Origin of the sequence: Pseudomonas chaetocerotis, from assembly GCF_015712105.2 — a bacterium.
Lineage (GTDB): Bacteria > Pseudomonadota > Gammaproteobacteria > Pseudomonadales > Pseudomonadaceae > Aquipseudomonas > Aquipseudomonas chaetocerotis.
This window is the reverse complement of the sequence record NZ_JACFYX020000009.1, coordinates 1-53,226: the sequence shown is the minus strand read 5'-3', so window position 1 is coordinate 53,226 and position 53,226 is coordinate 1. Positions and strand designations below refer to the sequence as shown.

The 53,226-nt window shown below is 61.8% G+C and carries 62 protein-coding genes, 1 tRNA gene and 2 pseudogenes (1 of these 65 only partly in view); 44 read left to right on the top strand and 21 right to left on the bottom strand.

The window, feature by feature from the left end; all coding sequences use genetic code 11:
* The 5 genes from H3221_RS16710 to H3221_RS16690 form a co-directional block, all read left to right on the top strand.
* Positions 1-523, top strand: the 3' portion of a protein-coding gene (locus H3221_RS16710) for a LysR family transcriptional regulator (protein ID WP_021490175.1). The gene continues 407 nt to the left of window position 1, outside the view; only the last 523 of its 930 coding nucleotides appear in the window; its start codon lies beyond the left edge, outside the window; the stop codon is at positions 521-523.
* A 595-nt stretch (positions 524-1,118) separates the two neighbouring features.
* Complete coding sequence (locus tag H3221_RS16705; protein WP_196476489.1) at positions 1,119-2,831, top strand: sigma-54-dependent Fis family transcriptional regulator; 1,713 nt, start codon at positions 1,119-1,121, stop codon at positions 2,829-2,831.
* 298 nt (positions 2,832-3,129) lie between these two features.
* Positions 3,130-3,708 (top strand): nuclear transport factor 2 family protein, encoded by a 579-nt coding sequence (locus H3221_RS16700; protein ID WP_196476488.1) that lies wholly within the window; start codon positions 3,130-3,132, stop codon positions 3,706-3,708.
* Between the two features lie 237 nt (positions 3,709-3,945).
* Positions 3,946-5,421: an aldehyde dehydrogenase family protein gene (locus tag H3221_RS16695; RefSeq protein ID WP_196476487.1), complete on the top strand. Its 1,476-nt coding sequence runs from the start codon at positions 3,946-3,948 to the stop codon at positions 5,419-5,421.
* A 400-nt stretch (positions 5,422-5,821) separates the two neighbouring features.
* Positions 5,822-6,373, top strand: a complete 552-nt coding sequence (locus tag H3221_RS16690) for a helix-turn-helix domain-containing protein (RefSeq protein ID WP_196476486.1) — start codon at positions 5,822-5,824, stop codon at positions 6,371-6,373.
* 337 nt (positions 6,374-6,710) lie between these two features.
* Here H3221_RS16690 and phnE read toward each other — a convergent pair whose 3' ends face one another.
* From phnE to H3221_RS16665, 4 genes are read right to left on the bottom strand one after another with little or no spacing between them, the layout of a single operon-like run.
* A complete protein-coding gene (gene phnE / locus H3221_RS16680) occupies positions 6,711-7,472 on the bottom strand; it encodes a phosphonate ABC transporter, permease protein PhnE (protein WP_196476485.1) in 762 nt (253 codons plus the stop codon).
* A complete protein-coding gene (locus H3221_RS16675) occupies positions 7,469-8,296 on the bottom strand; it encodes a PhnE/PtxC family ABC transporter permease (protein WP_196476484.1) in 828 nt (275 codons plus the stop codon). The genes phnE and H3221_RS16675 overlap by 4 nt, the downstream gene beginning before the upstream one ends.
* The gene (locus H3221_RS16670) at positions 8,290-9,090 is read right to left on the bottom strand and encodes a phosphonate ABC transporter ATP-binding protein (protein WP_196476483.1); all 801 of its coding nucleotides are present in this window, start codon (positions 9,088-9,090) and stop codon (positions 8,290-8,292) included. The genes H3221_RS16675 and H3221_RS16670 overlap by 7 nt, the downstream gene beginning before the upstream one ends.
* Positions 9,087-9,938: a putative selenate ABC transporter substrate-binding protein gene (locus H3221_RS16665; protein WP_196476482.1), complete on the bottom strand. Its 852-nt coding sequence runs from the start codon at positions 9,936-9,938 to the stop codon at positions 9,087-9,089. Before H3221_RS16665 ends, H3221_RS16670 begins: the two co-directional genes overlap by 4 nt.
* Positions 9,939-10,073: 135 nt before the next feature.
* Here H3221_RS16665 and H3221_RS16660 point away from each other — a divergent pair, with 135 nt between their 5' ends.
* Positions 10,074-10,964: an NAD(P)-dependent oxidoreductase gene (locus H3221_RS16660; protein WP_196476481.1), complete on the top strand. Its 891-nt coding sequence runs from the start codon at positions 10,074-10,076 to the stop codon at positions 10,962-10,964.
* On the top strand, positions 10,961-11,746 hold the full coding sequence (locus H3221_RS16655) for a hydroxypyruvate isomerase family protein (protein WP_196476480.1): 786 nt from the start codon (positions 10,961-10,963) through the stop codon (positions 11,744-11,746). The genes H3221_RS16660 and H3221_RS16655 overlap by 4 nt, the downstream gene beginning before the upstream one ends.
* A 147-nt stretch (positions 11,747-11,893) precedes the next feature.
* Here H3221_RS16655 and H3221_RS16650 read toward each other — a convergent pair whose 3' ends face one another.
* From H3221_RS16650 to H3221_RS16640, 3 genes are all read right to left on the bottom strand, one after another.
* Entirely contained in the window at positions 11,894-14,074 is a 2,181-nt protein-coding gene (locus H3221_RS16650) for a putative bifunctional diguanylate cyclase/phosphodiesterase (RefSeq protein WP_196476479.1), read from the bottom strand.
* A 64-nt stretch (positions 14,075-14,138) separates the two neighbouring features.
* Entirely contained in the window at positions 14,139-16,310 is a 2,172-nt protein-coding gene (locus tag H3221_RS16645; protein WP_196476478.1) for a hypothetical protein, read from the bottom strand.
* 300 nt (positions 16,311-16,610) lie between these two features.
* Positions 16,611-17,588 carry a zinc-dependent alcohol dehydrogenase family protein gene (locus tag H3221_RS16640; RefSeq protein ID WP_196476477.1) on the bottom strand — a complete coding sequence of 326 codons (978 nt, stop codon included), beginning with the start codon at positions 17,586-17,588 and terminating at the stop codon, positions 16,611-16,613.
* Positions 17,589-17,759: 171 nt separating this feature from the next.
* On the opposite strand from H3221_RS16640, the gene H3221_RS16635 reads away from it, so the two are divergent.
* A complete protein-coding gene (locus H3221_RS16635) occupies positions 17,760-18,461 on the top strand; it encodes a substrate-binding periplasmic protein (protein WP_196476524.1) in 702 nt (233 codons plus the stop codon).
* Between the two features lie 83 nt (positions 18,462-18,544).
* Complete coding sequence (locus tag H3221_RS16630; RefSeq protein ID WP_196476476.1) at positions 18,545-19,690, top strand: PQQ-dependent sugar dehydrogenase; 1,146 nt, start codon at positions 18,545-18,547, stop codon at positions 19,688-19,690.
* Between the two features lie 41 nt (positions 19,691-19,731).
* Here H3221_RS16630 and H3221_RS16625 read toward each other — a convergent pair whose 3' ends face one another.
* The gene (locus H3221_RS16625) at positions 19,732-19,923 is read right to left on the bottom strand and encodes a hypothetical protein (protein WP_003462311.1); all 192 of its coding nucleotides are present in this window, start codon (positions 19,921-19,923) and stop codon (positions 19,732-19,734) included.
* Between the two features lie 240 nt (positions 19,924-20,163).
* On the opposite strand from H3221_RS16625, the gene H3221_RS16620 reads away from it, so the two are divergent.
* The 3 genes from H3221_RS16620 (at position 20,164) to H3221_RS16610 (ending at position 22,510) form a co-directional block, all read left to right on the top strand.
* Positions 20,164-21,006 carry a CvfB family protein gene (locus H3221_RS16620; RefSeq protein WP_003462310.1) on the top strand — a complete coding sequence of 281 codons (843 nt, stop codon included), beginning with the start codon at positions 20,164-20,166 and terminating at the stop codon, positions 21,004-21,006.
* Between the two features lie 55 nt (positions 21,007-21,061).
* Positions 21,062-21,137: transfer RNA gene (locus H3221_RS16615), tRNA-Thr, on the top strand.
* A 164-nt stretch (positions 21,138-21,301) separates the two neighbouring features.
* The gene (locus tag H3221_RS16610) at positions 21,302-22,510 is read left to right on the top strand and encodes a tyrosine-type recombinase/integrase (RefSeq protein ID WP_196476475.1); all 1,209 of its coding nucleotides are present in this window, start codon (positions 21,302-21,304) and stop codon (positions 22,508-22,510) included.
* On the opposite strand, the gene H3221_RS16605 is transcribed toward H3221_RS16610, so the two are convergent.
* The 12 genes and pseudogenes from H3221_RS16605 to H3221_RS16555 form a co-directional block, all read right to left on the bottom strand.
* Positions 22,483-22,725: a helix-turn-helix transcriptional regulator gene (locus tag H3221_RS16605; RefSeq protein WP_080756986.1), complete on the bottom strand. Its 243-nt coding sequence runs from the start codon at positions 22,723-22,725 to the stop codon at positions 22,483-22,485. The two genes, H3221_RS16610 and H3221_RS16605, sit on opposite strands and share 28 nt — an antisense overlap.
* Positions 22,726-22,842: 117 nt before the next feature.
* On the bottom strand, positions 22,843-23,589 hold the full coding sequence (locus H3221_RS16600; RefSeq protein WP_196476474.1) for a metallophosphoesterase: 747 nt from the start codon (positions 23,587-23,589) through the stop codon (positions 22,843-22,845).
* Complete coding sequence (locus tag H3221_RS16595; protein ID WP_196476473.1) at positions 23,586-23,813, bottom strand: hypothetical protein; 228 nt, start codon at positions 23,811-23,813, stop codon at positions 23,586-23,588. The genes H3221_RS16600 and H3221_RS16595 overlap by 4 nt, the downstream gene beginning before the upstream one ends.
* A gap of 2 nt (positions 23,814-23,815) precedes the next feature.
* Positions 23,816-24,499: a hypothetical protein gene (locus H3221_RS16590; RefSeq protein WP_196476472.1), complete on the bottom strand. Its 684-nt coding sequence runs from the start codon at positions 24,497-24,499 to the stop codon at positions 23,816-23,818.
* Positions 24,496-24,705, bottom strand: a complete 210-nt coding sequence (locus H3221_RS16585; RefSeq protein WP_196476471.1) for a hypothetical protein — start codon at positions 24,703-24,705, stop codon at positions 24,496-24,498. The genes H3221_RS16590 and H3221_RS16585 overlap by 4 nt, the downstream gene beginning before the upstream one ends.
* Positions 24,702-25,304: a hypothetical protein gene (locus H3221_RS16580; RefSeq protein WP_196476470.1), complete on the bottom strand. Its 603-nt coding sequence runs from the start codon at positions 25,302-25,304 to the stop codon at positions 24,702-24,704. The genes H3221_RS16585 and H3221_RS16580 overlap by 4 nt, the downstream gene beginning before the upstream one ends.
* Positions 25,305-25,363: 59 nt before the next feature.
* Entirely contained in the window at positions 25,364-25,735 is a 372-nt protein-coding gene (locus H3221_RS16575) for a hypothetical protein (protein WP_196476469.1), read from the bottom strand.
* Positions 25,732-25,965 carry a hypothetical protein gene (locus H3221_RS16570; protein ID WP_196476468.1) on the bottom strand — a complete coding sequence of 78 codons (234 nt, stop codon included), beginning with the start codon at positions 25,963-25,965 and terminating at the stop codon, positions 25,732-25,734. Before H3221_RS16570 ends, H3221_RS16575 begins: the two co-directional genes overlap by 4 nt.
* Positions 25,965-26,198: a hypothetical protein gene (locus H3221_RS16565; protein WP_196476467.1), complete on the bottom strand. Its 234-nt coding sequence runs from the start codon at positions 26,196-26,198 to the stop codon at positions 25,965-25,967. The genes H3221_RS16570 and H3221_RS16565 overlap by 1 nt, the downstream gene beginning before the upstream one ends.
* A 2-nt stretch (positions 26,199-26,200) precedes the next feature.
* Positions 26,201-26,407, bottom strand: coding sequence for a hypothetical protein (locus tag H3221_RS25880; RefSeq protein WP_397428083.1), 207 nt, complete (start codon positions 26,405-26,407; stop codon positions 26,201-26,203).
* Positions 26,408-26,425: 18 nt separating this feature from the next.
* Positions 26,426-26,575, bottom strand: a pseudogene (locus H3221_RS25875) (LuxR C-terminal-related transcriptional regulator); the annotation flags it as partial.
* Between the two features lie 113 nt (positions 26,576-26,688).
* On the bottom strand, positions 26,689-27,537 hold the full coding sequence (locus tag H3221_RS16555; RefSeq protein WP_224490654.1) for an XRE family transcriptional regulator: 849 nt from the start codon (positions 27,535-27,537) through the stop codon (positions 26,689-26,691).
* An 817-nt stretch (positions 27,538-28,354) separates the two neighbouring features.
* Here H3221_RS16555 and H3221_RS16550 point away from each other — a divergent pair.
* From H3221_RS16550 to H3221_RS16420, 27 genes are all read left to right on the top strand, one after another.
* A complete protein-coding gene (locus tag H3221_RS16550; RefSeq protein WP_196476465.1) occupies positions 28,355-28,669 on the top strand; it encodes a hypothetical protein in 315 nt (104 codons plus the stop codon).
* Positions 28,670-28,758: 89 nt separating this feature from the next.
* Positions 28,759-28,941, top strand: a complete 183-nt coding sequence (locus H3221_RS16545; RefSeq protein ID WP_196476464.1) for a hypothetical protein — start codon at positions 28,759-28,761, stop codon at positions 28,939-28,941.
* Positions 28,938-29,222 carry a hypothetical protein gene (locus tag H3221_RS16540; RefSeq protein ID WP_196476463.1) on the top strand — a complete coding sequence of 95 codons (285 nt, stop codon included), beginning with the start codon at positions 28,938-28,940 and terminating at the stop codon, positions 29,220-29,222. The genes H3221_RS16545 and H3221_RS16540 overlap by 4 nt, the downstream gene beginning before the upstream one ends.
* On the top strand, positions 29,215-29,451 hold the full coding sequence (locus tag H3221_RS16535) for a hypothetical protein (RefSeq protein WP_196476462.1): 237 nt from the start codon (positions 29,215-29,217) through the stop codon (positions 29,449-29,451). The genes H3221_RS16540 and H3221_RS16535 overlap by 8 nt, the downstream gene beginning before the upstream one ends.
* Entirely contained in the window at positions 29,448-29,777 is a 330-nt protein-coding gene (locus H3221_RS16530) for a hypothetical protein (protein ID WP_196476461.1), read from the top strand. Before H3221_RS16535 ends, H3221_RS16530 begins: the two co-directional genes overlap by 4 nt.
* On the top strand, positions 29,767-30,534 hold the full coding sequence (locus H3221_RS16525) for a Rha family transcriptional regulator (RefSeq protein WP_196476460.1): 768 nt from the start codon (positions 29,767-29,769) through the stop codon (positions 30,532-30,534). The genes H3221_RS16530 and H3221_RS16525 overlap by 11 nt, the downstream gene beginning before the upstream one ends.
* A gap of 171 nt (positions 30,535-30,705) precedes the next feature.
* Positions 30,706-30,939 carry a hypothetical protein gene (locus H3221_RS16520; RefSeq protein WP_196476459.1) on the top strand — a complete coding sequence of 78 codons (234 nt, stop codon included), beginning with the start codon at positions 30,706-30,708 and terminating at the stop codon, positions 30,937-30,939.
* Positions 30,939-31,775: a hypothetical protein gene (locus tag H3221_RS16515; protein WP_224490652.1), complete on the top strand. Its 837-nt coding sequence runs from the start codon at positions 30,939-30,941 to the stop codon at positions 31,773-31,775. The genes H3221_RS16520 and H3221_RS16515 overlap by 1 nt, the downstream gene beginning before the upstream one ends.
* Positions 31,762-32,577 carry an ATP-binding protein gene (locus tag H3221_RS16510; RefSeq protein WP_196476458.1) on the top strand — a complete coding sequence of 272 codons (816 nt, stop codon included), beginning with the start codon at positions 31,762-31,764 and terminating at the stop codon, positions 32,575-32,577. Before H3221_RS16515 ends, H3221_RS16510 begins: the two co-directional genes overlap by 14 nt.
* Positions 32,574-33,986, top strand: coding sequence for a replicative DNA helicase (locus H3221_RS16505; RefSeq protein WP_196476457.1), 1,413 nt, complete (start codon positions 32,574-32,576; stop codon positions 33,984-33,986). Before H3221_RS16510 ends, H3221_RS16505 begins: the two co-directional genes overlap by 4 nt.
* A complete protein-coding gene (locus H3221_RS16500; protein ID WP_196476456.1) occupies positions 33,983-34,348 on the top strand; it encodes a hypothetical protein in 366 nt (121 codons plus the stop codon). The genes H3221_RS16505 and H3221_RS16500 overlap by 4 nt, the downstream gene beginning before the upstream one ends.
* The gene (locus H3221_RS16495; protein ID WP_224490650.1) at positions 34,341-35,723 is read left to right on the top strand and encodes a tyrosine-type recombinase/integrase; all 1,383 of its coding nucleotides are present in this window, start codon (positions 34,341-34,343) and stop codon (positions 35,721-35,723) included. The genes H3221_RS16500 and H3221_RS16495 overlap by 8 nt, the downstream gene beginning before the upstream one ends.
* Positions 35,716-36,018, top strand: coding sequence for a hypothetical protein (locus H3221_RS16490; protein ID WP_196476455.1), 303 nt, complete (start codon positions 35,716-35,718; stop codon positions 36,016-36,018). The genes H3221_RS16495 and H3221_RS16490 overlap by 8 nt, the downstream gene beginning before the upstream one ends.
* On the top strand, positions 36,015-36,557 hold the full coding sequence (locus tag H3221_RS16485) for a hypothetical protein (protein ID WP_196476454.1): 543 nt from the start codon (positions 36,015-36,017) through the stop codon (positions 36,555-36,557). The genes H3221_RS16490 and H3221_RS16485 overlap by 4 nt, the downstream gene beginning before the upstream one ends.
* A gap of 164 nt (positions 36,558-36,721) precedes the next feature.
* Complete coding sequence (locus tag H3221_RS16480; protein ID WP_196476453.1) at positions 36,722-37,123, top strand: putative holin; 402 nt, start codon at positions 36,722-36,724, stop codon at positions 37,121-37,123.
* A complete protein-coding gene (locus H3221_RS16475) occupies positions 37,116-37,433 on the top strand; it encodes a phage holin family protein (RefSeq protein ID WP_196476452.1) in 318 nt (105 codons plus the stop codon). The genes H3221_RS16480 and H3221_RS16475 overlap by 8 nt, the downstream gene beginning before the upstream one ends.
* 3 nt (positions 37,434-37,436) lie before the next feature.
* Positions 37,437-38,228, top strand: a complete 792-nt coding sequence (locus H3221_RS16470; RefSeq protein WP_224490649.1) for a hypothetical protein — start codon at positions 37,437-37,439, stop codon at positions 38,226-38,228.
* Positions 38,229-38,343: 115 nt separating this feature from the next.
* Positions 38,344-38,889 carry a terminase small subunit gene (locus tag H3221_RS16465; protein ID WP_196476451.1) on the top strand — a complete coding sequence of 182 codons (546 nt, stop codon included), beginning with the start codon at positions 38,344-38,346 and terminating at the stop codon, positions 38,887-38,889.
* Positions 38,861-40,843: a phage terminase large subunit family protein gene (locus H3221_RS16460; protein ID WP_196476450.1), complete on the top strand. Its 1,983-nt coding sequence runs from the start codon at positions 38,861-38,863 to the stop codon at positions 40,841-40,843. Before H3221_RS16465 ends, H3221_RS16460 begins: the two co-directional genes overlap by 29 nt.
* Positions 40,834-41,058, top strand: a complete 225-nt coding sequence (locus H3221_RS16455) for a primosomal replication protein PriB/PriC domain protein (RefSeq protein WP_196476449.1) — start codon at positions 40,834-40,836, stop codon at positions 41,056-41,058. Before H3221_RS16460 ends, H3221_RS16455 begins: the two co-directional genes overlap by 10 nt.
* The gene (locus H3221_RS16450) at positions 41,055-42,701 is read left to right on the top strand and encodes a phage portal protein (RefSeq protein ID WP_196476448.1); all 1,647 of its coding nucleotides are present in this window, start codon (positions 41,055-41,057) and stop codon (positions 42,699-42,701) included. Before H3221_RS16455 ends, H3221_RS16450 begins: the two co-directional genes overlap by 4 nt.
* Positions 42,676-44,790 (top strand): ClpP-like prohead protease/major capsid protein fusion protein, encoded by a 2,115-nt coding sequence (locus tag H3221_RS16445; protein WP_196476447.1) that lies wholly within the window; start codon positions 42,676-42,678, stop codon positions 44,788-44,790. The genes H3221_RS16450 and H3221_RS16445 overlap by 26 nt, the downstream gene beginning before the upstream one ends.
* Before the next feature lie 78 nt (positions 44,791-44,868).
* Positions 44,869-45,177: a DUF2190 family protein gene (locus H3221_RS16440; protein WP_196476446.1), complete on the top strand. Its 309-nt coding sequence runs from the start codon at positions 44,869-44,871 to the stop codon at positions 45,175-45,177.
* The gene (locus H3221_RS16435; RefSeq protein WP_196476445.1) at positions 45,177-45,500 is read left to right on the top strand and encodes a hypothetical protein; all 324 of its coding nucleotides are present in this window, start codon (positions 45,177-45,179) and stop codon (positions 45,498-45,500) included. Before H3221_RS16440 ends, H3221_RS16435 begins: the two co-directional genes overlap by 1 nt.
* The gene (locus H3221_RS16430; protein ID WP_196476444.1) at positions 45,497-45,958 is read left to right on the top strand and encodes a hypothetical protein; all 462 of its coding nucleotides are present in this window, start codon (positions 45,497-45,499) and stop codon (positions 45,956-45,958) included. The genes H3221_RS16435 and H3221_RS16430 overlap by 4 nt, the downstream gene beginning before the upstream one ends.
* Positions 45,959-45,962: 4 nt before the next feature.
* Positions 45,963-46,163: a DUF7210 family protein gene (locus tag H3221_RS16425; RefSeq protein WP_196476443.1), complete on the top strand. Its 201-nt coding sequence runs from the start codon at positions 45,963-45,965 to the stop codon at positions 46,161-46,163.
* A 3-nt stretch (positions 46,164-46,166) separates the two neighbouring features.
* On the top strand, positions 46,167-46,943 hold the full coding sequence (locus tag H3221_RS16420) for a phage tail tube protein (protein ID WP_196476442.1): 777 nt from the start codon (positions 46,167-46,169) through the stop codon (positions 46,941-46,943).
* 100 nt (positions 46,944-47,043) lie between these two features.
* Here H3221_RS16420 and H3221_RS16415 read toward each other — a convergent pair whose 3' ends face one another.
* Complete coding sequence (locus tag H3221_RS16415; RefSeq protein WP_156049256.1) at positions 47,044-47,238, bottom strand: hypothetical protein; 195 nt, start codon at positions 47,236-47,238, stop codon at positions 47,044-47,046.
* Between the two features lie 623 nt (positions 47,239-47,861).
* On the opposite strand from H3221_RS16415, the gene H3221_RS16410 reads away from it, so the two are divergent.
* The 5 genes and pseudogenes from H3221_RS16410 to H3221_RS16390 form a co-directional block, all read left to right on the top strand.
* Entirely contained in the window at positions 47,862-48,209 is a 348-nt protein-coding gene (locus H3221_RS16410; protein ID WP_196476441.1) for a hypothetical protein, read from the top strand.
* 100 nt (positions 48,210-48,309) lie between these two features.
* Positions 48,310-51,387 carry a tape measure protein gene (locus tag H3221_RS16405; RefSeq protein ID WP_196476440.1) on the top strand — a complete coding sequence of 1,026 codons (3,078 nt, stop codon included), beginning with the start codon at positions 48,310-48,312 and terminating at the stop codon, positions 51,385-51,387.
* Positions 51,388-51,427: 40 nt separating this feature from the next.
* Complete coding sequence (locus tag H3221_RS16400; protein ID WP_196476439.1) at positions 51,428-51,838, top strand: hypothetical protein; 411 nt, start codon at positions 51,428-51,430, stop codon at positions 51,836-51,838.
* A 62-nt stretch (positions 51,839-51,900) separates the two neighbouring features.
* Positions 51,901-52,413 (top strand): hypothetical protein, encoded by a 513-nt coding sequence (locus tag H3221_RS16395; protein WP_196476438.1) that lies wholly within the window; start codon positions 51,901-51,903, stop codon positions 52,411-52,413.
* Between the two features lie 3 nt (positions 52,414-52,416).
* Positions 52,417-53,226, top strand: a pseudogene (locus H3221_RS16390) (hypothetical protein); the annotation flags it as partial.

The following is a 53,226-nucleotide window of genomic DNA, read 5'->3' as shown; positions in this document are numbered from 1 at the left end:
GGGCTTCGATGCGGCGGTGCGTATTGGCGAGTTACCGGACTCTTCGCTGGTGGCCAAAATCATCACACCCAACCGCCATATCATCTGTGCCAGCCCTGACTATCTGAATGCACATGGCACGCCACAGACACCACAAGACCTGGCTCAGCATTTCGCCTTGCTCTATGTCAATCGCGAGCCACATGGCATGTGGACGCTACCGGTGAACGACACATTGGAGTCATTTCGTGTGCGCTGCCGAATGCGCACCAACTGTGGTCATCAACTCATGGAAGCGGCGAAAGCAGGCCTCGGGCTCGCTATATTGCCCACCTTTCTGGCCGCGCAGGCCATCGTGGACGGTGAGCTGATAGAGGTGTTGGAGCCTTATGCTCCCCGAGGCGGCAATATTTCTGTGGTCTATCGCCAATCGCAAAAAGGCTCGCACAAGCTTCACGCACTGAGCAGCTTCCTTAGCGAGCAGATCGGCAACCCGCCAATCTGGGACCAGATGCTGACAACCAGTTCGCAATCCCGGCAGTGAGTCGTTCGAGAAAAACGAAACACCGATTCGATTTTTCCAGGCTTATGGCGAGGGTCTCTCCGACTTATCCTTTTTTCAGCTGAGCGCGCTGTACGCGAAAGGATCAGTGTCAATGTTCCATACCGCTCGCCGTGGCGTGTTTGCCAGGATGTATTCGGCTAACCCGTGTGGTTTGGCGCGTGGAACCAGGCCTATTGGCAGGCCGGTAAAGGCTTATGGCTAAGCTACCGTTCAGAGCAACGATTATGAGATTGCCTGAAATTGCAGGTGCGAGCGTCAGTCACTGCGTTCACCCCGGTCCTCGAGCGGGCATTCGCCTGGTATTCGAAGCAATGGGGGAGAGGCCTCGTGTAGCGCCCGGCTTTCGCTCAATCCAGCGACTTGAGCCGTGGCCGTCTTAGTTGATCAGCCCTTGATCATGGCTCCAGTGCTATCCGTCAACCCTGCGCCGCCCTGGCGGCTTCTCCGGAGCAGCCCCGCTCTGCGCATCCACACTGACTGGAACCGAGTGATATCACGATCGCTCGCTTCGGTCTTCTTATTCGGTGGCACAGATCCATCAAGCCGCTCAAAACAATAATCGAGGCCTCCTTCAATGGCTATCAGCTACAAGCCGGAGCTGCAGTATTCCGGCTTTCAGGACCTAAGCGATCAGGTTCGCTTCCAAAGCACAGAAGGTAAAATCTGGTTTGGTGAGCAGCGCATGTTGCTGATGCAGGTGTCGGCGATGGCTAGTTTGCGCCGTGAACTCATCAATACCCTCGGCATCGAGCGCGCAAAAGGGTTCTTCATGCGCCTTGGCTACCAATCCGGGCTCAAGGACGCCGAATTGGCCCGCAAGCTCAGGCCAAACAGTCCGGAACTGGAGATGTTCCTGGTTGGACCGCATCTGCACTCCTTGAAAGGCATGGTCAATCCGAAACCCATCCAGTTGGAACTGGATCAGGAGACCGGCCACTTCTATTGCGAGCTTGAATGGGTTGATTCATTCGAGGTCGAGACCTGCCTGACGGAGGTGGGTGTGATGGATGAGCCGGTTTGCTGGTCCTTGCTGGGCTACGCATGTGCGCACTGCTCTTCGTTCATGAAACGCGAAATCATCATTCAGGAAACGAGCTGCCGCGGGTGTGGTGATGAGCGCTGCATCATCATTGGGAAACCCGCTGAGGAATGGGATAACGCAGCAGAGTTCAGAAAGTACTTTCAAAGCGACCCCATCATCGAGGAGCTGTATGAACTGCAATCGCAGGTCAGCTCACTGCGCACGAGCCTGGAGAAGCAGGAGGGCCAGTACTACGGTATTGGACGCTCCCCTGCCTATATGAAGGTCTGCAAGACGATCGACAAGGCAGCCAAGGGCAAGATTTCGGTCCTGTTGCTCGGAGAAACCGGTGTCGGCAAGGAGGTCATCGCTCGCAGCGTGCATCTTCGCAGCGATCGCGCCGAGCAAGCCTTTGTCGCGGTGAACTGTGCTGCCATTGCGCAGGACTTGATCGAGGCTGAACTGTTCGGCGTTGAGAAAGGCGCTTATACCGGCGCCAATCAGACCCGCCCGGGGCGCTTCGAGCGCGCCAGCGGCGGGACCATCTTTCTGGACGAGGTGGTAGAGCTGACGCCCAGAGCGCAAGCGACCTTATTAAGGGTGCTGCAAGAGGGGGAACTCGAACGTGTGGGGGGCTCTCGGACCCATAAGGTCGACGTGCGAGTCATTGCTGCCACCAATGAGAGTCTCGCCGATGCGGTGGAGGCGGGCCGGTTTCGCGCGGATCTTTATTATCGACTGAACGTTTTTCCGGTTCAGGTCCCCCCTCTGCGTGATCGGCTCGAGGACCTGCCGCTGCTGGTAGAGCACTTTCTAAGCAAGTTTCATCTGCAGTATCACAAGCGCACGCTAGGTTTGTCAGACAAGGCACTAGAGCTGTGTCTCAGTTACGCGTGGCCTGGAAATATCCGCGAATTGGAGAATGTGATTGAACGCGGCGTCATCTTGACTGACAGCAACGAAACCATAGGACAGGACGCGCTCTTTGCGGTTTTCCCGAAGGCAGGCACTGTGCGTGGTGATCGTCTTAACGCCGATGGCACGCTGGTTCAGGCTGAGGACACAGCAAGCACGGCCGATTGGGTCACGCAAATCTTCGAACGAAACATAAGCCTGGAAGCGGTGGAAGAACAGCTGATGCGACGGGCAATGGACCATGCTCAGCAAAACGTTGCGCAAGCCGCTCGAATCCTCGGATTAACTCGACCTGCGCTAGCTTATCGTCTCAAGAAAAGCGGCATCCTTGATGAGGATGCAACTGAGTGATTTCAGTTGCCTTCTCGGACGGATCCAATCGATTGCGAATTTTTGCGGCATTAACCAATTGATCAATGGGCTGCCCTGATTTATCAAATGATGAATTCAACCCTCTTTGATAAACAGTGGATTTGAGCTGAATCCCGTCTGCTACAAGCCTATCCTGCTGATAAATATAGCTTTTCTCCAGGGTTTGCTGCGATGGCATACCCTTTGCTGTAGTCCTGCCAGTTGCTGGGTATGTACCCGTACTTAGCGACGTGTTTGTACTTGCGTATCACAAATGGCAGTTAATCGGAGAAAGCCCATGATCACCTCTAAAATTAAATCGCTCGCTGCAGCAATTACACTCGCTGCGTGCATTGTGACGGTTACTCCTGCGGTCGCGCAGTCAACCAGCGAAGCACAGTCTGCGGCTTCACTTTCGGTAGTCATGGAGTTTCTGGCCAATACTGCGCCCGATAAGGTTGAGGCGGCTGCCGAGAAGCTGGCAGCTCCGGACGCCACTTATGTTTCTCTCAACTTCGATAACCCGGAATTAAGGAAAATCTTGCCTTGGACGGGCACAAACAAGGGTCCGAAAGCCTTTAGTTCATTATTCCTGCAGGTCCAGGATTACTGGAAAATCGAAGACTTCACCATCAGCACTAAAATCTCCTCCGGAGAAGATGTGGCGATTTTCGGTAAGTTCACCTACCGGTCCGTGGCGGTCGACCAGGTATTCACTTCGCCGTTCTCCATCCATGCCAAGGTGCGTGACGGCAAGATGATCTATTTCCAGTTCATGGAAGATACCTACGCGTCTGCCAGTTCCTTCCGACAGTCTGGCGCCTGGACTGTGAAGACCTCTGCGAACGCAGCCCCCTTTGCGGTGGGTGCGGATTAACGATTTCGATCGCGAGGACCAAGCCTTGTGTCGGCATCCCAGAGCGTGAAAACACTCCTGGCGTGCCGGCAGATAGCGCCCAGATGAGGGAGCACATCATTGCCAACCTCTCGCCATGCGCCGTTTCCAGAGATGCCGTTGGCGCCAGCCAGGGTGACCTGATGGTCGCCCAACGGACCGCAACCATGCGAGGACAGGGCCTGACAATTCACATCAGGCAAAACGCAGGAGTTAGCCATGAATATTCATACCCCGCACACGTCCAGGCATGCGTTGAACTGGGTCGGCGGCGAGTGGATGGGCTCGGATACGATCCGCGGATCCATCAACCCTGCCACCTATGAGGTCATAGGTACCTATGCCGAAGGGGGCAGTGAAACCGCCGAAGCGGCCATCGCCGCGGCGAAACGCGCGATGCAAGAGACCGATTGGGTGCACGACCGCAAGCTGCGTGCGCGCGTGCTCGACAACCTTGCAGACGCGTTCGAACGCAATCGGGGCGAACTTATCAAGATCCTCTGCACCGAGAACGGCAAGATTCAACGCGAGGCCAGCTTCGAAGTCGATCTTTGCGCGCCGTCACTGCGATATTTTGCCGGCATCGTGCGCACTGAGGCCGGACGGGTCGTGGACTCCAAACCGGGCAGAATCGCGATGATGGTGCGCCAGCCGATGGGCGTGGCGGGAATCATAGTGCCCTGGAACTCCCCGATAATCCTGACCGTAAGATCGCTGGCGCCTGCGTTGGCGGCCGGCTGTGCGGTAATCATCAAGTTGCCGGGCAAAAGTGCGCAGATCGCCTCGACCCTGTCCAAGATCTTCGCCAACGCGACTGAATTGCCCCGCGGCGTGATCAATGTTTTCACCGACGAGACTGGCGATGGCGCCAAGCATCTCGTCGCCTCGCCGCAGGTGCCGATCATCAGCTTTACCGGTAGCACTGGGACCGGCAAGGCGATCGCGCTCAGCGCCGCACCGCACTTCAAGCGCGTTGGGCTGGAGCTCGGCGGTAAGACGCCATCGATCGTGTTCGACGATACCGATCTCGATCTCGCGCTACCCATCCTCGAAAAGTCAGTCACGGTGTTTGCGGGCCAGTTCTGTGTGACGGGGCAGCGGGTGATCGTGCAGGAAGGGATCGCCGACGAGTTTCGCAAACGCTTTGCTGAACGTCTGCGTGCGGTAAAGGTTGGGCCTGCGGCAGACCTGTCGAGCGACATGGGCCCGATGATCGACCGCGAGAACGTCGAGCGCGTCGATAACCTGGTTGAGCGCGCCATTGCTCAGGGCGCGCAGAGCATTGTGCGAGGTGGTCCGGTAGTCGAAGGCCCGCTGTCGAAAGGCGCATTCTTTCGCCCCGCGTTTCTGGAGGTAAGCGATCCGACGATGCCAATCGTCCAGGACGAGACGTTCGGGCCGGTGGTCACCATGCAGAGGTTTGCGACGGAACAGGAGGCCGTTGCGTTGGCCAACGACAGCATCTATGGCCTGGGAGCGAGCATCTGGACGCGCGATCTCTCCAAAGCGCTGCGGATCGCGCCCCGGATCGAAGCGGGTATGGTCTGGATCAACGAGTGGGGCGCACTCGGCGAAGACAGCGAGGAGGGCGGTTCCAAGCAGTCGGGGCTCGGCCGTCTGAATGGTGTGGCTGCGATCGAGGACTTCACCGAGATCAGAACGATCACGCTCAACCCAGGCCTGATGGATAACTAAGTGTGGCCTGATGCCCGGGCGCTATAACGTCAGTACCGAGGGCAGATATCTCCAACTTCGCCTTCGGCGGTCAAGATATCGCGCCACAGGTCAATCATAAGTGTCGATTGATTTTGGCTGGCAATAAATGTCACGCATTTGGACGTCCAGTTCTTCTGAGTTCTCCATCAGTGAGGCCGTAGAGCGGGATCAAGAAACGGGTGTCAGTGGTAGTAGATATGTGCCGGTTGAGTCAGTTTTTTCCTGCGAGCGGTTTTCGTAAATTTTGGCGGCGCACAAAAATCGGAAATATTTCTCAAATAACTATTATGGTTTTGGTTGTGTTGAGAGCGCACCATTTGACTATCTCATAAGTAATACGAAGCTCATGAATTAACCACCCGATCTAGGAGCGCGAGCTATGAGCGAAAGTATCGATACGGGTATTGTGTTGAGTAACAGTGGCGTCGGTCGCTCTGACCGTGCAGAACAGTCAAGACGACTGTTGATGTTGCTAATGGAAACGGAAAGGGCAATTTATCGTGATCCTGATATCGCATCGACTTATCTTAATCAGGCAATTAGCTTGCTGACAGTCACCAGGCATAACAAACACAACCCATACAAGCCTCGCGGAGGGTTGGCGAGCTGGCAGAAATCGCGCGTAGATAAATTCATAAATGACAATATCAGTAGCAGTATACGGACAGTCGAACTTGCTTCATTGCTCAGTTTGAGCGCCAGCCATTTTACACATGCCTTCAAACAAACGACCGGTATGACCCCTTTGGTATACGTCGCGACGATGCGTGTGAAGGCTGCGCAGCAATTAATGCTTTGCTCCATGCATTCCTTAAGCGACGTTGCGCTAAGTCACGGCTTCTGTGATCAGGCACACTTTTGCCGTGTATTCAGGCGGGAAACAGGTTTGTCGCCGCAAACGTGGCGAAGGTTATATGCCTCCAACGCCTGACTATCCAATCCGTCATTTGACAAAGGTCAGCACTGCATCATGAGTGGGGGAAGTCCAGTTATGTAATGGGATGCTATTTAATGTGCTTGAGGTTTCACTTGATCGTCCTGCTCGTGGTGTATCTGTTCATGCCCATGGCCACGCGCGCGTTTGCAGGCTGGCTGAGGTCTCACAATCGGGTGGGCGATCTTGAGGCAGGAATAAACCTCGGCGGCTTTCAACTGCCGGCGGTTTGCTCGGCACCGCTAACCTGGCTCCTTCGGCTGTGCCGATGCCCCGGACTGGTCGCGGCGCTTTACGAACAGACTGGCCGCCAGGGCACAATGCCGTATTCGGCTCAGCTCACCCACCGCTGCCGCGCCCAGCCGCTCAGACCATCCACCGCCAGCACTAGCAGTAACATGGCCAGGATCACCGTGGCCGCCTGCGCTTCCTGGAACAGGCTGAGCGACACGTAGAGCATCTGCCCCAGGCCGCCGGCACCGACGAAGCCGAGCACGCTGGCCATGCGGATATTGTTCTCCCAGCGGTACAGGGTGTAGGCCACCAGTTGCGGCCAGACGCCGGGCAGGGTGCCGTAGCAGAAGGCGACCATGCGTCCGCCGCCGCTTTCGCGGATCGCGTCAGCCGGTTCGCGTGGGGTGTTTTCCAACGCTTCGGCGAACAGGCGGCCGAGCACGCCGGCAGTGTGCAGGGCCAGGGCCAGGGTGCCGGCGTTGGGGCCGAGGCCGGCGGCCAGCACCATCAGCGCCGCCCACACCAGTTCGGGGATGGCGCGCAGGGCGTTGAGCAGCAGGCGTGTGGCGTGCAGGGCGAAGCCGCCGAAGCGCCCGGCGGCTGGCAGCGCCAGGGCCAGGCCGAGCAGGGCGGCGAGCAGGGTGCCGATGGCGGACATGGCCAGGGTTTCCAGCGCACCACGGCCAATGGCCTGCATGTGTGCGCTGGTGAAGTCCGGCTGCAGGAAGCCACTGGCGTACTGGCCCATCTGCGCCAGGCTGTCGCCGGCGACCAGGGCGCCGAGGTCGATGCCCAGGTAGAGGAACGAGGCGACCACCGCGCCGAGCATGGCGGCAAGCAGGATCAGGTTGCCGCCTCTCATGTCAGCCTCACGCGCAGCAGGCGGCTGAACTGGTCGGCCAGCAGTACCAGCAGCAGGAAGGTGAGCAGCATGCTGGCCACTTCGCCGCCGGCGAACATGCGCAGCGACAGGTCGATCTGCTGGCCCAGGCCGCCGGCACCGACGAAGCCCATCACCACCGACGCGCGAATGGCGCATTCCCAGCGATACACGGTGTAGGAGAGCATTTCTCCCGCAGCGTTGGGCAGCACGCCGTAGGCGAAGGCGGCCAGGCGGCTGCTGCCGGCGCCGAGTAGCGCGCGGGTGGGGCGGGCGTCGACCGACTCGAAGATTTCCGCATAGACCTTGCCGAGCATGCCGGCGTAAGTGATGGCGATGGCCAGCACGCCGGCGGTGGGGCCGAGGCCGACAGCGCGCACGAACAGCAGTGCCCAGACGATCTCCGGCACGCTGCGCAGGAAGATCAGCAGACCGCGCACCGGCCAGCGCGCCAGGTTCGCCCACCAGGCCGGACGGCCACCCCGGTGCACGGCTGACAGCGACAGCGCACGGCTGGCCAGCAGCGCGGCGGGGACGGCGATCAGCAGCGCCAGGCTCATGCCGGCGGTCGCGATGGCCAGGGTTTCCAGAGTGGCGCGGCCGAGCAGGGCGAGGAATTCGCCATCATGCGCAGGCGGCCAGAAACCGGCGAGGAAGTTGCCCATGGCGCGGGTGTTGTCGCCATCGACCAGCACGGCCAGGTCCAGCTCGCTCAGGCTGATGCCCGGCCACAACAGCAGCAGCGCCAGCGCAGTGATCAGCAGGCGCGGCAGGGCGGCGGGGTCGCGTGGGGCGGCGGTCAGCATCGCGGGATATGCACCGGCTGCGGCTGCACGGGTGAGCTGGGCGTGGCCTGCAATTGTTCGTTGGCGTACAGCGCTTGCAACTGTTCGGGCTGCACCTGCGTCGCCGGCAGATCGAAGACGATGCGTCCGTCGCGAATGCCGATCACCCGGGGGAAGTGCGCCAGCGCCAGGTCGACGGCATGCAGGCTGGCCAGCAGGGTCATGCCGCGCTCGGCGGCCTCGCGGTTGAGCACGGCCAGGGTGTGGCCGGCCAGTACCGGGTCCATCGCCGAGACCGGTTCGTCAGCGAGAATCAGCTCTGGCGCCTGGTACAGCACGCGGGCGATGCCGACGCGCTGCAACTGGCCACCGGAGAGCTGGTCGCAGCGCTGGTAGAGCTGCTCGCTGATATCCAGCCGCGCCAGGGCGGCCTGGGCACCGTTGGCATCCAGCGGATGCAGCAGGTTGATCAGGCCCTTGGCCAATGACCACTGGCCAAGCTTGCCGGCCAGCACGGCAGTGACCACGCGCTGGCGCGGCGGCAGCGGCGGTGCCTGGTGGATCAACCCGATGCGCGCACGCAGACGCTGGCGCTGGCGAGCGGCCAGGCGCCAGGGGTTGTGTTGTAGCAGGTCGATCTCGCCGTGCGTGGGTTGCAGGCTGGTGGCCAGCAGGCGCAGCAGGGTGGTCTTGCCGGCGCCCGAGGGACCGATGATGGCCACCCGTTCGCCGGGACTTACCTGCAGATCGATGTTGTCGAGCGCGACCTTGCCGTTGGCGTGGGCCAGGCCCACGCCACGCAGGCGGATGCTCACTTCAACAGGCCAGCGGCGCGAGCAGCTTCTTCGATGCCTTCGTAGTTCGCCGGCTGGGTCTCGATGAAGCGGCTGGCGGCCTGCAGGTCGAGAATCGCCTTCTGCTCGGGCTTGGCCGGGTCGAGGGCGAGGAAGGCGCTCTTGATCTTCTCTTGCAGCGCCGCATCGAGGTTGCCGCGCACGGTCCAGTTGTAGTCGTAGTAGGTCGGGGTGGTGGCGAAGACCCTGACCTTGGCGGTGTCGACCTTGCCGGCGTCGACCAGCTTTTGCCATACCGAGGCGTTGAGCACACCGCCATCGGCCTTGCCGGCCTGCACCCAGGCAGCGGTGGCGTCGTGGGCGCCGGAAAAGGCCACGCGGCTGAAGAAGTCTTCCGGCTTGATGCCGTCCTGCAGCATGAAATAGCGCGGCATCAGGCTGCCGGAGGTGGAGGACACCGAGCCGAAGGCGAAGGTCTTGCCCTTGAGGTCCTGCAGGGATTTGACCGCCGGGTCGGAGGTGATGAACGTGCTGGTGAACTCGGCGTCCTGCTCACGCTGTACCAGCGGCACGGCGTTGCCAGTCTTCAGGCGCGCCTGGACGAAGGTGAAACCGCCCAGCCAGGCCATGTCGATACGGTCGGCGGCCAGCGCTTCGACCACGGCGGCGTAGTCGGCCACAGGCACGAACTCCACCTTCATGCCCAGTTCCTGCTCCAGGTAGGCGCCCAGCGGCTTGAATTTGCGCAGCAGTTCGGTAGGGGCTTCGTCAGGGATGGCCGAGACCTTGAGGACATCGGCAGCTTGCGCCAATACAGCAGATACGGACAGGGCGATACCGGCGGCGAGCGCCAGGGTGTTCTTGAACATGTCGGATTCTCCGGTTCAATAGCGGGGAAGGCGCGCGGAGTATAGTGGCCTGGCGCTGCCGATGCAGCCCCGGCAGCACACAACTGACGCCGAGGTTAAGATGCGGGTCTGATCTTCATTGCCTGGAGTTGATCGATGACCGCAACGCTTCCCGCCCTGGCCTTCGCCGGGATTGGTCTGATGGGCCTGCCGATGACCCGCCGCCTGCTCGCCGCAGGCTACCCGCTGACCCTGTGGAACCGCACGCCGGACAAATGCGCGTCGCTGCTGGCGCAGGGCGCGCACCGTGTGCAGAACCCTGCCGAGCTGTGTCGCGATGCCAATGTGGTGATGCTTTGCCTGGCCAACACCGAGGTGGTGCGTGAGGTGGTGTTTGGCCCGGGCGGGATCGTCGAGGGCGCGCGGCCGGGGCAGTTGCTGGTGGACTTTTCCAGCCTGGAGCCGGCGGCCACCCGGGAGATGGCCGCCGAGTTGGAGGCGCGCACCGGCATGCGCTGGGTGGATGCGCCGGTTTCCGGCGGCACACCCGGCGCCGAGGCCGGAACGCTGGCGATCATGGCGGGCGGCCGGGAAGAGGACGTGGAGCGCGTGCGCCCGATTCTCATGCATCTGGGCCAGCGCCTGACACGCATGGGCGAGGTGGGCGCCGGGCAGGTGACCAAGGTGTGCAACCAGATGATCGTCGCCTGCAACGCGCTGGTGATCGCCGAAGTGGTGGCGCTGGCCGAGCGCTCCGGCGTCGATGCCAGTCTGATAGCGCCGGCACTGGCCGGTGGTTTCGCCGACTCCAAGCCGCTGCAGATCCTCGCGCCGCAGATGGCCGCCAGCCAGTTCGAGCCGATCAAGTGGCACGTGCGCACGCTGCTCAAGGACCTCGACACGGCGGTCAAACTATCCCGTGAGCAGGGCAGCGCCACGCCCATGAGCGGCCTGGCCGCGCAGCTGATGCGCCTGCACGGCAGTCAGGGCAACCTGGAACGCGACCCGGCTACGCTGGTGGAACTGCTGCGGGAGCAATGCCCATGAAGATCGCCGCCAACCTGTCCATGCTGTTCACCGAGTTGCCGCTGCGCGAGCGTGTGCTGGCGGCGATGACGGCGGGTTTCGAGGGCGTGGAGATTCAGTTTCCCTACGACCTGCCGGCGGTCGCTCTGAAAGAAGTGCTGGAGTTGACTGCGCTGCCGTTGGTGCTGATCAACGTGCCGGCCGGCGACCTGATGACGGGTGGCGCCGGTCTGGCCGGCGTGCCGGCGCGACAGGCACAGTTCGATGCCGCGTTGCAGGAGGCGCTGACCTACGCCGCCATGGCGCACCCGGCTTGCATCAATGTGCTGCCCGGCCGCCTGGCCGAAGGCGTGAGCCGCGAGCAGGCGCTGGATTGTCTGGCCGCCAACCTGCGCAAGAGTGCCGAGGCCTTCGCGACGTTGGGCATTCGCGTACTGGTGGAGGCGATCAACCCCATCGACATGCCGGGGTTTCTGATCAACACGCCGGAGCATCTCGATGAGCTGTTGCGCGCGGTGGATCACCCGAATCTGGCGGCGCAGTACGATCTCTACCACATGGCGCGCCAGGGGATCGACGTGACCGCAGGCATGCGTCTGCTGGCCGGGCGTATCGGCCACGTGCAGTTCGCCGATATGCCGGGGCGCGGTGCGCCGGGTACAGGTGAGCTGGCGTTCCCGGCGCTGCTCGGTGCGCTACGTGACTGCGGTTACAGCGGCTGGCTGGGTGCCGAGTACAAGCCCGGTGAGGCGGGCACGCAGGCGAGTCTGGGTTGGTTGGCGCAGTGGCAACAGCGCACTTAGGGTGCGCCGCACGCACCGGGATTCGGAGCGGGTCGGCGATGCGTATCTTCGATTGATGTTGCGGCTCGGTGCGCATGGCACACCCTACGGGAACTCGACGGGTAGGGTGCGCTGCGCGCACCGGATGGCTCGTGGTGCCACAGGATTCTAGAAGCGCGTGCCGACGCGCTCCAGCGGCCGGTAATGCGGAGGGAAGAGGGTCACGATTTCTTCCAGCGGTACCGGTTTGCTGAACAGATAGCCCTGGACCTGATCGCAGTCGCGCTCCTGCAGAAACGCCAGCTGCTCGGTCGTTTCCACGCCTTCGGCGACGACCTTCAGGTGCAGGGCGTGGGCCATGGCGATGATGGCGTGGACGATCTCACGGTCCTGATTGGAGTGGGCCACGTCCTGGATGAAGGAACGGTCGACCTTCAGGGTATCCAGCGGTAGGCGGCGCAGGTAAGCGAGCGAGGAATAGCCGGTGCCGAAATCGTCGATGGACAGGCTGACGCCCAGCGCGCGGATGTTTTCCAGCAGGCCGATGGCGCGGTTGATGTTGCTCAGCAGTGCGCTCTCGGTCACCTCCAGCTCCAGGCAGTGAGCGGGGCAACGGGTCGAGTTCAACAGCTGTTCGATGCGGCCAGGCAGCTGGTCGTTGGCCAGGTTCAGCGCCGAACAGTTGACCGCGATCTTCAGCCCCGGATAGCCGAGGCGGTCCAGGCTTTTGAGGTCGAGACAGGCACGGCGCAACACCCAGTTATCGAGCTGATCGATGAAACCGTTGGCTTCGGCGATGGCGATGAAGCGCTCCGGTGTGAGCAGTCCATGCTGCGGGTGATACCAGCGCACCAGGGCTTCGAGTTTGCTCAGCGCGCCGCTGCGCAGGTCGATGATCGGCTGGTAGTAGAGGAGCAGGCCGCTGTCCTGTTGCAGGGCCTGGCGCAGGTCTTCTTCCAGCTGCAGCTCGAACGAGGCTTTCTGCTTCAGATGCGGGTTGAAGAAATGCACGACGTTGCGCCCGCTGCCCTTGGATTGGTAGAGCGCCAGATCAGCATGCTTGAGCAACTCGTCGGCGTTGCTGCCGTCCTGTGGGAACAGGCTGATGCCGACGCTGGTGGTCATCACGATCTTACGACCGGCCAGGCCAATCGGCTCCTTCATGTGTTCCAGCATGCGCGCGGCCAGCGCGCGCGGGGCGGAGTTGCTGTCGAGGCTGGCGATCACGCAGAACTCGTCGCCACCGAAGCGCGCGATGATGTCGCGCTCACGCAACGCGCTGCGGATGCGCTGCGCCACCACGCGCAGCAATTCGTCGCCAGCGTCGTGGCCAAGGCTGTCATTGATGCGCTTGAAGTGATCGATATCGAGGAACATCACCGCCAGGCTGCGGCCGGTGACGGCGTGTTCCTCCAGAGTGGCGGCGAACACCCGGTTGAAGCCGCGGCGGTTGAGCAGTTCGGTCAGGGGGTCGAAATGTGCCACCTGCTCCAGCGATGCCTTGGCCTGATCGAGCTGCACCAGCAGGGTGTTGACCCTTTGCAGGTCGCGGTCCTTGTCGTCGAGCTTGCGACCGATCCAGGCCGCAGCCAGGCTCAGGCTGAGAATCAGCAGGGTGATGGAGGCGACGATCAGTACCAGTTGCACGCTGTTGTCGGCGCTGCGCAACTGCAGCGGCGTGCCGTCCGGCACCACCAGGTGGAGTGCAGTCATGCCGGTGTAGTGCATCGAGGCGATGGCGGCGCCCATCACCAGCGCCGCTGAATATTTCATCCAGCGTTGGCGGCGCTGCGAGCCATGTCGCACATAGCGGTTGAGCAGGAGCGCGGCGAAGCTGGCGCTGACAGCGATGACGATGGACAGGGTGAACAGGCCGACGTCGTAGTAGGCCTGCGCCTGCGAGCGGATCGCCGCCATCCCGCTGTAGTGCATGGCGCTGATACCCAGGCCGATGATGATGGCGGCCAGCAGCTGTCGACTCAGGCCGGGACGCGGCATGGCCATGTAGTACACGGCGAGGAGGGCGGCAGCCAGGGCTACCAGCAGCGACAGCGCGGTGGTGGCGAGGTCATAGCGAATGGCGACAGGCGCCTGGAACGCCAGCATGCCGATGAAGTGCATGGACCAGATGGCGCCGGCCAGGCACAGCCCGCCAAGCAAGCCCCAGACCAGGCGCATGCTGTGCCTTTGTACCTGATCGAGATGCTTGGCGATGGTCAGCGTGCTGAGGCTGCCGACGCTGGCAATGACGTATGACAGTGCCACCAGCCAGGGGTCGTGTTCGCAATCGAGCAGGACCTGGCCCTGCTCGGGCAGGTCGGCGAGAAAACGGATCGATAGTCCTTCCATAGTCACCCCGCTTGGCTGCGGCTAGCGTGCCTTGTTCAGTGAAGCACAGGCACGCTCGTACCACCTATTTTCCGTAATCGTTGAGCGAGATCACCCGTGTCTTGCCGATGCGGTGGCGATAGATTTCGCGCAGGTACTTGATCGCCTGTTTGACGCTTTCGCGTGTCAGGCGGATGTCGTTGATCGAAACGAACTTCTCCGCGTCGTGGATCAGCTCGCGGTACTTCTTCTCGTACATCGGCTTGATCGCGTACCAGTTGGTGTCGAGGATCTTCGCCGGGTCTTCGTGCTCATTGAGCATGGCGTCGAGCTGCGCTTCGTTGAAGCGCTCGGAGACGATGAAATCGAGCATGGCGTCGTCCAGGCTGTCATCGAAGCGGTACTGGTCACGGGCGAAGCAGCGTTTGATGTAGGCGACGATCAGGGTCAGGAAGTCGTCCGACAGGCACGGGCTCTTGACGATCAGGGTGGTCAGCGACAGGTTCGCCGAGGCACCGATCACCAGCGCATAGCGCTTGAGCGTGGTATTGGGGAAGAGGTTGTTGAGGTGGGTCTTGAGCCGGTTCAGGTCCATGTAGGACAGCTTGTAGTCCTTGGGCAACGAGACGATGGACACCACCGAGGAACAGTTCTTGAAGAAGTGCAGGTCGCTCAGTTGCGTGGCGTCATAGCCGCTGGATTTGTATTGCTCCAGCGCCTGGCGATAGCGCTTGGATTCGATCGGCAGCAGGCTGATGCCCTCGATGGCCTGGGTGACCTTGTTGAAGTGCGGCAGGTCGATGGAGCGGAAGAACAGGTCGTCGATGTTCAGCCGCGGTGGGCTTTGTTCCTTGTCCAGCACGCGGAATTTTTCCGAGAGCTGGGCATGCTGTTCGGGCACCACGGACTCGGCGTAGGCCACGGCTACCGGGCCGGCCAGGCTCATGAACAGGTCGTTGGCGTCGAGGCGTATGGTCTCGCCGATGTCGATGCCGGCGCGGCGGAAGTAGTTCTGGTCGTAGTCGCTGGTCACCGCCTGGGCGGTGAGGATGTTGAAGATCTGCTGCGAGATGTACTGGTTGGCGTGGCGCTCCATGGCGGTCACGTCGATGTTGTGGATGCTGCCGTCACCGCTCTCTTCGGCGTAACGCATGATGTCGTTGGAAATGAGCATCATCGCGTTCCACGGGCGGATGCGGCGCATCACGCTTTCGGCGCTGTTCTGCTCGTTGTCGAAGTTGTAGGAGAAGTCCCATTCCTCGGCCAGGTACTTGCAAAGCAGGCGTCCGGCGTTGATGTGCAGGGCCTCTGACATCTCGCTGCGCTGGTCGGAAATGTTCGGCAGGATGCAGATGCCGCTGGTGAAGATCGGTTCGAAGACGAAACCACGTTCTCGCTCGGCCTCGCCATCGTCCGGCGTCTTGCTGTCGAAGGTCTTGCTCATGTAAGCGAACTGTTGTGCCAGGCCAAACTCCGAGGCCATGCCCGAGCCGGTGCCGCCGCCGGCACTGAAGATGTAGAAGTACAGGCGCGACTGGTTGGCCTTGATCCCGCAGGAGTCGATCAGATAGCTGTGGATGAACTTCCAGTCTTCGTTGGAGAAGCGCTGGGTGTCCTTGTTGAGGATGATCTTGGCCAGGTACTGACCGAGGATCGGCGCATTGCCGGCCCCACCGGCATGCACCTCGGACAGGTCCATGATCTTCATCTTGCTGTAATCGTCGAGAAACCCGCTCATCTCGCCCTTGCGCGAGAAACGAATGCGTCCGGCGATGTCCTTGTCCAGGTCGCCGAGCATCACCAGCGGCTCGATCAGGAACACCGGCTTGCTGTTCTTGCGCGGCGCACGCAACAGGTTGCTGCGTATCCAGCGGCTGGGGCGCGAGGCCTGCTCGATAGCGGCAGTGGCTTCGCTGTGAAACTCTTCCAGATAGAACTGGCGTGCGTTGTAGACCAGGGATGCGACGTCCAGTGCGATGTTCGAGCCGCAACGGCCAAGGCCGATCAGGCACACCGAGGGGAACTGCTGGATGCGGCTCGACTCGCCCTCGTCCAGCGGCTCGCCCAGCGGGAACACCATGTTGCGCAGGCCGTCGAGGTTATCGAGGATGCGCTCGATATCGCGTTCGGTGAAATACAGATACTGCTCGCCACTAGCGCTGCGCCCCGGCAGCGCGGGGGGCGCCAGCAGGTTGTCGGCGATATCGGCCAGGGTGGCTTCCTTTGCGGGGGCTACGGCGTCTTTTTTAGTTTTCATCGGTGACAGTCCGGCGAGTCAGTGGGGTGTTGGCCATTGGCCATAAAATGACCAACCCCATAGGTTCTAGCACGGAAAAAAGTACTTTGCGTTATTCCTCACAGATATGAGCTGCTTTGGCCGATACGCCTCATGCTGCGCATCAGGCACGCGAATGGCAGTAGCACTGCCCGCGTAGGGCGTACTCGCCGCAGGCAGGACGCCGCTAGTGAGCGGCAGAGATGGCGCCCCCTTGGGGGCAGGGGCGCTTGGCGTATTTCGGAGGGGAGGGTGCGCCGTGCGCACCAATCGCTGTAAGCCTCAGGGCACCAGCAGAATCTTGCCGTCTCGCTCGCCGCTGGCGGCTGCCGCCACAGCGTCCTTGATGTGCTCCAGGTCATAGGTGGCGGCGACGCGGGTCTTCAGTTTGCCGCTGGCGATCAGTTGCACCAGCTCGCCGAACACCTTCATCTGCTGCGCCGGGCTGGCGTTCTGGAACCACTTGGCTAGCCAGAAGCCGCGCAGGGTCACGTCACGGAACACGAAGGAGGCTGGCGAAACCTGGCAAGCCTGGCCGCTCATCATGCCGTAGTTCACCAGCACGCCGCCGTTGGCCAGGACCGCTGCGAGATTGTCGGTGCTGACGCCGCCGACTGCGTCGATACCCAGGCGCACCTCGGCGCCGCCAGTGGCTGCACGCACACGCTTGGCCAGGTCCGGGCCGTCCACCAGTACCAGATCACCGCCTTCGGCCTCGACGCCGGCAATGGCTGAATCACGGCGTACCACGTTGATGGTCTTGAAGCCGCGCAGCTTGGCCAGTTGGATCAGGTAGCTGCCGACGCCCGAGTTGGCGGCGTTCTGGATCACCCAGTCGCCCGGCTTGAGATCGACGAACTCGCTGAGCAGCAGCGAGGCAGTGGGTGGGTTGACGGTCAGCATGGCCAGTTGCAGCGGGTCGGCATCCGGTAGCGGGATGAGTTTTTCCGCCGGAGCATTCAGCGCCGTGACCCATGTACCGCAGCCGACCGGCAGCAGCACGGTCTGGCCGACCTTGAAGTTACTGACGCCCTCACCGAGCGCCTCGACCTTGCCCACGCCTTCGTTGCCGCCCACGGCTGGCAGCGGCGGCAGCATGCCGTAAGCGCCGGTCAGGGTCAGTACATCGGACGGGTTGATCGGTGCAGCCAGTACCTTGACCCGCACTTGCCCGGCCGTGGGCTCCGGCAACTGCAGTGGCACGGCGCTGATCACGTCCTGCGGCACCGGGCCGCGTTGTTGGTATTGGGCTTTGAGCATGGTCTTGGTCTCCTGAAGGCAGGCGCAAAATGCGTGCAGCCAGTCTAGCTGCGATAGGGCAAAGTGGAATGAATCGGCTGGCATCCACTCTGGTTATGAAGGCGGCCAGGCGTCTATGCTCTGGCGGGACCGATAGTGGGGTAGAAGATGCTCAGATGGTGGCTGGGAGTGATGCTGGCATGCCTGAGCCCGACGGTTGCGGCCGAGTTGCTGCATGTCGGCTTTGGCACGCACAAGCCGCCTTATGTCTATGAAGGTGAGCCGCGCGGCCTGGAATATGAACTGGTGGAGCGCGCCGCGCACAACGCCGGCTTCGACGTGACCGCCTATTACGCGCCGATGGAGCGCCTGCACCTGATGCTGCGCCGCGGCGAGATCGACGCCATTGCCACCACTCACGAGCGCAGTGGCGTGCAGGCCTTCTATTCGGACGTCTACATCCATTACCAGAACGTGGCGGTGGCGCTGGCCAAGCGCGGTTATCAGATCGAGCAGATCGCCGACCTCGGCCAGTACGCGGTCAGCGCCTTTCAGCGTGCGCGACTGCTGATGGGGCCGGAGTTCGAGCGCATGGCCATGAACAATCCGCGCTACCGTGAGGAGGCGCTGCAGATCAATCGCAATCGCCTGCTCTATAGCGGCCGCACCGATGTGGTGGTGGGCGACCGGCGCATCATTCGCTACCTCGATCGCGAGGTGGACGATCAGGTCGATGTGACCCAGCCACTGGCCTGGTTCGATATTTTCCCACCGACGCCATACCGTGTCGGCTTTCGCCGTGATGAACAGCGTCGGCGCTTCGATGAGGGGTTGCGCATGCTCAGAGAGTCCGGCGAATACCAGCGTATCGAGCAGCGCTACCTGACGGATTGAAACCTGAGGAAACTTTTGTGGGGCTGCCACGGCTCAGGGGCTGTTGCACTATGGCCGCCTGTCTGACGCATGGAGACGCCACGATGCCGCGCCTGAAACCCCTCGCAGCCCTCGGTTTGCTCGCACTGTTCGGTTATCAGCACAGCTTCGCCGAAGACCGGCAACTGAGCTCCGAACTGGGGCCGTTGAACGTTCACACCGTCGCCGAAGGTCTGGCCAACCCCTGGGCGGTCGCCTTTCTGCCCGATGGCCAGGGTTATCTGGTCAGCGAGCGGCCAGGTGCCTTGCGCCGGGTAAGCGCTGAGGGGGACGTGTCCGAGCCGCTTCGCGGCGTGCCCAGGGTCTTCGCCGTCGGCCAGGGCGGCTTGCTCGATGTGGTGCTGTCACCTGATTTCGCCGAGGACCGCCTGGTCTATCTGTCCTACGCCGAGGAAGGCGACGGGGCTGCGGGTACGGCTGTCGGGCGTGGCAAGCTGTCGGCCGATGCCACGGCGTTGGAAGGCTTCGAGGTGATCTTCCGCCAGCAACCGAAGCTGTCCAGCGGCACGCACTTTGGCTCGCGGCTGGTGTTCGACCGCGATGGCCATCTGTTCATCGCCCTGGGCGACAACAACAATCGCCCCACCGCGCAGGATCTCGACAAGCTGCAGGGCAAACTGGTGCGCATCTTCCCGGACGGGCGCATACCCGAGGACAACCCCTTCGTCAGCCGTGACGGCGCGCGTGAGGAAATCTGGTCTTATGGCCACCGCAACCAGCAGGGCGCAGCGCTCAATCCCTGGAGTGGCCGCCTGTGGACCCACGAGCATGGCCCGCGTGGCGGCGACGAAATCAACGTGCCTGAAGCGGGCAAGAACTATGGCTGGCCGCTGGCGACGCACGGGGTGAACTATTCGATGCTGGCGATTCCCGAGGCCAAGGGTGAAACGCTGGAAGGCACCGAGCCGCCGCATCACGTCTGGGAAAAATCACCGGCGATCAGCGGCATGGCCTTCTACGATGCCGAGCGTTTCCCGATGTGGCAGCACAACCTGTTCATCGGCGCGCTTTCCGGCCAGGCGCTGATTCGCCTGCAGCTCGATGGCGACACGATCGTGCATGAGGAACGTCTGCTGGAGTCACTGAACGCACGGGTACGCGACGTACGGCAAGGACCGGACGGCTATATCTATGTGCTGACGGATGCGCCGAAAGGGCAGTTGCTGCGCCTGGGGCTGGCGAGCGAGTAACGCTGGGAAGGGGCTGGGTGCGCGATGCGCACCCGAGGCGATCACTTCTTGCTGATGGTGATCTGGCGCGTGCCGCCGTAAGTCTGGCCGCTGACGCCCTTGGCGATCTGCTGGATCTCGCCACCGCCCTGCAGGAAGGCAGCAATCTGCGCCTCGATGGACTCGCGGGTTTCCACGGCAGGGGCGGGTTTGCTGACTTTGCTGGAGGAGGACTTCACGCGCAGGGTGGCCATGACCTTGATCTCTTTCAGATGGGCGGCCGGCCATTATGCCTGAAGCAGCCCATTCCTGCTTGGTTAATCGCCGTGATGAATAGCATAACGCTGCCTCTCACCCACTTTTCGCAGCAACTTATGGCTTGTTTCCCAGGCACTTATGCCACCATTCGACCGGCCGTCGTTTTGCCATGCGGCCAGCCCGGTTGCGCGTCAACTCGGGTAGAATGGCCGGCTGTTTTGGTGAGGTGAAACGCGATGGCCTTGATTGGGCGGATGAATTCTTTGCAGGTGGTCAAGCACACCGACTTCGGTCTGTACCTGGACGGTGGTGCGGATGGTGAAATCCTCCTGCCCAAGCGCTACATCCCCAAGGACACACCGAGCGAAGTCGATGACTGGCTCAACGTGTTCCTCTACCTCGACAGCGAAGACAAGCTGATCGCCACCACCCTGAAACCGAAGATCCAGCTCGGTGAGTTCGCCAGCCTCAAGGTGGTGGATATCAACCGCGTCGGCCTGTTCTTCGACTGGGGCCTGCCCAAGGACCTGCTGCTGCCGCATTCCGAAGAGAAGCGTCCGCTGCAGATCGGCGACTACTGCGTGATCTACCTCTACCTGGACAAGCGCACCCGCCGCCTTACCGCCACCGCACGCCTGGACCGCCACCTGGACAAGGTGCCGGCCAATTACCAGGTCGGCCAGGAAGTCGACCTGCTGGTAGTCGAGCGTACCGATCTCGGTTTCAAGGCCATCATCGACGGCAAGCATTGGGGCCTGATCCACAAGAACGAGCTGTTCAAGTTCATCCGCAGCGGCATGCGCGAGAAGGGCTACATCAAGGAGCTGCGTGCCGACGGCAAGATCAGCCTGAGCCTGCAGCCCATCGGTCACGAAGCCGCCAGTGGCCTGGCCGAGCAGATCATCGAACGGCTGCGTGCGCAGGGCGGTGTGCTGGCGCTGGGTGACAAGAGCCCGCCAGAGCTGATCTCCGAGCATTTCCGGGTCAGCAAGGGCAACTTCAAGAAGGCCATCGGCGGCCTCTACAAACAGGGCCTGATCCGCATTCACGACGACCGCATCGAACTGCTCGACAGCTGACGTCACAGCGACTTGAGCACGAGCGTGGCAACTCGCATAATGCCGTCGTCTCCCCGCCGGTGTAGCTCAGTCGGTAGAGCAGCGCACTCGTAACGCGAAGGTCGTAGGTTCGATTCCTATCTCCGGCACCATCATACCTTCCGAGCAGTTCCACGAACTGCCGGCATGCCCAATAAAACCGCCGCCTGGCGGTTTTCTTTTTTCCGATACCTTGCTATTTCTTCCAGTGCGTTGCGTAAATTTTTAGTACATTCCGCAGCACATCGTAGATTCGATTGCACAGGTAATGTACTAAATGCCCCTCACAGACACGGCAGTCAGGCAGGCCAAGCCGCAAGACAAGCCATATACCCTCAAGGACAGCGATGGCCTGTTCCTGTACGTAGCGCCGAACGGCACCAAATCGTGGCACTACCGGTTCACCTGGCACGGCAAGCAGCCGCGCATCTCGATTGGCACCTATCCAGCCATCGGGCTACGTGACGCTCGCGCACGCCGCGATGAGGCGAACACCCTGGTGGCCAAGGGTATTGACCCTCGATCAGAGCGGCGCAGGGCAAAGGCCGAGGCGGCAGTGCATCAGGAGAACACCTTCGAGGCGGTGGCCGAGCGCTGGTATTCGTTCAAGCTGCCCAGGTGGTCGGCTGCCCGTAAAGGAGCCGCGGCACAGGCACGTTTCTATCTCGATAAAGACCTGATCCCTGAGCTTGGGCGCATACCTGTAGGCGAGGTCACCCGCGCCGACGTGCTGCGTGCTTTGAGGCGCGTTGAGCGGCGCGGAGCGCTCAACTCTGCCCGAAAGTGCCGGTCATGGCTGAACGAGGTATTCAGGTTTGCCATGGCCGAAGGGCTGATCGACACAAACCCGGCTTCGGATCTGGATATCGTGGCCATGCCGGAGCCACCTGTGCAGCACAACCCGTTCCTGAGGCGCGAGGAACTACCCGAGTTCCTGTCGCTGTTGCGCGACTTCAAGATGGCCGAATACGTGCGCAGTGCGATTCGTCTGCTGTTGCTGACCGGTGTGCGAGGCATTGAGTTGCGCACGGCTGAGGCTGACCATTTTGACTATGACGCGCAGCTATGGTCGATCCCGCCGGGGATCGTGAAGCAGTTGCAGAAGAGGGTGAGAACGAAGAGCGGGGAGATTCCGCCGTATCTGGTGCCGTTGTCGCGGCAGGCGGTGGAGGAAGCGAAGAGAGTGCACAAGCTGACTGGTGGCTATCGCCTGCTTATCGCGGGTCGTAACGACCCGCGCAAGCCGATAAGCGATGGCACCGTTAACTCAGCCATCTCACGAATGGGATACAAGGGCCGGCTCACCGGGCACGGGTTGCGTGCCACGATCTCTACGGCCTTGAACGAGATGGGGTACGAGGAGAAGTGGATCGATGCTCAGCTTTCACACATTGGCGACTCGTACAACCACGCTGAGTTCGTGGAGCAGAGGCGTGCAATGATGCAGGACTGGGCAGACTACTTGGACGGTTTGCTATCGCCCTGATTGTCGGGAGATCGCGCTGCCTTCACTCGCTCTCGCGCCCATGCCTGAACCTCTGATTTAACCCAGGCTACGGATCGTGGTCCCAGTTTTACCTGTGCGGGAAACTGCTTTGCCAAGATACGCTCGTAGATTGTGCTGGTGCTCAGGCCTGTCATCCTGCGCACTTCCGCGATCTTGATGAACTCTACGTCATCAGGAATGTGTGCGATGTTCATTTTCTGTCCTCGTTGCTCGCTCGGCTTACCGTGGCCTTGATTTGTGAATTTCGGTGTTCATTTCGTCCGTAGAGACTGCTCCGCTCCTATCAATAAGCTCACGCTGCGCGACCCGGATCAGTCGCTCCATTGAAGCCTCCCGCGCATGGGGGGAATGGTCTCCAGCGTCTGCAGGTCGAGCAGGGTGAAGCGCCCGCTGCCGTCCTTGAGCCATGCGCCCGTGTCGATGTGGTAGACGTTGCCCAGCACTGCCGGCTCTCGTAGCGGGGTATGCCCGACAACCAGGGCGCGCAGATCAGGAACTCCAGAGGCGTCGGCCTGCTCGAGCCTGCGGCGTGACCATTGGCTCAGGTCTTTCATCTCGCGATGATTGACATCGGAGTGCTCGAGGAACTGGATGAACAGCCCCCAGGTCGGCATCGGGCAATCGGCGTGCACGATGGCCACCAGGCCGCCAGGTGTTTCCACCTCGATGGCGATCGGTAGGCCTGCCAGGGCGTCGGCGATGTTCATCTGGTCGATAGCGGGCAGATCCATCAGCCAGGCGCCGCCAAGCACGGTGTAGTGCCCGGCGCTAATGCTGCGCTCGCGCACGTACCGCACCCCGATTTCCTCGTGGTTGCCCTGTACTGCGTGGAACCATGGCCGCTGCAGCCACTCCAGCACCTGGGCAGACTCAGGCCCGCGGTCGACCAGATCGCCTACCGAGAACAGGCGGTCGCGCTCAGGGTTGAAGTCGGCCGCGTTCAGCGCCTGCTGAAGCCTCGAGAAGTGTCCATGGATGTCGCCCACGGCGAAGTCGCGCCCACCAGCTTCGTTCGCCGGGTAGCGGTCTACTGAATGCAGCCGGGTTCGCTTGGTCATAGCGAAAGACCCCGCTGCACCTGATCGCGCGCCACGTTTTCGCCGTCTGCGTTTTGTGGCGCGAGGATAACGACCACCACCAGGCTTGCCGCACTATCTGCTGCGCTCTCGAATGCCGCCCTGGCGTCATCGCGCTGGTTCAGGGCAACCATGGCCATGATGAAGAAGATCAGAACCGCCACTGAAAGCAGCGCGTTGATAAGTTTCGACTGTGCAAGGGTCATGGCTACCTCCCGCTTCGCTCAACGATGCGCTGTCCGCCGTCGCGGCTATGCACGACCAAGGCTGGCGCGTTTCTCTTCATACTGCCGTCCGGCTGTATGGTGTAGGACGGCACACCGTAGAACGGGCCGCCCGGGGCGAAGGCTTGTTTCAATATGTGCGGGTGATCGAGCAACGCCCGGTGAAAGGCCGCTGTCTTCGCTCGGGTGAGCGGTCCAGTGCTCCAGCGTTTGCGCCGGCCGCTCAGATGTTCGGCGCTGTCTTCATAACAGCCACCATCCCAGAGCAGATAACCAATAAGGGTGTCTGCGTCGCCGTGGTCATCTATCTGTCCCTTGATCTGGACACGATGCACAGGGTTTACCGAGAGCAGGTCGCACAGGGTCGAGAAGCCAAGCTCTTCTAGGGCTGGGCCGGTTGCTATAAGCCATCGGCCGCTATGCTCCAGGCTTTCCTTCAGGAAGTCGCGAAACTCTCGGTACGCATTCTCCAGGGTGGCCAACCGGTGCTTGGTGAACCGATGACCTCGCAGCATCCTGCGGGCTTGGGCCATCTCTAGCCCCCTCATGGTTCCGAGCGCCGAGCAAACGCGCATTGCCATCCGCAGGGCCAATAACCTGACGCGCAGGTCTCGGCTTTCGTCGTTGGCGATAGCAACACACTGTTCGTAGCGCTTCAGGCTGATCATTGATGCGGATCCTCTACTACGCGGATCTGCAGAGTGATGCCGCAGGCCTCGGCCAGCATCTGCAGTTCGCTGACCGTGCTCGACGCTTTCTGCATTGCGGCACCAAGCGCGATCAGGCGACCGCCAAGGTTCGAAAAGGGGTTGGCCTGAGCCGATTGATGTTCTGCAGCCACTTCGCGGGCGGGAACGTGTGCTGTCGCAGTCATGCCGGCATCCCCCCGCTCTGGCGGGCTTCCATCAGGGAAAGGCGGTCATACTTGGCGATCAACCAGGTGGTAAGCAGAACGCCGCCCAGGATCGCTACCACAACCAGCAGGATGACCAGCTTGGCGGCGGCGCCCTCCTTGCTGTCGTTGCCCTTGAATAGGTCGCCGACCTTGGAGAACGCCGAGGCGACGCCACCATTCGCCGCGCTGTAGATGTTGTGGCCGGTGGCGAAGGTGTTCCACGCCGCGGCGCCCATGCTCTGCCAGTTGCGCTCGCGCCAAGCCACCGCCCAGGAATGTACGGTGATGACGATCCCGGTACCGATACATGGAAGGATCGCGGCCAGGTACCAGAGCGAGAAAGCCGCCTCGGCCGCTTTCGGTGTCAGGTAACCAAGCCCGAGGCTCGTGAAAACCAGGCCGAACAGGATGACCATCGAGAAGCCGATGGCGCTCTGGATCGCGCCGCACCACATGAGCAGGCGTGGAAAGCCTCCGAGGGCTTTCGACTCCGACCAGAAGGTGCCGCAGACTTTGGCATTCCACCAGCTGATCACCAGATTGATCAGCAGCAGGCCGACGAAAAAAAGGATGCTCATAGGTTCGTTTCTCGCTGTTCGGTGGTCAGCGCCTGCGCATGCAGGCGCAGGTGCCTTGGTTACTTACCGACGCCGTTTTCGAGGATCTGCAGGCGGTCTTCTTCGATGTACTCGTGGCGAGGGGAGCTATCGAGCCCGACTGCCGCTTCAACACCGATGCGGGACGATCCGAACAGGTAGACCGTGCGGGAGGTGGCGATGCCCTCAAAGCCGGTTACCTTGTCTTTCACGGTGGCGCCGAGAGGAACACCGTTCGACAAGCTGATACCTGGCGTGATGCCGGCCACCCTCTCCTCTGCACCGAAGCTATCGGCCTGTTCATGGCCCTGCGCTGGCTCTGCCGGCGAGTACGGACGAATCGAAACCTCGCCCTTGTACGGCGGAGGCAGCAGATTGATATGCAGATGAACTGTTTGGCTGGGTTGCTTCATTGGTTATTGCCTCGGTTGAGGGCGGCGCTAACCGCCTGGTGATTCCGCCCAGCCTTGTCAGCCCAGGCGATGTAAGAGAACAGCCCGACCAGCAGCCAGGCGGGGAGGGCGGCCCATGCGATAGCGGCCAGCTCGAGACGCCCACTCATGAGCAGAATGGGGCCGAGCCACAGGCCTATCAGCAGGCCAGCGAGCAGGTAGAGCAGAGCGGCGAGAGCGAAGGCGCGCATCAGATCAACCCCTTCTGTTGCAGGTCGACCAGCTCGGCGTCAGCAAAGGCCGCTGCGGCCTGCAGATCGGCCACGGTGAGCTCGTTGACGTGCTTGCCCAAGGTCTGCACGTGCTTGGCGAAAGCACGTTGCGCCGGGCCGTTGTAGCCGTTGCAGAAGTCGGCAACCGGACGGAGCATCGCGTCGAGCTGCAGCGCCAGGACATTGAGCGGGTCGTTGCGATCCCAGGCCATGGTCACACCGCCCAAGCCGCGCTATCGCGGCGAGCAGCTACGCGCATCTCAACGCGACGTGGCGTTTCAGGGCGGCGGGTGAAGGTGGTTTGCTGGTGCTGCAGGCCGACCAGCAGTGCCAGCAGGAAGCACGCGGCGGGGGCGATGATGCCGCGCCGCAGTGCTTCCGCAACTAGGCTGGCACGCTTGAAGGCGCCAATCTTGTACATGCACCGCTCAATTGCGCCTTTGATCGTTCGCGGAGAAAGGCCCTCCCTTCGAGCTATTTCCTTGTCAGTTTGGCCGGCTGCTACCGCTAGCAGGCAGGCTAGCTCGCGCTCTGCGAGACCCTTGCCTAGCTCTCCCTTCCATTGACCAAGAATGATTGCTTTGTGCATGTATGCGTACCATTGGTTCCTTTGTGCTCAGATTGAGTCACGGCGGCGATCGTGTCAAGAACCATTGGTACGTTTTGCGGTTAAAAAAAAGCGGTGCAACGACCGCTTAATTTTCAGTGGAATGCCGCTGACCAGAAAACTTTACCCAAGATGACTATCTCCTGGGATTTCATCTGTTCTGGTGAATACTCTTCATCCGGATGCTCCTCGCGATTGAAGCTCCGCATACGTATACCGCCTCCAGGCAAGCGATACAGACTTTTAACTCTCAGCTGCCCGCTGTGTGAAAGCGCATACATTTTCCCATCGATCACATGGGTCGCGGCCTTGTTGATTGCAACAGTGCTACCGTCTGGAAGGACGGGCTCCATTGAATTCCCATGAACAGGGACGCATACGGCCTGATCGAACTGAACGCTGTGCCTGCGTAGCGTCATTTTCCCAAAGCGAAGCTTCGCTCTAGTGCTTTCTTGAACCACTAAACGCCCACTCCCTGCGGACAGCTCAACTTCTCTTAAAAATGGAACCTCAACCTCGTCATCCTCAACCGGAGTGTTGTCGTCCCACGGGCTGATGGGGATCAGGTCAGGATGATCAACTTGTTCCTTGGGGGATTTCGCCCGTTCGTTGGCCAACTCCCCAAGCGTAATGAGATCGCCATGGGGCCGTCTAATTATCGTTTCCTTTGTGCGGATGGTGACAGGGATCCCATTCAGCGTTTCTTTGCTTTCGTGCCCTGCAACTTGCCCCCATAGCAACCACTCGGGATCTACCTGCAGGGCGTTTGCGAGGTCGGCTGCTCGCTCGAGAGTGGGCTTTGCGTCTCCTTGGAGCCACTTGGCTACAGCTTTCGGAGTCACGCCCAGGGCACGAGATAGGCGCGCAGCACTGCCGTGGCCGGCATAGCCTGCGGCGTTCATTGCCTGTCGGAGTCGCTCCGGAAATTTGTCTGTGCGTACCATGAGTTCATCCTGCCTTGGCTTGACTGCCCTGTCAGTCCCTTTTAGAGTGCGTACCAATAGTCCTCGTTGGTACGTTTTATGAGCGCTCTTAGAAAAGCCATAACCGCTGTTGGCGGAGTTGTGGAGGCCGCTCGGCTTTGCGGTGTATCGCCGCGAGCGATCAATAAATGGATCGCAGCTGGACGCCTTCCTCGGACTGAGTTCACGGGTGAAACCTGCTATGCAGAGCGCCTAGAGCATGGCGCTCTGTCCATTTGCTCGCCTGCTTCTTTTACCGCAGAAGCTCTCAAGCAGGATTCTCTTTCCGCCTACCGTCAATCAGTGACTGATTGCCATCCTAGCTGCATCGGCCCTGATGGTTCAGCGCTCAACGTACCTGTTAATTCGTCCAGTGCTGGAGGCGGCCAGTGATTCGCTTGCCGGGTCATGGTTTTTCCGCGCATGCGCGGATTCTCGAGTTTCTGCATGCGAAAACTTTGGGCCTTGGTCTGGTCGTCGGCAGTTGCCGAAAAAATGTTCACTCTTCTGACCACGCAACCCCGAAAAAAGCCCCCCTAGCTTCCCACTATTGCAGTGTGGAAATCGAAATTTTGCAGGGGGTTGCGCCTTTGTATTCCCGTGTTACGCACACGCGCTCATCTATCTCTGTTGCTCTGCTCAGGCCTCCCTGAGCGGCGCTTGCGTTTCTGAATTTGTGTGGATGATGGGGGTTGTCCTTTTCATCCAGGCACAAAAAAGCCCGCTTGGCGGCGGGCTTCTTCCAAACCACTCGTTGGCGCGAGTGGATGTACTGCTTCGTCTGTAGGAGGACGAGAAAATGTCACAACCCAAAAATAGCACTGCCCTCGCTGTGGTGCAACAGGCTGAAACTGTTGCATGCCAGTTCAGTTGCATGCCATCCGGCCATTTCATCCTCAGCACAGTGCCAGGCGTTCCGCTTGATCAGGCCATGGCGGAAGCATCCCGAATTCTTGATGGAACTTGGATGCTGCTTCGTCGCGTTGAGGACGATGGAGATGGTGACCTGCTGGGGCTGGAGGTCGGAGCTATCCGTCTGCTTGTTGAAACTGCCGCCGCTTTGCAAACCAGTTGCCGCCGTGGGCTCGCAGCATTGCAAGGAGGTGACCAATGATTACCTCACGCGAACGTACCTTTGAAGGGCTTAGTAAAACTGGAGTAGATGCCCTAGCGGTTCGGTCAGGCCTGCCAGTTGAGGACCTCATGGAGCTCAGTTCCTGCCGACTCGCCGAGACGCTCGAGTTGCTGCGTGAGCAGGCAGAGGGCGATGAAGGGCTGAGCCAGAACACCCTTTACGTTGTTCAGAACCAGCTCGAAACGGCCAAGGCCATGCTCGACGCCTGCACTGCTGGCCTGGTTCAGTTCGGTGGGAGGGCGCGGCCATGACCTTGCGCACCGCTGCAATCGAGTTTCGCCCAACCCCGCCCCTGGACGCCGGAGAGTTCGGCAACACGCTGGTGCTGGCCACCGTGCCGGGCCTCGATCCAGGCCTTGCCCTGGACGCGGCCATGGATCTTCTTGATGCCGTCCACGGCGCGCTTCTTGAACTCGTCCAGATGGGCGACCAACAGTCCTCTCGTTTGGCTGCCCTGAGCCTCTACGCAAACGAAACCGCTCAAGCCCTGGTGCGCTCGGTGATTGAGGGCAAGGAGGTGCCAGATGCGTAAGCACATTTCCGAAGGCAAGTTGCTGGCGGATCAGGTTGAGGCCGACCTGCTCGCTATCTATGCGCTGTCTGCGGCGATTCGTGATGACCGGGCGCACGAGGGCTGCAACCCGCCGCCACGTCTTGATGCTGAGCAACAGGACGCTATCCATCATGCGATCTGCCGGCTGAGTCACTTTGGCCTTCGCGCTTTCCATGACCTGCTGAATGAGCTGGAGGTGCCGGCATGAGCACGAAGATGATTCACCCCTGGCAATCGGTAATGCAATTGGCCGATGACCACTGGCACGGTTACCGGCCGCCAGCGATTGAAGAACTGCGCGCGGCTGCAAAGGGGTGCGCAGAACTTCAGTTCGTCATCGGCGATGGCCTGGGCGCGCTCAATGCTCTGCTCATCCACTTCGATGACGACCTTCGAGCGAGCGAGGGTATGTCACTCGCGCGCCTTCTTGCTTGCCTCGCCGAACTTCAGTTCACCTTGCGCCTGTTCGAGGCAGACACCCTCTCTATCGTGGAGCAGTTCGCGAAGTCGCCGGAGGTGACCAATGCCCAATGAACTGATCGCAGCTGGCGACCTGTCCGCCACCATGACTAGCTTGGAGATTGCGGAGCTGACCGGGAAGCGCCACGACAATGTAATGGCCGACATCCGCAAGATGCTGGTCGAGCTGTACGCCGAGGGGGGTGTCCTGAAATTTCAGGACACCCAGCGCAACCCGCAGAATGGGCAGGAGTATCCCGTCTTCCGTCTGCCTCGCCGAGAAGTTGAGATTCTGGTCACTGGCTACAGCATCACGCTGCGCGCCAAGGTTATTGACCGCCTGCGCGAACTGGAGGCGCCGCGCTCACTTACTGCCGCCGAGCAGTTGCTGGCACACGTCCAGATCACTGTCGAACTGGAGCGCCGCCAGCAGCAAACCGAGCAGCAGGTAGCGGCCCTGGTCGAGACCGTGGGCGACATGGATCGCGCCCACCCATTGCTCGACTCTATCCCCAACGGCATGGAGAGCATCACCGCTATTCGCCAGCGGATCGGCAAGCTGTACGGCCTGCCGCCCCGCGTGATCGACGCCGTGGTGCGCGAGATGCCACACAGCCCCAGGCCGTTCGCCATGGTGCGCAGCAAGCACGAGGAACTGAACGCCCGCCCGTTTGCAGTCTGGTCGAAGGCCGAGATAACCCGCGTGTTCGAGCGCTTCGCCCTGGGCTGCACCTTCGTGACCAAGCACCGAGCCACTCACCCTGACTTCCTGGGCGGCGCCGAGCGCTTCCAGATGCGCGGCGAGCCGGCCGGGGAGGCGTCCAATGGATGACCGCAAGCCGCTGCCGAGAACTGGTGACGATATGGATCTGCCTGCTGGCAAGACCTGCGCTGACTGCGCCCACTGCCGGCGCTGCACAGCGATGTTCGGCCATATCCCGGCTGACGAGTCCTGTGACTGGTCTCCATCTCGATTCACGCCGAAGCGTGCGGAGGTGACGCCATGACCGTGCGCCGAGAAGCCCCGGGCTCGCCCGTGACCTGCGGCCCCGGGCTGCCGGTGATCGCCGGCCCCTGGCCCACCTATCAACAATTCCGGCACCTGCCGGAGCGCGAACGCTGGGTGCTGTACGGCTCGGCCAAGGCCTACCGCGAGGCCCTGGAGGGGCAGGGGTTCGTCATGGCTGAGACCTACGGCGAGTTCATCAAGCGCGTGACCGAGGAGCTGAACATCTGATGGCCCGGATTCGCTCTATCAAGCCCGAATTTTGGACGAGCGAGCAGGTAATGGAGTGCCAGCCGCTGGCCAGGTTGCTGTTCATCGGGCTGTGGAACTTCTGCGACGACGCGGGCAATCACCCGGACGCCGAGAAGACCATAAAGGCCCTGATCTTTCCTGGCGATGACATTGATTCGCCGACCGTTCGACGACTACTCGACGAGCTGTCGGCGCATGGTCTTCTGTCGTTCTACGAGCACGAGGGTAAGCGTTACCTGCATGTGAGCGGATGGAAGCACCAGAAGATCGACAAGCCGACAGTGAAGTACCCACCGTTTTCAGAACCCCCTGCGATACCCGACGAAGTCACGGGGGGTTCAGGTCATGTTGTCGACGAGGACTCGCCGAGTGGTAGTCGAGGCCTCACCCCCGGAAGGGGAGAGGATAGGGAGAGGAAGGGGAAAGGGAAAGGAAAGAGCAAAAGCAGTACGCCACCCAAGGGTGTCGGCACCACGGTGAGCGCAGAACTGATGGCTGAGTCTGTGCCAGGTCTTTCGCTGGACGTTGCTCGTGACTACCTGGCTCACCGGAAGGCCAAGCGCGCCCCGCTCACCCCCAGAGCGTGGAAGGGGATCGCGAACACCTTGGCCCAGGCCGGGCAGTTGGGCATCACGCCCGATGCCGCCATGGCCAAGGCCATTGAGCGCGGATGGACGGGCCTCGAGATCGAGTGGCTTCGAAACGCCGGAATGATTTCCGGGGCTCCGCCTGCAGGCCGACCTGGATCGCTACTGACTGACCTGCCGCATCACGCCGCCGAAGATTACGAGGACAACGCCAATGTCAAATTCTAAGTTCCTGTTCAGCCCTGCCCCCCGCACCCGCTTCGTCGGTACTCGTGCCCCTACCTGTCCGGCTGGGCGGCATCCTGACTATGCCCCGCACGAGGTCGAGCAGTTCGACGGCACCTGGCTGCCGGCGCCTTGCGTGGCCTGCCAGTGGGAGGCAATACACAACACGCCAGCCAGCGAGCCGGGCCGCGAAGAAGCCCTGGCCGAGTTTCAGGCAGCCTCGTTGAATCGCCGCCTGTTCGCCACCGGCATCACACCTCGTTACCGGGGGTGCACATTCGACACTTTCACCGCCAGTACGCAGCCCCAGGAACGCGCGCTGGCGGCCTGCCGTGAGTACGCCGAGGTGTTCGCCGATCACCTGAAGATTGGTCGCGGGCTGATCCTGCTGGGCAACGTGGGTACCGGCAAGACGCACCTGGCCTGCGCCATCGTTCAGCACGCCGTGCGCGAGTTCGAGGCCTGGGCAGTCGTCACCAGTGCCGCCGAGATCTGCCGGGTCATGAAGGGCAGCTTTGGCAAGGGGGCGACTTACACCGAACTGGGCGTGCTCGAGGAGCTGGCCGGTCCCGATTTGCTGGTGATCGACGAAATCGGTGTGCAATCGGCCAGTGACTTCTCTCCGGGCGTGCTCAGCGATGTGATCGACCGCCGTTATCAGCACTTGCGTCCGACCATTCTGGTGAGCAATCGCACGGCGATGGAACTGTCGAGGTTCGTCGGCGACCGTGCTGTGGATCGGATGCGCCAGGGTGGTGGCCGCGCCATTGGCTTTCACTGGGAATCGGCGCGGAGTGACGCATGACCTACGACGACATGCAACTTGAGCCGGTACCCGAATCGCGCCTGTACAGCCACGAGTCTGAGTACGCCGTGATTGGTTCGATGATCAAGCAGCCGGACCTGATCGACGAGCTGAGCGCAAATCTGGAGCGCAATGACTTCCACCACCCAGCCTGTGCCGAGGTGTTCGAAGTTGTCTTGGCCTGCCACCGCCGGTCCATTCCGGTGGATATCGTGACCATTGCCGAGGCCAGGCCAAGCTTGGCTGACGGTCAGCGGATGCTGGCGGTTGCCGCGACCATGATGGAAAACACCCCCAGCACGGCGAATGCGGCTGTCTACGCACGTGAGGTGCGCCGCCGCGCTGTGGCTCGCCGGGTGGTGATGGCCGCCCAGTCGATGATCGAGAGCCTTCAGGACGGCGAGGCGCTCGACGAGGTGCTTGCCAGGGGGCAGCAGGCTTGGCTTTCGCTCGAGGCCGAAGGCATGGACACGTCACGTCGCTATCGTTTCGTTGGCGAGATCCTGCCGGAGGCGATCGACACGGTGGACAGTCGTTTCAACCGCCAGTCCATCCTGGGTTATGACACCGGTCTGCCGTCCCTTGACCACTACGTCACGCTCAGCCCGGGGCGGATGATCGTCATTGCCGGCGCGCCAGGCAGCGGCAAGACCACGCTCGGGCTTGGACTGGCCGAGCGCGTGGCCGTGCACCACAAGGTCACCTCGCTGGTGTTCTCGTTCGAGATGGAGGATGACGAGCTGGTCTATCGCTCGATTGCCTCGGTTGGCCAGGTGCCGCTGAAGCACCTGACCGAAGGCCACTCGATGACCGACGACGACTGGCCTCGCATGACGGCGGCCGTCCAGAAGCTCATGGATGCGCCGCTGGCCCTCTGCGACGACGCCTCGCTGACGATGAAGGATATTCGCCAGATCGGCCGGACGGTGAAGCGTGCGCACGGCCTTGGCGCCGTGGTACTGGACTATATCGGCCTGATTCCTGGCGAAGGCTCTGGCAGTCGCTATGAGCAGGTCAGCGCGATCAGCAAGGCGCTGAAGCGGCTGGCCAAGGAGCTGGGCGTGCCCTTCATCGTGCTGGCCCAGCTGAACCGCGCACCGAATGCCCGTGGCAACAAGCGACCCACCAAGTCGGATCTGCGCGACTCCGGCCAGATCGAGGCTGATGCCGACGTGGTGGTGCTGGTGCACCGTGACGACGAGTCGGATGCGGGCAAGGCAGGGGTCACAGAGCTGATCGTGGACAAGAACCGCCACGGGCCGAAGGGGAGTTGCTACGTGCAGCACCAGGGCGCCTTCCACCGCTTCGCCGAACTGCAGGCTGGCTATCACTTCGAGGAGGACGAGCATGAGGAGAGCGGCCGTCCATTTGCCGGGCGCAGTTACGGCAAGGGGAGGGCAAGCGCATGAACCACGCACGCAAGAACCAGCCCCTGGTCCTACCGGATGACTTGGCCGAAGCCCAGTTGCTGATGGAGCGCCTGAGCGCCGACTGCACGCGGGTGCGCGGCCAGATCGACGCCGCTAAAGCTGAGCGACAGGCCACTGGGCGCTATGCCGACCCGAACTGGTTCCATCGGGTGAGCACTGCGCTTCGCTGGATGAACCGTGATCGACAGCGCCTGCAGGATCACATTGCCGCGCTTCGTCGGCGTGCCGGTGCTGGGCACGACCAGGCACTGATCAAGCGGCTGCGCGTGCTGGTTGGTGAGGAAGCTTTCGAGGCGTGCCGGCAGCTTGCTGCCCACGACGAGGTTGGCGGCCATGGGTGACCTGACGATGCGCACCGTACGGACACAGTTCACCGATGCCGAGATCCGCGCCCAGGCCGCGCACGAGGATGTGCGCGACCTTCGAGACATGCGTTACCCCTCGCTTCGCTTCCGGTTCGGCCGGGATCGTCAGAAAGGCACCTGGCACGTCGTTCTCGGTGCGAAGTGGCACAAGGTAGGGCGCTGGCCTGGCCTCACCGCAAAAGCGGCGATAGGGGCTCTGCCGGCGGTTACAGCGCGTCTCGCTGCCGATCCTGCTGCGTCGGCATCGGCCGGCGCCTTTCGCACGCTGGGTGAGGTGCTGGAGTGGCATCTGGAACGACAGGAGCGTAACCGCTCGCTGTCTACGAAGCGCAAGGCGGGGATCAAGTCGATGATCACCCGGCACCTTGTCCCGAGCCTGAAGGGCGTCACGCTGCTGGAGACGAACAAGGCCACCCTGGACCGCGTGCTGTTCTGGCCGATGCAGGAGGCCTACGCCGCCGGCTACGTCCGCCAGGCCTATGGGGTGCTCGTCAGTGCTTTGCGCCGTGCGCACCGGCTGGGGCTGGTCACGCATAACCCGATGGGCAGCATGCGCTTTCCTGACTTCGTGCAGGAGCGGATCGTGGCGAAAGAAGCGAGCCTTCGTCCGACTGACTTGCCGGCGTTGCTGCCATGCCTGCAGGAGCACCACGAGCGCGACCCGGGCGCCACGCTGCTGGCCTTGCTGATGCTCTGCCATGGCACCCGCGTCGGGGAGACCCGGCAGGCGAAGTGGCGGCATGTGCTGCTGAAGGATCGCCGTTGGATCATCCCGGCAGTGGCGGCCAAGTCTCGTGCCGAGCATGTGTTGCCGTTGACGGATCAGGTGGCGGCGTTGCTGGAGGCGCACCTTGAGCGGCAGCGCGCCCGAGGCATCGAGTCGGTTTATCTGTTCCCAGGCCGCGCAGGCAAGCCGCTGTCGGAGAAGCAAGCCAACGAGGTGTTCGTGCGTCTGGGTGGCGATCAGTGGCGCAGTCACGCCCTGCGCAAGCTGGCCCGCACCTGCTGGACGGAGCTGGGCGTTGACCACCTGATCGGCGAGCTGCTGCTGAACCACGCCATCAAGGGCGTGCAGGCCGCCTACATCCAGACCACGGCTCAGGACAAGAAGCGCGAGGCCCTGGAGCTGTGGCACGGGCATCTAGACAGCCATGGCTTTGCCTCGATTCACACCATGACATTTGCGAGACCGCAGGTGGAACGCACCGCCGACGAGGCCGCACAGCGCGCAGGTTCTGGCGCTTTTCCGCTTCCACAGGAGCGGAGGTTGCAAAACGACATTTCGGGGCCGGATGCCGGTGCCCAGGATCAGCAGTCGGCCGGCGCCGACGAAGGGGGAAACGATGAGTAATCGAACCGCGGGCCTGCCCCGCAAGTGCATGAGCGAGGTGGAGCGCCGCTTCCTCAAGATCGCCGGTCAGGAACTGGCGAAGGTTCAGGTTGGTGGCGCTGCAGCTATGGCTGTGCTGCTGGAGATGGTGGCGAGCTGGCACGGGAACCGACGCGACATTGGGTTTCACGACTTCGGGCAGCTCTGGCTGCAGGAGGGCAACTGCGCCAATAAGGCGACGGCCACCATCCTGAAAGACCTGTTTGGCGTCGGCGATCCAGAGCCGACCCCTCGTCGTATCGGGAGGGCTGCATGACGGTCTACAAGGATGCCGGTCACTGCATCGGCCGGGTGATGTCCATCGAGATGCACGACGGCACCGCGAAGGCGCCATGGCAGCGGAAGTACCAGGCCGGCTTCGAGGGTATCGTGGCGGAGTCGGTCAGCGACGGCTTGTCACCGGAGGAGCGCACCACACAGGACGCAATGACACGATCGATGCTCAAGCGGTCACTGCCTCCCGTGCAGTGGCATGCCTTGGTGGCGAAGTTCTCTATCAACGAGAACGAGGTGAGAGAGTCGGCCAGCTACCTGACAATCAACGTCGTGACCCCCGCGCACCACTTGTTCCGGACCAAGTGCGTCATGGCCTGGGTGGTTCCGGAACGCCGTAAACGGTTGCCGACGGCGTTCTACCAGATCCACACCTGGGACGCAGACGGGACGCCTGACAGGACATTGCGGCGCTGGAGGTCGATCACCAAGCGTTGGCTTGACGATCAGGTCAACGCCGCGCACGTGACGGTCGAGGCGCTGCTCGAGCAGAACGGTTTGTTGCTTGATCACACCGCTTGACAGTGACCAAGTGACCGCGTAGTTTTCGAACCTGCGGTTTGGTGCGTGATCAGGTGCACGCCCAAGCAGGAAAGCCCGGCCATTGAGCCGGGCTTTTTCGTTTCCGGGCCATGCCCAACAGATGGCGCAGTTCTACGCCATCTCAATAGACTGGAGAATCACGCATGGCAGAGCCGAGCAGCGTTGCGGCGGTTGCCGTGCCTGGTGTTCTGGGCATTGGAGCCGCCGCACTCATTCCTGGCGTCGACCTTAACGCCGTGATCGGTGCTTGGGCCGGCGCCTTGTTTTTTGTGACCTGGGCGCGAGACCTGTCGATCTGGTCGCGCCTGGCCTATCTGGTCGTGTCCTGGGTTGGCGGTTATTTCGTGGCGGCTGAACTCATGGGCCGCAGCCTCACCAAGTTCTCCGGCCTGCCTGGACTGCTTGCCGCTGCGCTAATCGTCACCGTGCTGATCAGCGTTGCCGAGTGGGTGAAGGGCGGGAAGATGCCGGGGTGGATAAGCGCGGCTCTCGGCTGGGCACGCCACGCGCTTAGCCGTCCTGGCTCTGGAGGTGGCAATGGGTAGCATCATCGTTGCTGTTGCACCGGACTACTGGACGCTTGTCGCTGCCGCGATCTGCGCAGCGATCAGCGCCAGGATTGTCGCGTGGCGCCCGCAGCCAGGCCAGCAGTACAAGCTCGGACATTCCCTGCTCGCTTGGCTGATGGCTGCCGCCTCGGGTGGCTACTCGCTGTCGGTAGGCCTGTCCGTTCTCTACTTGCGGGCCGTGGCACCGGTGTCGCCGATGCTGGTGTTCATCCTTCTAGTGGTCATGGCTCAGGTGTACCGGGCGCGTGGCAACGTTGCCTCCTTTATTCGGGTGAACTGGGGGTGAGTTGTGAGCGTAAAGGTGACGTTCACCGGCCTGCGTGAGCGCCTGCAGACCCTGGATCGCCTGGAGCGTGAGCAGCTGCCTTTCGCTGCAGCCCTTGCACTGACGCGCACTGCGCAGGAGGTGCAAAAGGGCGTCCGCGATGAGATGGAAACGGTATTCGATAGGCCAACCCGGGCCACGCTCAATAGCCTGTTCATCCAGCCAGCCACCAAGGACAAGATGGAGGCGAGGGTGTGGATCAAGGATGGCCGCAGCACCAACGGTGCCGGCAACCTGGTGGGGCAGGAAGGGCAGTGGGGCCAAGGCCGCGCTGCATCCACCTGGCTGACGCCGCAGATCTACGGTGGTGGGCGAGGTGATAAGGGCTTCGAGAAGATGCTGCGCCGTCGTGGTGTGCTCGGCTCGGGCCAGTACGTGGTGCCAGGCGAGAAGCTGGACCTGGACCAGTACGGCAACGTAGGGAAAGGCAGGCTGACCAAGATGCTGTCGGGCGCTCAGCTATTCACGCAGGAAGGCTACAACGCCAACGCCACTGATAGTCGCCGCTCCATGCGCAAGGGCAACCGTCGCTACTTCCTGATCAGGAAGGGCAGCAGGCCCATAGGCATTGCCGAGCGCCTTGGCTATGGCAGGGGTAGTAGGAACAACATCCGCCTCGTCCTGGCCTTCGTGCGGCGTCCGTCGTACAGCAAGCGTCTCGACTTCTTCGGTGTTGCTGAGCGTATCGCTGAGGATCAATTGCCCATTCAGTTCGAGCTGGCCATGGCCCGCGCCCTCGGGACGCGCCGCCGTTGATGCACCAGCATGGGGCATTTTGGGTCCTCCCAGGGTGGGGGTGCCTGGAGGGTAATTCGAGCCCCGCGCGCCAAATATGTATGACCCATTTCCGGAGGTTGGTTGTTGTTTAGTCATGGCCAAGAACGAAACAACCAGGCAGCCGGGATGGTTGAACAAATCCGAGATGGCGAAGTCGCTCGGCATTTCCCCGCAAGCCTTTGATAAATGGGGCGTTGAGCCTGTAGCCAAGATTGGTCGTGAGGCCTTCTTTCGGGTGCAGGATGTGGTGCAAAACCGCATCGAGCACGCAGCGCGGAAACAACAACCAGAGGGGGCTGATGGCGAAGCTGTCGATCCGCTCGCCGATCACAAGCTGACACTTGAGCGCATTCGACTGACGGCAGCCCAGGCCGACGCCCAAGAGAAGAAAAACCGGGTTGCCGAGAAAGAGCTGGTACCGGTCGCATTCGCCACCTTTGCCCTGGCTCGGATCGCCGCGCAGATCGGCTCCAAGCTGGAAACCGTCTGCAAGACAGTGAGCCGCCGCCACCCTGAACTTGACGCCCGGATCCTTGAGAGCTTCGAGCGGGAGATTGCCATGGCCCGCAACATCGCCGCGCAGTTCGGCGACGACCTACCGGGAATCCTCGATGAGTACCTATCAACCCTGGACACTTGACCTAGCAAAGGCGGTCAAGCTCGGGTTGCAGGCGCTGTACAAAGAACCGCCGATGACGGCGGTCGAGTGGGCAGATAAGCATTTCTACATGTCGGCCGAGTCCTCGTACAACGAGGGCAAGTGGCAGACGGCACCGTTTCAGGTGGCGATCCTCAACGCGATGGGCAACGACCTAATCAAGGTCGTCAACTTCGTGAAGTCGGCGCGGATCGGTTACACCAAGCTGCTGATGGCCAACATCGGCTACAAGATCCAGCATAAGCGCCGCAACGTCATGATGTGGTCGCCGACCGACCCTGACGCCGAGGACATCAGCAAACAGCACGTCAACGGCCTGATCCGTGACGTGCCGGTGTTGCTGGCCCTGGCGCCCTGGTTTGGGCGCAAACACAGCGACAACACGCTGGATAACAAGGTTTTCTCCAACCGCCGCAATCTCTGGATTCGCGGCGGCAAGGCCGCTCGGAACTACCGGGAGAAGTCGGCCGACGAAGTGATCTACGACGAGCTTTCGAAGTTCGACGCCAACGTCGAGGGCGAAGGCTCGCCGACCTTCCTGGGTGACAAGCGCCTCAATGGCGCGGTCTACCCGAAGTCGACCCGAGGATCTACGCCAGGTCGTGAAGGCTACTGCCAGATTACCAAGGCGGCCGAGGAATCGCCGATCAGGCTGCGCTTCCATGTGCCGTGCCCGCACTGCCACAAAGAGCAGGTGTTGAAGTGGGGCGGTAAGGATTGCGAGCACGGTCTGAAGTGGGAGAAGAACGACCGCAACGAAGCGGTGAAGGCCTGGTACAGCTGCGAGCACTGCGCCTGCATCTTCTTCCATCAGGATATGGTCGCCGCTCAGTCGGCAGGCCGCTGGATCTGCGAGGCGACCGGCATCTGGACGCGCGATGCAATGGAGTGGTTTGGCCCCGACAACGAGCCGACCAGCACGCCGCGATCCATCTCGTTCTACTGCTGGGCGATTTACAGCACCTGGGTGACCTGGCTGTCGCTCGTGGATGAGTGGCTGGTTGTCGGTAGCGACCGGGAAAAGCTGATCACCTTCATCAACACCACGCGCGGCGAGGTATGGATTGAGGATCAGGGCGAGCGCGTCGAGTGGGAAAACCTATACGGCCGTCGCGAAATCTACCCGTGCACCGACCGCGTGCCGGAGCAAACGCTGGGCATCTTCGTCGGCATCGATACCCAGGATGACCGCTATGAGCTTCGGTTCTGGGCTGTCGGTGCTGGCGAGGAGTTTTGGCTGATCCGAAAGACCGTCCTTACCGGTAACCCAGATAGCGCCGAGCTCCGGCGCCAGGTGGGTGCCGAACTCAACCGGGAGTTCAAGCGGCCAGACGGGACGCCGATGCGAGTTGAGCGCGCCTGCTGGGATGCCGGTGGTCACCACTCTGACGTGGTGGCGGAAGAGAGCATCAAGCATGGCGTGCGCTGGGTGGTGCCGATTTTCGGTGCCAGCAGCTACGGCAAGCCCATCGCCAACTTCCCGAAGCGCCGCAAAAACAAGATCTACAAGACCGAGGTCGGTACCGATAACGCCAAGGAGCTGATTTACGGCCGCCTCAACATCGAGGTTCCGCAGCCCTGGGTGTCGACGCCCGGGTGCATCCACTTGCCGCTGATCGACTGGTGCGACGAGGACGAGCTGAAACAACTCACCGCCGAGCGCAAGAAGCCGGTGATGGTGAAGGGTAAGCGCGAACTTCGGTGGGATCCGGGCGGCCGCCGCAACGAGGGGCTCGACTGCCTGGTGTATGCCCTGGCCGCGCTGCGGATCAGTCAGCAGCGTTTCGGCTTCGACCTCGACGCCCTGGAGGCTGCCCGCCAGGCCGCAGCCAAGCCGGTGGCCGCCGAGGTGATAGACAAACAGACCCCCAATCAATCCGCGCAGGAGGTGACCAACGCCTTCCTGAGCACAACAGGTGGTAGTCCATGGCTATGAACCTTGAGCAGGCGCGAGCGATCCTGCAGCGCTACGTCGACGCCGAGCAGGAGGTGCTGCTGGGCAAGTCCACTTCGTTCGGTGGTCGCACCCTGACCATGGTCGATCTCGGCGAGATTCGCCGCGGCCGGCAGGAATGGGAGCGCAAGGTGCAGAGCCTTGAGCGATTGGCTGGTGGGCAATCCCGCCCGTACAAGCTGGCGACCTTCGAATGAACTGGATTGATCGGCTGTTGGCGCCCCTGGCGCCTGGCTTCGTCGCTCAGCGCATGCGTCACTACTCGGTGATTCGTGCTTATGAGGCGGCCAAGCCATCTCGCACCCACAAGGCCAAGGGTGAGGCGCGTTCCGCTGACGCGGCGCTACAGGCTGCCGGCCGCTCGTTGCGCGAGCAGTGCCGGTGGTTGGACGAGAACCACGACATCGTTACCGGATTGTTCGACCGTCTGGAGGAGCGGGTAGTGGGCGGTGCCGGTATCGGTGTTGAACCCCTGGTGCTGACCCTTGCCGGTGATGTGCATCTGGAGTTCAACGCCCAGATCAAGAGCGCATGGGCCGAGTGGTCGTTGCTGCCGGAGACTTCCGGCGAGCTGACACGTCCGCAGATGGAGCGTTTGGTGGCCCGCACCTGGCTACGCGATGGCGAAGGCCTCGCGCAAAAGATCATGGGACCGGTGGCCAACTACCGGCACCTGACGCTCGTGCCGTTCGCGCTCGAGCTGCTGGAGCCGGATTACCTACCGTTTGAGTACAACGACACGTCGAAGGGGATCATCCAGGGCATCGAGCGTGACACCTGGCGCCGCATTCGTGCCTATCACTTGCTCAAGGCACACCCCGGTGACCTTGGGCACGGGATCTACCAGAGCACCAAGCGCGTCGACGCTGATCGCGTTATCCACATCGCCAACCGCAAGCGCATCGGTCAGAACCGTGGCGTGCCGCTGCTGCATGCCGCATTGACCCGCCTGGCAGACCTGAAGGACTACGAGGAAAGCGAGCGCATTGCGGCACGTATCGCGGCGGCGATGGCCTTCTACATCAAGAAGGGCGAAGCGCACGAGTACGACGACAAGAAAGCCCCTGAAAGCAAGCGCGGCTCGTTCCCCATTGCACCGGGGATGATCTTCGATGATCTGCAGCCAGGTGAAGACCTGGCCATGTTCGAGAGCAATCGGCCGAACCCGATGCTGGAGGGCTACCGCAACGGCATGCTCCGTGCGGTGGCTGCTGCTGGCCGAAGCGCTTATTCGACTATCGCCAGATCCTATGACGGCACCTACTCGGCGCAGCGCCAGGAGCTGGTCGAAGCCCAGCTTGGGTACGACGTCCTGCAGCACGAGTTCATCGACTACTGGTGCCGCCCGGTGTACCGCACCTGGCTGACGCTGGCGGTTGCGTCTGGCGTGCTCAAGCCGCCGGCTGACGTAGATATGCGCACGCTGCTGTCGGCTGTGTACCAAGGCCCGGTCATGCCGTGGATCAACCCGGTGCACGAGGCCAACGCTTGGGAAAGCCTGGTCAAGGCTGGCTTCGCTGATGAGGCCGAAGTGGCACGCGCTCGTGGCCGCAACCCGCAGGAGCTCAAGAAGTCGCGCGCCGCCGAGATCAAACAGAACCGCGAGCTGGGGCTGGTGTTCAGTTCGGACGCCGCGCACAGCCTGGCCAAGGGCAGCGAGATGAACGCCGTCGAGGCGATCCAGAAGGCCTATCTGGGTGTCGGCAAGGTGCTGACCAGTGACGAGGCCCGCGAGCTGGTGAACCTCTACGGCGCGAACCTGGCCATCCCTGGCCCTGACTTCAACACCGAACCCGACCTAAAAGGAGGCGCCGATGGGCAGCCAACGCAAGATGAGTAGCACCATGCTGCTGGCCCCGCTGGCCATGGCGTGTGCGCTGACGAACGAAACCAGGCCGGCCGAGAGCTGGTACAGCATCAAGGCGCTTTCCCGCGGCGCTGCCGAGATCCTGCTTTACGACGAGATCGGCGCCTGGGGCATCACCGCTCAGCAGTTCGCGCGCGAGCTCAAGGCGCTGGGCGACCTGTCGCTGATCAGCCTTCGCATTCACTCCCCCGGCGGAGACGTTTTCGAAGGTACTGCCATCTACAACCTTCTCAAGCACCACCCGGCTCGGGTAGAGGCACACATCGACGGCCTCGCCGCCTCGATGGCCACCGTCATCGCCATGGCCGCTGACACCATCTACATGCCTGAGAACGCAATGATGATGGTGCATCGCCCCTGGGGCATCCAGGGCGGTGAGGCGGACGACATGCGCCGCTATGCCGACCTGCTGGAAAAGATCGAGGACACCATGGTTGCCGCCTACATGGCCAAGACCGGGAAGTCCCAAGACGACATCAAGGCTTTGCTCAAGGCAGAGACTTGGATGGATGGCCGAGAGGCTGTCGAGGCCGGCTTCGCCGACCAACTCACCGAGCCGCTCGCCGCGGCAGCTCAACTCAACTCGAAACGCATGCAGGAGTTCGCCCACATGCCCGAAGCACTGATAACCTTGTTGCAGCCGCGCGCGTCCACTCCGAGCGCTGCCGCACCGACTCCGGCGCCGACCCCGGCCGCCCCGGCTCCCCAACCTGCACCGGCAGCGCCTGCCGCTCCGGCCGCAGCCGACGAAAGCGTGCTGCGTGCCCAGATCCAGGCTGCCGAAAACACCCGCCGCGAGGGTATCCGTGCGGTGTTCCAGCCGTTCGCGGCCTCCCATGGCGAAATGCTCAACGAGGCGCTGCTGGACGGCAACGTGACCATCGAGCAGGCTCAGGCCAAGTTGCTGGCCTCCCTGGCGACTGGCGCCACCCCGAGTGCCGGTCCGTCCGGCGGCCAGGGTGCCAACGCCCACATCTTTGCCGGCAACGGCAACCTCGTCGGCGACTCCGTTCGCGCTTCCGTCCTGGCTCGCGCCGGCCTCGAGGAGCAGCAGAACGACAACCGCTATAACTTCATGAGCCTGCGCGAGCTGGCCCGCGCCTCCCTGGCGGATCGCGGCATCGGCGTCGCCAGCATGAACCCGATGCAGATGGTCGGCCTGGCCTTCACCCACACCACCAGTGACTTCGGCACCATCCTGATCGATGTGGCCAACCGCTCGATGCTGGCGGGCTGGGAAGAGGCGCTGGAAACCTTCCAGCTCTGGACGAAAAAGGGCTTCTTGTCCGACTTCAAGACCATGCACCGCGTCGGCCTGGGTGAGTTCCCGTCCCTGCGCCAGGTGCGCGAGGGCGCCGAGTACAAGTACGTGACTGTTGGCGGTCGCTCTCAGCCGATTGCCCTGGCCACCTACGGCGAGATTTTCAGCATCACCCGCCAGGTCATCATCAACGATGACATGAACACGCTCACCGACATCCCGCGCAAGATGGGCATGGCCGCCAAGGCCACCATCGGTGATCTGGTTTACGCCATCCTCACCAGCAACCCGGCGCTGTCGGACAATAAGGCGCTGTTCCATGTCGATCACAAGAACCTGCTGACCGGTGGCACCTCGGCGCTGTCCATCGATTCCCTGAGCAAGGCCAAGACCCAGATGGCCACTCAGAAGACCGAGGTAGAAGGCGGCAAGCCGCGCACCCTGAACATTCGTCCGGCCTTCGTGCTGACCCCGGTCGCGCTCGAAGACAAGGCCAAGCAGATCATCAGGTCGGCGTCGGTACCGGGTGCGGAGTCGAACTCCGGCATCGAGAACCCGATTCGCAACTTCGCCGAGGTGATCGGCGAGCCGCGTCTGGACGATGCGTCGGCTACCGCCTTCTACCTGGCCGCCCGCCAGGGCTCGGACACCATCGAGGTGGCCTACCTCGACGGCAACGAGCTGCCCTACATGGAGCAGCAGCAGGGTTTCACCGTCGATGGCGTGGCCACCAAGGTGCGCATCGATGCCGGCGTCGCGCCGCTCGACTTCCGCGGTCTGCAGAAGTCCAACGGCGCCTGATAGGCACCTCCCTCTGAAAGCCCCGCCAAGTGCGGGGCTTTTTGCTTTCAGCCTTCCCCAAGCCACAGGAGATTCCCCATGGCCAAGAATTACCACCAGGACGGCAACGTCCTCGACCTCATCGCCCCTGCTGGCGGCGTGGTTTCCGGCGGTGCCTATCGCATCGGCACCATCAACTGCGTGGCCCTGGTCACTGCTGACGAAGGCGAAGTGTTCGCCGCCCAGGTTACTGGCGTCTGGCGCCTGCCTGCCGCCGCCGGCCTCGCTGCCGGCGCCGGCGTTGACCTCACTGATGGCGAGCTCGTAGCCGTCGGCTCGGGCGCGCTGTTCGGCAAGCTGGTCGGCGCTACCGTCGCCGGCGAAGCGCTCTGCCGCCTGAGTAACTGATGCCAACCTTCGGTGACCGTGTCGCGCGCCTGGATACGCGCGTGATGCGGCTCCTCAAGGACGGTTGCGCCGAGTACCAGCCGCCGGGTGGCTTGCCACCCGTGCGGGGCGTCGAGGTGATGGTCGACGAGAACCTGATGCAGAACGGGCCGGACGGGATACTTCCGACCGAGGCCGTGGGCATCACCTGGCGCAAGGCGCAGTTGCACGACGTGACCCGCCTCGGCGTGTTCGTGCATGCCGGGCGTCGGTTCACCGTCGAGCAGAAGATCATGGACGACGGCCACATGGCCACCGCTGCCTGTATGGAGGTCAAGCCATGAAGCCCAACCCCATCAGCCTGGGCCGCAAGGCCCTGGTGCAGCACCTGCAGTCCATAACCGCCGCCAACGGCTACAGCACCAACGCCGGCCACAACGTGAAAACGGGGTGGGTGAACGAGGTGCTGGAAACCGAGAAGGAAAACCTGCCGCTGATTTGCATCCAGAAGGGCAAGGACCTGACCCCCAAGCCAGGCCCTGACGGCTTGATCAAGTACAGCGGCTTCTCGGTGGTCGGTGTTATCTCGGCCCCTCTCACCGATTACGAAGACGCCATCGACGACCTGGAGCGCGACATGCTGCTTGCACTGTCGCCCACCAGCGGTGCCCGTCAGCGCTGGATGCCAGTCGGCATCACCGGCATCACCGTAGGCGCACCTGAGCAGTACCCGCCCGGGCAAGGCGAGCCGACCGCCCGCGTGCTCATCCCCGTGCATCTGCACACCATCATCGAAAGGTAACCCAATGACCCAGAAAGAGACTGCCGTGCAGGCAGGGGATGCGGCCGCCCAGAAAAAGGCCCCGGAGCTGTTCGAGGTCACCCTCGCCAAGCCCCACACCCACGCCGGCAAAGAGCTGAAGCCGGGCGACAAGATCAAGGTGACGGCGCGTCAGCGCGAGTGGCTGCAAGGCCTGGAAGTCGTCGCCAAAGCCGAGGAGAAATGATCGATGACCATCAAGAAAGAAACCGTGGTGATCGGCGGTCACCTCAAGGCGCGGGAGCAAGGCAGTGGTCTGCCGTTCCAGAAGGTCGGCCTGGTATCGACCATCCAGCACGCCACCGAGACCAACTCTCTGACGCTGAACGACACCACCACCCCGCAGGGTGGCGAGTACGACTCGCTCGACCGTGTGACCGGTGTGACGCTCAACATCAACTTCCGCGAGATCTTCAGCTGGGTCTTCGCTGCCCTGGTGTGGGGTGATGTCACCAACGTAGCCGCCGCCACCCACACGGGCGAGATCAAGCGCGCTGGCGTCGATGGCACCATCGCGCTCGACCACATGCCGCTGACCATCTCCGGCGTGAGCAACGAGGCCGGCGATACCGACTTCGACGAAGATGACGACTGGATCATGACTGGCTCTGGCATCCAGGTGGTTGCCGGCGGCGCGCTGGAGGCAGCCATCGAGGCGGCCGGCACCACGCCGTACAACGTCAGCGTCGACTACAGCTCGGCCGAGGTCGACGTGATCGAGGCACTGACCAACAGCGGCAAGACCTTCGAATTCCTGTTCGAGGGTGAGAACGCCGCCGGCACCCAGAAGCGCGTCGAGGCCCGCTTCTTCATGTGCCGCCTGAACCTGGCCACCACCATGGACTGGATCAACACCGAGGACTTCGGCGCGTTCGAGGCCACGGCCAAGGTGCTGCGCGACGATAGCCGCGTGGGCGCTGGCACCTCGAAGTACTTCCGCATCAAGAAGGAGAAGGCTGCGGCCTGATCCGGCTCGGCCAGGGATGGCCACCACTTTTACAGAGGTAAGGCTATGCAACCCTCATCGCCGGTCGTCACCTTGAGGATGGGCGCCACCCTTGGCGGGATCAGCCTTGATCTTTCGGTAGGCATTTCGCGCGAAGCTTTTGAAAGCGCACTTGCAGGCGCATCAGTTGGGTCGTTGCCTTCAGGTATTCAATCAGAATCTCTGGATCTACACCTTCCGGCTCTTTGTTCCCAAATGCCTGAGCTGCTTGCGCAAGGGCTTTTAACCCAGCATCGAAATCTGGCCGCTGAGTCATTGCGGTTGCTCCAGCTTGAAGTTGACGAGCGCAACAGCGTAGCCGCGGCAGGCGAGGCGCAATAGCTGGGGTTTCGTACAGGGGCCGCTCCGGGTTTCGATGATCGCGCTGATCGGCTACATTCCCTGCCATAACCATGGGGAGGGAAATGGATGACAAGCCCAACAGTTGACCCAGCGAAAAGACCAGGCTCAGTGCACTGGCTCATCGTTGTTCCGATCTTAGCAATAGTGTTTATCGGAGCGTTTGTATTTAAGCGAACTGTCGACGTCGAAACTCACATTGCACCGATAATGGATGGAGCGATACCAGATCGCATAGGTTGTGATATCGGGTGTGATTTCTTAAATAACTTTCATGGGTGGCAACCCTATCTAGTGCGAGTCGCCGAGGTCGCTAGGCGAGACTTCAGCTGCAAGAGGGTCGAGTACGTGAATATCTCAGAGCAGGATTCCCTGGTCGAAAGTCCGAGGTTCTTCGTTTTATGCGCCGGTGCAAACGGTGAGGCGCATAGGATTCGATTGTCGAAGAGCACCGTCGATTTCGAGTACTCAAAGCTGAATCACTGACAAGTCAACTTTTCAAAACCCGCTTCGGCGGGTTTTTTATTGCCCGGAGAAAATATGAGCGATGCTTCTGGTAAGGCTGTAGTAACCGTTGGTAAGGGCGATGCTGCTGTTGATGTGGTGGTGTCGGAACTGACAGTTGCCCAAATGCGCCAGGTCATCCTGAACAACCCTTGGCCTGGAGAGGAGGCTGCTCCCGAAGACCTGGTGCATTACCAGTTGGACAACTACCTGTTCGACGACTGCCGCCTGTGCGATCTATCAGTGATGGCCTGCCTCAACAAAGAGACGCTGGATCGCCTGACGGGCAGCGACTTGCGCAAAATCCTGGCGAAAGCGAAGGAGCTGAACCCTGATTTTTTCGCCGCAATGGGTCGCATGGCGGCGGTCCGAAAGAGTTCCTGAAAGACCTTGAAGGCTGCATCGCCGCCCTGTGCCGGCTTGGCCACCCCAACGTGCTCAATTACCCATGGCGCCTGTTCAAGCGCTGCCTTAAGGAGTAGCCATGTCTGAAGTCGAACTGCGGCTGACGGCTGACACAGCTGATGCCACCAACGCCATTGGCGGGTTCCGCAAGGAGTATCAGACCCTCGTAAAGGCTATCCAGGCACCACTGCGCCAGATTGACGCCCTGCAGAAGACCACCGAGAACGCCAAGGCAGCCACCTCGGCATACTTCGATGCGAAGCGCCGGGTGGATGAACTGAAACGCGCGATCGAGCAGGCCGGCCAGCCGGTACGCGAGCTTGATCGTGCGTATGCACAGGCACAGCGCACGCTGTCGCGCGCCACCCTTGAGTTCGACCGGCAAAAAAACAAGGTGCGAGAGCAGCGTGCCGAACTCAAGGCCGCAGGCGTTGATGTACGAAACTTGGCTGCAGAGCAGCAGCGACTGCAAGCTTCGCTCGTCGGTGCGATGGGTAAGGGCCAGGCAGATGCATCGATCCAGCGAGCGCTCGACACCTTCGGTATTACCCGTTTGCGCGCGTTGCGGGAACAACTGGTCACGCTACGCAGTGATTACCAGCGCCTGGGGCAGTCCGGCCAGATGGCGGCCACTGAACGCATCGCCGCCGAGATCAGGTACCAGGCTGCGCTGAACCGCACTCAGCAGCAGATCCGTGAGCTGACCTCGGCTGATGGTGGGGCTGACGCTGGCGGCGGTATTGCGGCGATTACCGCGCGCATCGCGGCTATCACTGCGGCAGCCTACACGCTGCAGCGAGTTGCTGGTTTCTACTTCAATGCCGCCGACGCGGTTGGCGAGCTTGAAGATCGCATGCGTAATGCGTTGCCGGTGCAAGAACAGTACGAGCGCGCCCAGGCTCGCCTGGAGGACATCTCGCGACGGGTTCGTATTCCAATCGAACAAGTCAGTGAGCTGTTCATTCGGTCCGTTGGGCCGCTGGGCGAACTCGGGTTTTCTGCCGCGCAGACTACTGATCTGGTTGGTGCGCTGTCGGCAGGCCTGGTGGCAAACAGCGTGAAAGGCGATCAGGCGGCAGCGGTTATCGACCAATTCACCAAGGGGCTGCAGACTGGTGTCATTCGTGGTGACGCATTTAATGCGGTTCTGCAGAACTCACCAGCGCTCATCGATGCGCTGCAGAAGGGGCTTGGTGTTACTCGGGCTGAGCTGATCCGCATGGCGAATGCCGGCGAGCTGACTACAGATAAGGTGGTTACTGCCTTTGCGGCGCAAGCTGACGCCCTGCTTGGTTTGACTGATGCAATGCGAAGCACTACCAAGGATGGCGTCAATACCTTCACTCAATCCGTAGACAAGCTTATTGGCGCCATCGACAAAATCACGGGCGCCTCTGCTGCTGCTGTTAAACAACTGGACAAAGTGTCTGATGCCATCAGTGACCTGGCTGACGGCAAGAAACAGCGCGCCCTGGAGTTGCTCGGCAACGCGCTGATCACTGGCGGAAAAGGACTTGGCACAGTGTTGCCTGGCGCGGAAGCGTTCACGAGAGTTGTGGACGGTTACCGCAGGATGAGCGATGACTCCGCAAATGCACTGGAGGACCTGACCGAAGCCGAGGCCCTGGCTCGAACCGATGCCGAACTCATAGAAGAACAGCGCCTGGCGGACTTTCGATCGTATGCCGGTGAGTTTGGTAAGGAACAGGAGCGCCTCACCAACGCATTCAAAACAGCCGTCGACGACCAGGTCGCAGCGCAGAATCGAGCCAACTCCAAGCTGAAGAGGGCTCAGGATGCGCAGCTTGAAACTTCGAAGCGCTACCGATCAGCTCTTGAGAAACTCGGCGCCGGGTCTGTAGGGGAGGCCAGCTACGGAAATGCATCTTCGTTGCGCGCTGCTGCCAATCAAGCGCTGCGCGCTGGCGATGCGGAGAAGGCCAAGAAGCTCGCTCAGCAGTCGCTTGAAATGCTGATGAAGTTGGCCGAGGCCGGCGAGAGCCCTTACGGCTTCGAGGGGTTCATCAAGGGCCTTGAGGGAATCGAGCAAGCCGCCGACAAGGCGATCCTTGCCAGCGCCGAGGCAGCAAGAAAGGCCGAGATCGAAAAGGTTCGCGAGCTCAAGAAAGAGTTTGAAGACCTGAAGAACTTCAAGCTGACGCCGAGCATCGACGATGAAGCGCTGGCCAAAGAAACGGAGAAGATGAAGCGCTGGGCTGCGATGATCGGTGAGTCCTTCGTCATCCGCCCGCGCACCTCAGCCGCGGCTGATTCTGGCGCTGGTGAATGGCACGCGCCGATGCTGACGCCTGGTACTGGTGCCGGCTCCACCGCCGCCCCAGTGAGCGCCCCGGTGAAACCAAGCGGCATTGTCCAGGACGCTTCAACAGAGGCGACGCTTCCGCCCGTGAGCGTTCCGGTAAAGCCCGCTGGCATTCGCCAGGACGGCGCCAACAGTTGGACAAATCTCCCTGCCGTAGAGGTGGACATAGCCCCAAAAGGTATTCGCCAGGATGGCCAGAACAGCTTCACGAACCTGCCGGTTGATGCGGATATCGTTGTAAAAAGCGTTGCCGCACCAGAAGGTGAGCTGCCTGTAGTACCGGCGCTGCTGCGGCCTGTTGGTCCTGCGCCTGACGTGCCGCCTGTGCCTGTCGAGAGCGCGATTGATGAGGTGTCAAAGGCGGGGGTTCTGCAGGAGTTCGGCGCCTTCATCGAGCAGCTTCGTAAATCCTCTGTTGTGCCGATTTCACTTTCGATGGGTCCGGCTCCTGCTGCTGGCGCCGTTCCCGGCTTCGCCGGCGGCGGCTACACCGGCTCGGGCGGTCGCCTGGAGCCGGCCGGGGTGGTGCATCGCGGCGAGGTGGTCTGGTCGCAACTGGACGTCGCCCGCGCCGGCGGCGTTGCCGTAGTCGAGGCCATGCGCCGTGGTCTGCGCGGGTACGACATGGGCGGCATCGTCGCTCCTCGTGCGCTACCCGCGATACCGCAACTGGCCCCGTCGCTGCAGGAGCAACTCGCCGGCCCCATGTTCCCCGACCTGGGGCGAGTGGTGTTCGAGGCAGGTGGCCGGGAGGCTGTTGTATATGCCTCGCCACAAGAGACGCTAAACCTGCGGCGTTTGGCTATGAAATTCGCTGGCACGAGCCGCCCCTGAGTGGGCATTATCAAGGTTCAGCAAAACTAAGGAGCTGGTTATGAGCGAGCAGGAAAGGCAGTACAACGATGCGCCTGATGACGGTATGGACTGGATGCTTCAGAACCTTATCAAGGTGGCCGAGGCCGGTGCTGGACTGCCGGTCACTCTGACTACAACTGGTGGCACTGTCGCTGGACATCTCATCAGCGGTAAAGAGTACATCGAGTTGGTTGAGCAAGACTTGAGCAATGCTGTGCCAGTTGGCGGCTCAACAGAAATCATCGAATCGATTGTCGAGTGGGTTCAAAAGTTGTCGCCCGTCTTCAGCTCTTACGATGAAGGGGGCGCATACTTTATTCACCTGAAGGAGGCGCGCCTAGATGTTGCTGGTCGACTCGTAAGCACTGGTCGCCCTTGGCGCGGCAACTTATCGCATGTGACTGGTTTCATCATTGGCACATTCAATTGACCCCGTATCAGTGTAAAAAAGAGCCCGCCTAGAGCGGGCTCTGTCATTTCTGGAGCCCTTGAATGTCTCTACCACGGATCATGCTCGGCGGTGTTGAGCTTGTGCTGCACTCGGGCGCGCCAGTCGAAACGCTGGAGCCGCTCGCCGCGGGTAGCGCAATGCTGCGTATGAGCGACGGCGCGGGGGTGATTCAGACCCACTTCGAAAAGATGCAGGGCAGCATCAGCGGTCAAGGCTGGATGCCGCCCGGATTGTCAGGCTTGAGCTACAGCCTGCCGCTGGAGTTGCGCACCACCAAGGTTGAGTCCATCAGCGGCAACGCTTTGGTGTACACGCTGACCAGCACCCCACGGCCGGACTTCGCGCCGTGGGGGCTGGCCCTGGTTGGTCGCGACTGGGTGCGCACTGCCTGCGCCGTCGACGATGGCGTTGCCACTCTTACGGCGGTAGCTGGAGCCACTGCCTACCGCGTCTGCTGGATGCCCATTTTCTCGGTGCGCGCCACGCGCCCCAGCGAGAACCAGGACTCTAGCGGCAACGTGCATAGCTGGTCCCTGAACTGGGAAGAGGTCTAACCCATGCTGATCGGAGCTCAGCCGCTGGCCAGCGGCCCGCTTGCTGTCGCCCTGGGTTCGACCTACGAACCGGTATACGTGGTGCGCGGCCAGGCGTTCAATTGGCGTGTGCGCCTGCTGGTGGATGGGGTGGACCTCACCAGCCAGGTTACCGGCATGATCGATGTCGACCTCGAGGAAGGCGCCGCCGGCGTCGGCGGCTTTGTGCTGTACCTGCCGCCAGGCCCGGTAGTTCCGGACGACTGGAAGGGCAAACCGGTCCTGATCGATTTCATCAGCCGTGACCGTTACGGCGTGATCACAGAACAGCGGCTGTTCACCGGCAAGATCGAAATGCCTGAGTGGGATCCAACGTGGCGGCTGCTGGCGTGCGATTGCAGCGACCAGCTGCAGCAGCGCGTTGAGGGCATGCCAATCGAGGCCATCGACGCGCTGACCGGCGGCCATTGGTCTGCCGATCTGTTCGAGCCGGTAACAGGGCGCAGCCGCTGGGATTACGCGCAAGAACGCATGGAGAGCCGGGCGGCCAGCCTGGATTGCTCACCCACCGGCACTGTGCGCGTGACCAACTGGGCGGCTGCTGCCGTGCCGCACTTCGTGTTCGGCCCCGGCACGACGCTGTTCGAGAGTGTGCAGATTGACCTGCAACCGCTCGGCGCGGCCACCAACCGCCTCGAGATCGATGCCGGTTACCGGTTCCCCCGGCTGTGGCAGCACATCCAGGGCTTCGGCTGGACGCACCCGGAAGCCAGCAGCGTTGGCATTCCTGGCTTCTGCCAATGGCGGGTATGGACCAGCGACTTGCCCACCACT

Excerpts from the sequence above, each read along its gene's own strand:
- H3221_RS16465 (WP_196476451.1), top strand. The coding sequence starts at position 38,344 with ATGGCCAAGAACGAAACAACCAGGCAGCCGGGATGGTTGAACAAATCC.
- H3221_RS16570 (WP_196476468.1), bottom strand. The coding sequence starts at position 25,965 with ATGCGCGCCTTCGCTCTCGCCGCTCTGCTCTACCTGCTCGCTGGCCTG.
- H3221_RS16610 (WP_196476475.1), top strand. The coding sequence starts at position 21,302 with ATGCCCCTCACAGACACGGCAGTCAGGCAGGCCAAGCCGCAAGACAAG.
- H3221_RS16530 (WP_196476461.1), top strand. The coding sequence starts at position 29,448 with ATGAGCACGAAGATGATTCACCCCTGGCAATCGGTAATGCAATTGGCC.
- H3221_RS16630 (WP_196476476.1), top strand. The coding sequence starts at position 18,545 with ATGCCGCGCCTGAAACCCCTCGCAGCCCTCGGTTTGCTCGCACTGTTC.
- phnE (WP_196476485.1), bottom strand. The coding sequence starts at position 7,472 with ATGAGAGGCGGCAACCTGATCCTGCTTGCCGCCATGCTCGGCGCGGTG.
- H3221_RS16600 (WP_196476474.1), bottom strand. The coding sequence starts at position 23,589 with ATGACCAAGCGAACCCGGCTGCATTCAGTAGACCGCTACCCGGCGAAC.
- H3221_RS16665 (WP_196476482.1), bottom strand. The coding sequence starts at position 9,938 with ATGTTCAAGAACACCCTGGCGCTCGCCGCCGGTATCGCCCTGTCCGTA.
- H3221_RS16640 (WP_196476477.1), bottom strand. The coding sequence starts at position 17,588 with ATGCTCAAAGCCCAATACCAACAACGCGGCCCGGTGCCGCAGGACGTG.
- H3221_RS16420 (WP_196476442.1), top strand. The coding sequence starts at position 46,167 with ATGACCATCAAGAAAGAAACCGTGGTGATCGGCGGTCACCTCAAGGCG.
- H3221_RS16660 (WP_196476481.1), top strand. The coding sequence starts at position 10,074 with ATGACCGCAACGCTTCCCGCCCTGGCCTTCGCCGGGATTGGTCTGATG.
- H3221_RS16655 (WP_196476480.1), top strand. The coding sequence starts at position 10,961 with ATGAAGATCGCCGCCAACCTGTCCATGCTGTTCACCGAGTTGCCGCTG.
- H3221_RS16400 (WP_196476439.1), top strand. The coding sequence starts at position 51,428 with ATGAGCGAGCAGGAAAGGCAGTACAACGATGCGCCTGATGACGGTATG.
- H3221_RS16650 (WP_196476479.1), bottom strand. The coding sequence starts at position 14,074 with ATGGAAGGACTATCGATCCGTTTTCTCGCCGACCTGCCCGAGCAGGGC.
- H3221_RS16575 (WP_196476469.1), bottom strand. The coding sequence starts at position 25,735 with ATGAAGCAACCCAGCCAAACAGTTCATCTGCATATCAATCTGCTGCCT.
- H3221_RS16605 (WP_080756986.1), bottom strand. The coding sequence starts at position 22,725 with ATGAACATCGCACACATTCCTGATGACGTAGAGTTCATCAAGATCGCG.
- H3221_RS16540 (WP_196476463.1), top strand. The coding sequence starts at position 28,938 with ATGACCTTGCGCACCGCTGCAATCGAGTTTCGCCCAACCCCGCCCCTG.
- H3221_RS16490 (WP_196476455.1), top strand. The coding sequence starts at position 35,716 with ATGAGTAATCGAACCGCGGGCCTGCCCCGCAAGTGCATGAGCGAGGTG.
- H3221_RS16425 (WP_196476443.1), top strand. The coding sequence starts at position 45,963 with ATGACCCAGAAAGAGACTGCCGTGCAGGCAGGGGATGCGGCCGCCCAG.
- H3221_RS16545 (WP_196476464.1), top strand. The coding sequence starts at position 28,759 with ATGGAGCTCAGTTCCTGCCGACTCGCCGAGACGCTCGAGTTGCTGCGT.
- H3221_RS16450 (WP_196476448.1), top strand. The coding sequence starts at position 41,055 with ATGAACTGGATTGATCGGCTGTTGGCGCCCCTGGCGCCTGGCTTCGTC.
- H3221_RS16690 (WP_196476486.1), top strand. The coding sequence starts at position 5,822 with ATGAGCGAAAGTATCGATACGGGTATTGTGTTGAGTAACAGTGGCGTC.
- H3221_RS16485 (WP_196476454.1), top strand. The coding sequence starts at position 36,015 with ATGACGGTCTACAAGGATGCCGGTCACTGCATCGGCCGGGTGATGTCC.
- H3221_RS16430 (WP_196476444.1), top strand. The coding sequence starts at position 45,497 with ATGAAGCCCAACCCCATCAGCCTGGGCCGCAAGGCCCTGGTGCAGCAC.
- H3221_RS16535 (WP_196476462.1), top strand. The coding sequence starts at position 29,215 with ATGCGTAAGCACATTTCCGAAGGCAAGTTGCTGGCGGATCAGGTTGAG.
- H3221_RS16415 (WP_156049256.1), bottom strand. The coding sequence starts at position 47,238 with ATGACTCAGCGGCCAGATTTCGATGCTGGGTTAAAAGCCCTTGCGCAA.
- H3221_RS25880 (WP_397428083.1), bottom strand. The coding sequence starts at position 26,407 with ATGTACAAGATTGGCGCCTTCAAGCGTGCCAGCCTAGTTGCGGAAGCA.
- H3221_RS16555 (WP_224490654.1), bottom strand. The coding sequence starts at position 27,537 with ATGGTACGCACAGACAAATTTCCGGAGCGACTCCGACAGGCAATGAAC.
- H3221_RS16675 (WP_196476484.1), bottom strand. The coding sequence starts at position 8,296 with ATGCTGACCGCCGCCCCACGCGACCCCGCCGCCCTGCCGCGCCTGCTG.
- H3221_RS16410 (WP_196476441.1), top strand. The coding sequence starts at position 47,862 with ATGAGCGATGCTTCTGGTAAGGCTGTAGTAACCGTTGGTAAGGGCGAT.
- H3221_RS16565 (WP_196476467.1), bottom strand. The coding sequence starts at position 26,198 with ATGGCCTGGGATCGCAACGACCCGCTCAATGTCCTGGCGCTGCAGCTC.
- H3221_RS16505 (WP_196476457.1), top strand. The coding sequence starts at position 32,574 with ATGACCTACGACGACATGCAACTTGAGCCGGTACCCGAATCGCGCCTG.
- H3221_RS16495 (WP_224490650.1), top strand. The coding sequence starts at position 34,341 with ATGGGTGACCTGACGATGCGCACCGTACGGACACAGTTCACCGATGCC.
- H3221_RS16695 (WP_196476487.1), top strand. The coding sequence starts at position 3,946 with ATGAATATTCATACCCCGCACACGTCCAGGCATGCGTTGAACTGGGTC.
- H3221_RS16515 (WP_224490652.1), top strand. The coding sequence starts at position 30,939 with ATGGCCCGGATTCGCTCTATCAAGCCCGAATTTTGGACGAGCGAGCAG.
- H3221_RS16510 (WP_196476458.1), top strand. The coding sequence starts at position 31,762 with ATGTCAAATTCTAAGTTCCTGTTCAGCCCTGCCCCCCGCACCCGCTTC.
- H3221_RS16580 (WP_196476470.1), bottom strand. The coding sequence starts at position 25,304 with ATGAGCATCCTTTTTTTCGTCGGCCTGCTGCTGATCAATCTGGTGATC.
- H3221_RS16585 (WP_196476471.1), bottom strand. The coding sequence starts at position 24,705 with ATGACTGCGACAGCACACGTTCCCGCCCGCGAAGTGGCTGCAGAACAT.
- H3221_RS16480 (WP_196476453.1), top strand. The coding sequence starts at position 36,722 with ATGGCAGAGCCGAGCAGCGTTGCGGCGGTTGCCGTGCCTGGTGTTCTG.
- H3221_RS16405 (WP_196476440.1), top strand. The coding sequence starts at position 48,310 with ATGTCTGAAGTCGAACTGCGGCTGACGGCTGACACAGCTGATGCCACC.
- H3221_RS16445 (WP_196476447.1), top strand. The coding sequence starts at position 42,676 with ATGGGCAGCCAACGCAAGATGAGTAGCACCATGCTGCTGGCCCCGCTG.
- H3221_RS16435 (WP_196476445.1), top strand. The coding sequence starts at position 45,177 with ATGCCAACCTTCGGTGACCGTGTCGCGCGCCTGGATACGCGCGTGATG.
- H3221_RS16520 (WP_196476459.1), top strand. The coding sequence starts at position 30,706 with ATGACCGTGCGCCGAGAAGCCCCGGGCTCGCCCGTGACCTGCGGCCCC.
- H3221_RS16635 (WP_196476524.1), top strand. The coding sequence starts at position 17,760 with ATGCTGGCATGCCTGAGCCCGACGGTTGCGGCCGAGTTGCTGCATGTC.
- H3221_RS16455 (WP_196476449.1), top strand. The coding sequence starts at position 40,834 with ATGGCTATGAACCTTGAGCAGGCGCGAGCGATCCTGCAGCGCTACGTC.
- H3221_RS16620 (WP_003462310.1), top strand. The coding sequence starts at position 20,164 with ATGGCCTTGATTGGGCGGATGAATTCTTTGCAGGTGGTCAAGCACACC.
- H3221_RS16590 (WP_196476472.1), bottom strand. The coding sequence starts at position 24,499 with ATGATCAGCCTGAAGCGCTACGAACAGTGTGTTGCTATCGCCAACGAC.
- H3221_RS16500 (WP_196476456.1), top strand. The coding sequence starts at position 33,983 with ATGAACCACGCACGCAAGAACCAGCCCCTGGTCCTACCGGATGACTTG.
- H3221_RS16705 (WP_196476489.1), top strand. The coding sequence starts at position 1,119 with ATGGCTATCAGCTACAAGCCGGAGCTGCAGTATTCCGGCTTTCAGGAC.
- H3221_RS16460 (WP_196476450.1), top strand. The coding sequence starts at position 38,861 with ATGAGTACCTATCAACCCTGGACACTTGACCTAGCAAAGGCGGTCAAG.
- H3221_RS16550 (WP_196476465.1), top strand. The coding sequence starts at position 28,355 with ATGTCACAACCCAAAAATAGCACTGCCCTCGCTGTGGTGCAACAGGCT.
- H3221_RS16395 (WP_196476438.1), top strand. The coding sequence starts at position 51,901 with ATGTCTCTACCACGGATCATGCTCGGCGGTGTTGAGCTTGTGCTGCAC.
- H3221_RS16700 (WP_196476488.1), top strand. The coding sequence starts at position 3,130 with ATGATCACCTCTAAAATTAAATCGCTCGCTGCAGCAATTACACTCGCT.
- H3221_RS16595 (WP_196476473.1), bottom strand. The coding sequence starts at position 23,813 with ATGACCCTTGCACAGTCGAAACTTATCAACGCGCTGCTTTCAGTGGCG.
- H3221_RS16525 (WP_196476460.1), top strand. The coding sequence starts at position 29,767 with ATGCCCAATGAACTGATCGCAGCTGGCGACCTGTCCGCCACCATGACT.
- H3221_RS16645 (WP_196476478.1), bottom strand. The coding sequence starts at position 16,310 with ATGAAAACTAAAAAAGACGCCGTAGCCCCCGCAAAGGAAGCCACCCTG.
- H3221_RS16440 (WP_196476446.1), top strand. The coding sequence starts at position 44,869 with ATGGCCAAGAATTACCACCAGGACGGCAACGTCCTCGACCTCATCGCC.
- H3221_RS16625 (WP_003462311.1), bottom strand. The coding sequence starts at position 19,923 with ATGGCCACCCTGCGCGTGAAGTCCTCCTCCAGCAAAGTCAGCAAACCC.
- H3221_RS16475 (WP_196476452.1), top strand. The coding sequence starts at position 37,116 with ATGGGTAGCATCATCGTTGCTGTTGCACCGGACTACTGGACGCTTGTC.